Origin of the sequence: Streptomyces sp. NBRC 110035, assembly GCF_000829695.1 — a bacterium.
GTDB lineage: Bacteria > Actinomycetota > Actinomycetes > Streptomycetales > Streptomycetaceae > Streptomyces.
In genome coordinates this window covers 400,049-454,727 of sequence record NZ_BBNN01000018.1, presented here as the reverse complement: position 1 = coordinate 454,727, position 54,679 = coordinate 400,049, and the positions used below count along the sequence as shown (strand labels likewise).

Genomic DNA, 54,679 nt, shown 5'->3' with positions numbered 1-54,679 from the left:
GGCCGGATCGCGTTGTTAGGGATCGAAGGTCCACATGTGGCAACGACGCGATAGAGAACGACAAGGGGAGAGACATGGCGTTCAAGAAGCTGCTCGCGAGCCTGGGAGCCGGCGGGGCTTCGGTCGAGACGGTGCTGCACGAGGTCAACGTCGTTCCGGGTGGGGTCGTCCAGGGTGAGGTGCGGATCCAGGGCGGGTCCGTGAACCAGCAGATCGAGGGTCTGTCGGTCGGGCTGCAGGCCAAGGTCGAGGTCGAGAGCGGCGACGAGGAGTACAAGCAGAACATCGAGTTCACCAAGTCGTCGCTCGGTGGGGCCTTCGAGCTCGAGGCGGGCGCGGTGCACGCGGTGCCGTTCGGGCTGGAGATCCCCTGGGAGACGCCGATCACGATGATCGACGGGCAGTCGCTGCGCGGGATGAACATCGGTGTGACCACGGAGCTGGCGATCGCTCGGGCCGTGGACTCCGGTGACCTGGACCCGATCAACGTCCACCCGCTGCCGGCGCAGAAGGCGATCCTGGACGCGTTCATCCAGCTGGGCTTCCGGTTCAAGAGCGCGGACATGGAACGCGGCCAGGTCCGGGGGACGCGTCAGAGGCTGCCGTTCTACCAGGAGATCGAGTTCTTCCCGCCGCAGCAGTACCGCGGGCTGCACCAGGTCGAGCTGACCTTCGTGGCCGACGAGCAGGCGATGGACGTCGTGCTGGAGATGGACAAGAAGCCCGGTCTGTTCAGTGAGGGCAGCGACACCTTCCGCTCCTTCGTGGTGGGGCTGAACGACTACCAGGGCACCGACTGGACCGCCTACCTCAACCAGTGGCTCTCCGAGGTCGGCAGCAAGCGCAACTGGTTCTAGGCTCGGTTCCCACTGAACGCAGGCGATCAGCAGGAGGTACCGAGGTGACCGAGCTCGAGCGGCGTCCGCTTCCCCATGACTTCCACCCGCCCGTACCGTCGTTCACGGTGACGAGCAGGGAGGTCGAGGAGGGCGCGACGCTCCAGGACGCCCAGGTGCATGCGGGCGGCAACACCTCGCCGCAGTTGCACTGGGCGGGCTTCCCACCGGAGACCAAGAGTTTCGCGGTGACCTGCTACGACCCGGACGCCCCGACGGGGAGCGGGTTCTGGCACTGGGTGGTGTTCGACATCCCGGTCTCGGTGACCGAACTGCCGACCGGTGCGGGCAGCGGTGGGTTCGAGGGGCTGCCCGAGGGCGCGATTCAGGCGCGCAACGACTACGGCACCAAGGACTTCGGCGGTGCGGCACCGCCGCCCGGGGACGGACCGCACCGGTATGTGTTCACGGTGTACGCGGTGGATCAGGAGAAGCTCGGTCCGGACTCGGACGCGTCTCCCGCTGTCGTGGGCTTCAACCTGCGGTTCCACACGATCGCGCGGGCCCGGCTGATCGGTGAGTACGAGGTGCCCGCAGGCTCCTGACCCGATCCCGGCGTTCACAGAACGTTTGCCCGCCCCTGGTCTTGGAATTGATCAGGGGCGGGCATTTTTGTTGCCGGGGGCGGGGGGACTCCTCCCGTTTGAAGCAGCAGATATTGCGTTGTCCATCTCGGCGTGCCCGGCCAGAGTTGGTCCCAGTCCGCCGAAGGGCGGGCCGGTGCGCACGGGAGGTGGGCTGGTATGCGGGACACGCTGGTGCTGAACGCGAGCTTCGAGCCGTTGTCGACGGTGACGCTGAACCGAGCCGTCGTTCTGGTGCTTCAGGACAAGGCGGTCGTCGAGCAGGCCCACCCCGAACTGCGGATGCGTGGAGCCGCGGTCGACCTACCGGCGCCACGGGTGATCAGGCTCTGCCAATACGTCAGGGTGCCGTTCCGAAGACGGGCGCCGTGGTCGAGGCGGGGTGTCCTGGTGCGCGACCGGAACCGGTGCGCGTACTGCGGGGGGCGGGCCACCACCGTGGACCACGTGGTGCCGCGGTCGCACGGTGGTCAGGACACCTGGCTGAACACGGTGGCCTCGTGCGCGCAGGACAACCACCGCAAGGCGAACCGGACTCCGGAGCAGGCGGGGATGCCGCTGCTGCGGCAGCCCTTCGAACCGACGCCGGCGGACGCGATGCTGCTGGCGCTGGGGCGGGAGGACTTCGACGCGCTGCCGGAGTGGCTGGCCCAGCCCGCTGCCTGAGCCGGCCACCCGGGCCCGCGCGGCCGGGAACCTGCTTCTCGTACGTGTACGGCGGGGCCCGCTTCCCGGGGGAAGCGGGCCCCGCCGTTTCGCCGTTCACATCCTGCCGGTCGCCCGGTCAGTCGATGGAGGGCTTCTCCCGGCGCTCCGTGGCGGCGCCCGAGGTGCCGTTGCCACCGCTCTGACCGCCGCCGCCGAGGCCACCGAAGTTGCCCATGGCGCCGGACAGGCCCTTGAGTGCGTCCCCGATCTCGCTGGGGACGATCCACAGTTTGTTGGCGTCGCCCTCGGCGATCTTCGGGAGCATCTGGAGGTACTGGTAGGAGAGCAGCTTCTGGTCGGGGTCGCCCGCGTGGATCGCCTCGAAGACCGTACGGACGGCCTGGGCCTCGCCCTCGGCCCTGAGTGCCGCTGCCTTGGCCTCACCCTCGGCACGCAGGATCTGGGACTGCTTCTCGCCCTCGGCACGCAGGATCTCGGACTGCCGGACACCTTCGGCCTGGAGGATCGCGGCGCGCTTGTCGCGGTCCGCGCGCATCTGCTTCTCCATCGAGTCCTGGATGGAGGTGGGCGGCTCGATCGCCTTGAGTTCGACGCGGTTGACGCGGATGCCCCACTTGCCGGTGGCTTCGTCGAGGACGCCGCGCAGGGCCGCGTTGATCTCCTCGCGGGAGGTCAGGGTGCGCTCGAGGTCCATGCCACCGATGATGTTGCGCAGGGTGGTGACGGTGAGCTGCTCGATCGCCTGGATGTAGCTGGCGACCTCGTAGGTCGCCGCCCGCGCGTCGGTCACCTGGTAGTAGATGACGGTGTCGATGTTGACGACCAGGTTGTCCTGGGTGATCACCGGCTGGGGCGGGAACGGGACGACCTGTTCACGCAGGTCGATGCGGTTGCGGATGGTGTCGATGAACGGGACGACGATATTGAGGCCCGCGTTGAGTGTGCGTGTGTAGCGGCCGAAGCGCTCGACGATGGCGGCGCTTGCCTGTGGAATGACTTGGATCGTCTTGATCAGGGCGATGAAGACCAACACCACCAGGATGATCAGAACGATGATGACCGGTTCCATCGTCGGTTCCCCGTACCCTTCTTCGCCTCGGCGCCTTCGGAGGATCTTACGGCTGTTGAGGATCTTGCTGGTCGAGTCTGCCAGAACGTAGTACAACTCGCTGGTGGTTGGGTCCAGTTGTGGTCCTGTGGGAACACGTCGTGCGAGGTCGTTCGCGCAGGTCGCGCGGTCACATGACGATCGCCGTGGCTCCCTCGATCTCCACGACGTCCACTTCCTGGCCGACTTCATAGGCGTGGCCGGAGTCGAGGGCGCGTGCCGACCACACCTCGCCGGCCAGTTTGATCCGGCCGCCGGAGCCGTCGACCCGTTCCAGCACGACGGCCTGTCTGCCCTTCAGGGCGTCCACGCCGGTGGCGTGTCGGGGGCGGTCCGCGCGTTGTCGCTTCGCGATGGGCCGTACGACGGCGATGAGAGCGGTCGAGACGACGGTGAAGACCACTACCTGGGCCACGGCGCCGCCATCGAAGGCTCCGGAGACCACCGCGGCGGCGATGGCGCCCACCGCGAGCATGCCGAGTTCGGGCATCGTGGTGATCACCAGCGCGATGCCGAGTACTGCCGCGCCGATCAGCCACCAGAGCCATGCGTCGATGTCCACATGGTCATGGTAGGACCGCGCACCCGGTCACCGACAGAGCGCCCGGGGTGTGAACGGGCTTTCTCGGCCCGGTTCTTGAGGCGGACGCATCCCGGCGCGTCCCGGGACCTGCTCCCTGGTTCTCCGCCGTTCTTCCCGGGGCAGGGCGGGTTCGGGCATCAGGCCATCGGGAGGCCCTGCGCGGTCCAGCGGTCACCGACCTGCTCCACGACCAGCGGGAGGCCGAAGCAGAGGGAGAGGTTGCGGGAGGTGAGGTCGAGTTCCAGTGGGCCGGCGGCGAGGATCCTGCCCTGACGGATCATCAGTACGTGGGTGAAGCCGGGGGCGATCTCCTCGACGTGGTGCGTGACCATGACCATGGAGGGGGCGATCGGGTCGCGGGCGAGGCGGCCGAGGCGGCGTACGAGGTCCTCGCGGCCTCCGAGGTCGAGGCCGGCGGCGGGCTCGTCGAGGAGCAGCAACTCGGGGTCGGTCATCAGCGCGCGGGCGATGAGGGTGCGCTTGCGCTCGCCCTCGGAGAGGGTGCCGAACCCGCGGTCCACGAACTCGGACATGCCGAGACGGTCGAGGAAGGCGCGGGCGCGCTGCTCGTCGACCTCCTCGTACTCCTCCTGCCAGCCGGCGGTCACGCCGTAGGCGGCGGTCAGTACGGTCTGCAGGACCGTCTGACGCCTGGGGAGTTTGTCGGCCATGCCGTTTCCGGCGATGCCGATGCGCGGGCGCAGTTCGAAGACGTCGGTGCCGGGGGCGCCGAGGGTCTCGCCGAGGATGGTGGCGGTGCCCGCGGTGGGGAACAGGTAGCTGGAGGCGATGTTGAGGAGGGTGGTCTTGCCGGCTCCGTTGGGGCCGAGGATGACCCAGCGCTCGCCCTCCTTGACCGACCAGGAGACCTGGTCCACCAGAGCCCGGCCCTCGCGGACCACGGATACGTCCTGAAGCTCCAGAACATCGCTCATGAGCGCGTTGTCTCCCCTTGCAGTGTGGCCGGGTCCCGGCTGTGTCGTACACCTGTGGTCGGTCCGCCGCACCCGTGGGCGCAGCCCTTCATGAAATCTACGCCACCGGTCGACCCGGACATCCCATCGGTCCGGTCCTTAGGGTGGGGGCATGCTCTCGGAACCACGTTCAGGACGTCTGACCTCATGGGGAAATGCCCTTGTTGCCGGTCTTGTCTCGCCGGACGACGCCGTGCTCGCCGTCGTCGGTGACGACGCGGTGCACCGGGTGGAGGGGGTGCCGGGCGAGTCCGCGCCGGTGGGCCTCACGCTGGCGCTGGGGCGGCTGCGGGCGCTCGGGGCGACCGGGCTGCGGATCGCGCTGCCCACGCCGGGGCATCCGCTGGGGCTGAGCGGGCCGCCGGAGTTCAACGCGCGGGCGCTGGAGGCGGGGGAGGCGGTGGTGGGTCACGGAGCCGCCTTCGGGCTGGTGCCCCGGGTGCGGGAGGCCGGGCCCGAGGGTGATGTGCACGTGGAGGTCGTCTGGCACTGCCTGCCGGTACGGGAGGCGCCGCCCGCCGATGTGCCCTCGCTCGGCGAGGCGGAGCGGGAACTGGCGGAGGCGTTGCGGGAGGCGACCGAGGTCCTGACGCGGCTGGACCTGGCCGGGTCGGGGCCGGTGGCCGAGGCGGCGATCGACGCGTACCGGGCGCGGGCGGAGGCGGGGCGTCAGGTGCTGGCGCCGGGATACCCGCCGCGGGCGGTGCGGGTGCTGGAGCTGGCGCAGCGGGTCGGGGCGCTGGTCACGCTGGCCCGTACGAACGGGCACGGGGGCGCGGTGAGCGCGTCGGAGATGGCGGCGCGCGGGGAGGCTCTGCGGCCGGTGGAGCGGACGGCCCGGCGGGCGCAGGTCGCGGCGTACAACTCCGTGGTGGAGGAACGGGAGCGTGGCGTGAGGTGAATGCCGGTTGCCCCCGACGATCCCGACAGCACCGTCCGGCCTCCCGGACGGGGCCGGGAGGCCGGGGTCGTCACCGGGTCGGTGACAGACGTCAGCCGTTGACCGCCACGTTGCCGAAGGCGGGGTTCAGCAGACCGATCACGTTGACGCTGTTGCCGGACACGTTGACCGGGACGTCGACCGGGACCTGGACGACATTGCCCGAGACGACGCCCGGGGAGCCCACGGCCTTGCCGTCGGCGTGCGCGCCGTCGGTGGCGGAGGCCATGCCCGTGCCGGCGGCGAGCAGCCCGCCGGCCATCATCGTCACGGCCGCCGCCTTCTTCAGGTTCTTCACTTTCCGAGCCCTCCTCGCGGTCACCGCGGCAGGCGCCGCGGTACGCACGGGACAACGGCGGGGGCCGAAGAAGGATGCGCCATCCGAGGGACATTCCCACGACAGTATGAATCTCGGACCGGAGGGGAACCGTCCGCCCGGCCCCGGACGTCACGGCGCGCCGGACGTCACGTGCTCAACCCGTGGCGTACGGCCCACAGGGCGGCCTGGGTGCGGTCCGACAGGTCGAGTTTCATCAGGATGTTCGAGACGTGCGTCTTCACGGTCTTCTCGGACAGCACCAGGGCACGGGCGATCTCCCGGTTGGAGCGGCCGTCCGCTATGAGGCCGAGCACCTCGCGTTCCCGCTCCGTGAGCGACCCGGCGCGGCCCTGGCCCGAGTGGGTCTCCTCCTGGGCCAGCAGGACACCGGCGACCTCCGCCTGGAGGAGGACGTGCCCGGCGTGGACGGAGCGGATGGCGCCGGCGAGCGCGTCGGGGTCGATGTCCTTGTACACGTATCCGGCGGCGCCCGCGCGCAGGGCCGGGACCACGGTGCGCTGCTCGGTGAAGCTGGTGACGATCAACACGCGTGCGGGATGCTCCAGTTCGCGGAGCCGGCGCAGGGCGTCCACTCCGTCCATGCCCGGCATCCTGACGTCCATCAGGATCACGTCGGGCCGCAGTTCGTCGGCGAGGGCGACTCCTTCGGCGCCGTCCGCGGCCTCCCCGACGACCTCGATGTCGTCCTGCACCTCGAGGAAGGTGCGCAGACCCCGGCGGACCACCTGGTGGTCGTCCACCAGCAGCACCCTGATCGCGTCAGCCACCGGGAACCTCCATCTCGATCGTGGTGCCCTTGCCGGGCGCCGATTCCACGGTCAGGCTGCCGCCGGCCCCGCTCGCCCGGTCACGCATGGAGACCAGGCCGAGATGGCGTCCCGCGCGGCGGACGGTCCCCGGGTCGAAGCCCTTGCCGTCGTCGGCGACCCGCAGGACGGCGCCACTGCCCCGGCGTTCCAGGGTGACGTCCACGTGGCCGGCCTCCGCGTGCCGCAGCGCGTTGTGCAGCGCCTCCTGGGCGACACGCAGCACCGCTTCCTCCTGGGTGGCCGGCAGGGCACGCGCCCCGTGGCCGGTGAAGGTCACGCGCGCGCTGTGGGCGCGGTCGAGGACCTGGACCTGGGTACGGAGGGTCGCGACGAGACCGTCCTCGTCGAGGGCGGCGGGGCGCAGCTCGACGACCGCGGCGCGCAGCTCCTCGGCGGCCTCGGCCGCCAGGGCGGCGACCTGCTGGAGTTCGCCCTTGGCCCGGGAGGGGTCGCGGTCCACGAGGCGGGCGGCCGCCTGGGCGGTGAGCCGCAGGGAGAACAGTTTCTGGCTGACGGCGTCGTGGAGCTCGTGGGCGAGGCGGGAACGTTCCTCGGCGATGGTCAGTTCGCGGCTGCGCTCGTAGAGCCGGGCGTTGGTGAGGGCGATCGCGGCATGCTGGGCCAGGATGCCGAGTACGTCCTCGTCGTCCTGGGTGAATCCGCAGCCGCCCGCCGGCGCGGGACCGCCCGGGGCCTGCGCGGGGTGCGCCGCGACGGGCCTCAGCTTGTTGGCGAGGAAGAGGGCCCCGATGACCTCGTCGCCGTCGCGGACGGGCAGGCCCAGGAAGTCGACCAGATCGGGGTGGGCACTGGGCCAGCCCTCGAAGCGGGGGTCCCTGCGGACGTCGGCGAGGCGCTGGGGCCTGTCCTCGCGCAGCATCGCGGCGAGAATGCCGTGCTGGCGCGGGAGGGGGCCGATGGCCTTCCACTGCGCGTCGCTGACGCCGTCGACCACGAACTGGGCGAAGCCGCCGTGGTCGTCGGGGACGCCGAGCGCGGCGTACTGCGCGTCGAGCAGCTCACGGGCCGAGGCGACGATCGTCTTGAGGACGTCACGCACCTCGAGGTGCCTGCTCATGGCCAGCAGCGCGGTGCTCACCGCGGCGAGACCTGACGGGGGACCGTGGCTCATGTCCTCACGGTACCGGCGGGCCGCGGTGCCGCGGATCCGTCCGGCGACGGCGACGGCCTGGGACGGAGGTCGTAGGACCCCGGGTGCGCCGGGAGCCGCCGACGGCCGGTCCGCGTACCGGTCGATACCCCTCACGGAGTGGCTTGCTCCAGCAACATTCCGTGAGGAGAAGGGGGGTCGGGTGTGAGGCCGGACATAGGGCGCACATCACGTACGAACACGCATAGGAGATACATAACTGACACGCACGCCAGGCGTATAGTCCGATTCGCCCGGCATGCGCACCCCTGATCCACTACCCGTCTTCGTACCTCACACCTTTGCCTCGCCATTTTGCGGCCGCTAAGAATGGCTCCCGTCGCTCAGTGCCGTGGGTTCTCCCCCACGGCGTTCGTGCCGGAACAACCACTGTCCCCACCGGACGTTGAGCGACCTCCGCGCTATTCGAAGAGGTCCCCCACCCATGTCGAAGAACTTCCTCATCCGTGGGCACGCCCGTGCTCTGAACCGCCATCACAAGGTCGCCGTCGCCGGTGTCGCCGCCTTCGGCGCCGCGGCCATCGGTTTCTCGGCCACGCCGAGCGACGCGTCGACGACCACCACGAGCGAGGCGGCCTCCACCGCACGGATCGCCTACAGCACCGAGCCGATCAAGGACGTCAGGGGCACCGTCACCGACCAGCTGGCCGGCGCCGGTGTGAAGACCGAGCTGATCTCCGCGAAGAAGAAGGCCGCCACCGACGCCGCGGCGAAGAAGAAGGCCGGGAAGAAGGCCGCCGCGGCCGCCGCGGAGAAGAGGGCCGAGCGGGAGCGCGAGAGCGACCGGGCAGGCCGCTCCGGCGACCGTCAGTGGGACGGCCGGCAGGGCGACACCGGCAAGCCCGCCCGGAAGGACTACGCCGACAACCTCGACGGCTGGATCCGCGAGTCCCTGGACATCATGAAGAAGCGTGGCATCCCGGGTTCGTACGAGGGCATCCACCGCAACATCATCCGGGAGTCCTCGGGCAACCCGAAGGCCATCAACCTCTGGGACATCAACGCCCAGAACGGCATCCCGTCCAAGGGTCTGCTGCAGGTGATCCCGCCGACGTTCTCGGCGTACCACGTCCCGGGCACGTCGAAGAACATCTACGACCCGGTCGCGAACATCACCGCCGCCTGCAACTACGCGGCGGACCGGTACGGCTCCATGGACAACGTCAACAGCGCGTACTGAGGTCGGCGCGGACCTCTTCTCGCGACCCGACGCGAACCGGTACGCCGAAGGGCGGCACCCCCCTGACGGGGTGCCGCCCTTCGGGGCGTACGGCGCGCGGGCGGCCGCTTCGGCTACTTGCGCATGACCTCGGGCTCGTGGCGGCGCAGGAAGCGGGCCACGAAGAAACCGCAGACCACGCCGAGGGCGATGAGCGCGCCCATGTCCATGAACCAGGCCCCGGCCGTGTGCTCCCACAGCGGGTCGGTGTCGCCCGGCGTCTCCGGCGGGCTGATCCTGTTGAAGTCCAGCGTGGCACCGGCGGCGGCGACCGCCCAGCGCGACGGCATCAGGAACGAGAACTGGTTGACGCCCACCGCGCCGTGCAGCGCGAACAGGCAGCCGGTGAACACGACCTGGATGATCGCGAACATCACCAGCAGCGGCATGGTCTTCTCCGCGGTCTTCACCAGCGCGGAGATGATCAGGCCGAACATCATCGAGGTGAAGCCCAGCGCCATGATCGGGACGGACAGCTCGAGCAGCGTGAAGCCTCCGAGAACCAGCCCCTCCTCGGGAAGCTCCCTGCTGGAGAAGCCGATGATGCCGACCATCAGGCCCTGCAGCACGGTGACCATGCCGAGCACGAACACCTTGGACATCAGGTAGGCCGAGCGGGACAGACCGGTCGCACGTTCCCGCTCGTAGATGACCCGTTCCTTGATCAGCTCACGTACGGAGTTCGCGGCACCGGCGAAGCAGGCACCGACCGCGAGGATCAGCAGGACCGTGGTCGCCGTGCCGTTCGGAATGATCCGGCCGGCCGCGTTGGGCTCGTTCGGCAGCAGTCCCCTGTCGGGATCGATGAGGAGGCTGACCGCGCCGAGCACGGCCGGAAGGATCACCGTCAGGGCGAGGAAGCCCTTGTCGGAGACGATCACCGAGACGTAGCGGCGTACCAGTGTGACGAACTGCGACATCCAGCCCTGCGGCTTCGGCGGCCGCATCGCCTGCAGCGCCGGGACCTGTACGGACTGCGGCGCGACCGCGTCGATGTCCGCGGCGTACATCTGGTAGTGCTGCGAGCCCTTCCAGCGGCCCGCCCAGTCGTAGTCGCGGTAGTTCTCGAAGGCGGAGAAGACGTCGGCCCAGGTGTCGTAGCCGAAGAAGTTCAGGGCCTCCTCGGGCGGCCCGAAGTAGGCGACGGAACCACCGGGCGCCATCACCAGGAGCTTGTCGCAGATCGCCAGCTCCGCCACGGAGTGGGTGACGACGAGGACGGTGCGCCCGTCGTCGGCGAGTCCGCGCAGCAACTGCATGACATCGCGGTCCATGCCCGGGTCGAGGCCCGAGGTCGGCTCGTCCAGGAAGATCAGCGACGGCTTGGTGAGCAGCTCCAGCGCCACCGAGACCCGCTTGCGCTGGCCGCCGGAGAGGGACGTGACCTTCTTGTCCTTGTGGATGTCCAGCTTCAGCTCGCGCAGCACCTCGTCGATGCGGGCGTCGCGCTCGGCGGCCGTGGTGTCGGCCGGGAAGCGGAGCTTGGCCGCGTACTTGAGGGCCTTCTTGACGGTCAGCTCCTTGTGCAGGATGTCGTCCTGCGGGACCAGACCGATGCGCTGGCGCAGCTCGGCGAACTGCTTGTACAGGTTGCGGTTGTCGTAGAGGACCTCGCCCTGGTCGGCGGGCCGGTACCCGGTGAGCGCCTTGAGCAGGGTGGACTTGCCGGAGCCGGACGGGCCGATGACCGCGATCAGCGACTTCTCGGGCACACCGAAGGAGACGTCCTTGAGGATCTGCTTGCCGCCGTCGACCGTGACGGTCAGGTGCCGGGCGGAGAAGGAGACCTCGCCGGTGTCGACGAACTCCTCGAGCCGGTCGCCGACGATCCGGAACGTCGAGTGGCCGACGCCCACGATGTCGGTGGGGCCGAGCAGCTGCGTGCCGCCCTTGGCGATCGGCATGCCGTTGACATAGGTGCCGTTGTGCGAGCCCAGGTCGCGGATCTCCATGCGGCCGTCGGGCATCGAGTGGAACTCGGCGTGGTTGCGGGAGACCTGCAGGTCGGAGACGACCAGGTCGTTCTCCAACGCACGGCCTATCCGCATCACGCGGCCGAGCGAGAACTGGTGGAACGTGGTCGGACTGCGGTCGCCGTACATCGGCGGCGCCCCCGCCGCGCCGCCGGGACCCTGCTGCTGCGGGACGTGCGGCGCGGACTGCTGCGGCGCCGGCGGCTGCTGCCGGCCGCCCTGGGCCTGCGCCTGCTGCTGCCCCTGCTGGACCCAGCCCGGAATCGCCCCCTGCGCCCCCTGCGCGGCGTACGGCTGCTGCGGCCGTGCCTGCGGCGAGGCGGCCGGGGCAGCGGCCGCGGCGCCGGTCAGGGCCACGCGCGGGCCGTCGGTCGCGTTGCCCAGGTTCAGCGCCGTGTCGGAGCTGATCTCCAGATGGTGGATCCGCTGGCCCTGCGCGAACGTGCCGTTGGTGCTGCCGTGGTCCGCGACGACCCAGGTGCGGCCGTTGAAGCTGATCGTGGCGTGACGCCAGGAGACCCTGGCGTCGTCCAGCACGACGTCCCCCTGCGGATCACGTCCCAGGGTGTACGACCTGGACGGATCGAGCGTCCAGGTCCGTCCGTTTGATTCCAGTACGAGTTCCGGCACTCCATGCCCCACTGAGTTGTCCCCCGAATTTCCCCCGTCGCAGGGAGTCTAGGGATGTCGAACATCGGGGGGAACTATTTCAGGCTCGGCACCCTGACCGAAAGCCGGGCCTTGCGAAGCGGGCGCCCGGATGCTGTCGGCGCCGCCGTTGACGGGGCCGAAACCGGGCCGGAGAGGGGTAATCCGCGCGTGGGGGACGTGCGCGGCCACCCCGCCGCGGAACGGATCGGGGGGTCTGCCACGAACGCTGCCACGGGCGTCGGTACCGCAGGGCGTGACACCCGCGTGCCGTGGGCGGACGTCGTGATGTCCGCGGTCGCCGCGGTGAGCCGGGCGCTGATCGGGATGGCGGGGACGGCGGCGGTGGGGCTGCGTCCGCTGGACGCGGACTCGGCGGGTTCGCCGGGGCCGATGACGGCGGCGGTGGTGGCGCCGGCCCGGCGGCGGGCGGTGGGGGAGGCGGGAAGGACCGCGAGGAGGGCGGCCGCCCGGGCGCGCAAGGTCCGGGACACCTCGGCGACGCCGAGAGTTCGCTGTCCGCCAGACGGACCTCGGGCGCGCGGGGCACTGCGTGCCGGATACGGTGGGAACACCATGAGCGCATCGCAGACCTCGGACGTTCCCACACTCCTCGTCAAGATCTTCGGCAAGGACAGGCCGGGCATCACAGCCGGTCTCTTCGACACTCTCGCCGCCTACTCCGTCGATGTGGTCGACATCGAGCAGGTCGTCACGCGTGGCCGGATCGTGCTGTGCGCGCTCGTGACCGAGCCGGCGCAGGGCCTGGAGGGCGGTCTGCGGGCGACCGTCCACAGCTGGGCGGAGTCCATGAAGCTCCAGGCGGAGATCATCTCCGGCATCGGTGACAACCGTCCGCGCGGGCTCGGCCGTTCCCTGGTCACCGTGCTGGGCCACCCGCTCACCGCCGAGACGACGGCGGCGATCGCCGCGCGGATCACCCGGTCCGGCGCCAATATCGACCGTGTCTTCCGGCTCGCCAAGTACCCGGTGACCGCGGTGGAGTTCGCGGTGTCCGGGGTGGAGACGGAGCCGCTGCGCACCGCTCTGGTGACCGACGCGGCGAAGCTCGGGGTCGATGTCGCCGTCGTCTCGGCCGGACTGCACCGGCGGGCCCAGCGTCTGGTCGTCATGGATGTGGACTCCACGCTCATCCAGGACGAGGTGATCGAGCTCTTCGCCGCTCACGCCGGGTGCCAGGACGAGGTCGCCGGGGTGACCGAGGCGGCGATGCGCGGGGAACTGGACTTCGAGCAGTCACTGCACGCGCGCGTGCAGTTGCTGGCGGGGCTGGACGCCTCCGTGGTGGACAAGGTGCGCAGCGAGGTACGGCTGACGCCGGGCGCCCGCACCCTGGTCCGCACGCTGAAGCGGCTCGGCTACCAGGTGGGTGTGGTCTCCGGAGGGTTCACCCAGGTCACGGACGACCTGAAGGAGCGGCTGGCGCTGGACTTCGCCCACGCCAACACCCTGGAGATCGTCGACGGGAAGCTGACCGGCAGGGTCACGGGCGAGATCGTGGACCGGGCGGGCAAGGCGCGGCTGCTGCGCCGGTTCGCCGCCGCGGCGGGGGTTCCGCTGTCGCAGACCGTGGCGATCGGCGACGGCGCGAATGATTTGGACATGCTCAATGCGGCGGGGCTCGGGGTCGCCTTCAATGCCAAGCCGGTGGTGCGTCAGGCCGCCCACACCGCGGTGAACTTCCCTTTCCTGGACACCGTCCTGTATCTGCTGGGCATCACGCGCGAAGAGGTCGAGGCAGCGGACGTCCTCGACCTGGACTGAGCCGCGCGAGGAGGTCACGGCCGTCGGCGCCCTCGCGGGAGCGGGGCCCGGCGCCTGGTCCGCTCCGCCGGTGCCGGGCCCCGCTGTCATGCCGCGAGGGTCACTCGCTGGGAGCCCAGTAGTCGAGCAGGGTGGCGGCACCCGGCTCCAGTGACTTCCAGGAACCGGCGAAGGACAGCACGGCGAACGCGGCGGCCGGACAGCCGCGACGGCTCATCCGCTCGCCCGCGTCCCCCTCGGCCGATCCGGCGAGGACCTCGGCCGCTCCCTGGACGCCGGGGTTGTGACCGACGAGGAGCACGTTCTGCGCATCGTCCGGGATCTCGTTCAGCAGGGCGATCAGCTCACCGGGGGAGGCCTCGTAGATCCGCTCCTCATACACGGTCTTCGGCCGCTGCGGGAACTCGTGGACCGCGAGTTTCCACGTCTCCCGGGTCCGGGTCGCGGTGGAGCACAGGGCCAGATCGAAGGCGATGGCGGAGTCGACGAGCTTGCGTCCGGCGACTGCGGCGTCCATCCTGCCGCGCTCGGCGAGCGGGCGTTCGTGGTCGGTCACCGGTGGCCAGTCGGCCTTCGCATGCCGGAAAAGGACAATCCTGCGAGGTTCTGCGACGCTCATGTGACCCAGCTTCGCATGAAACAGGCCATGAGGCGCAGGGAGTTGAAGGCCGCTTCCGGGGTGCTCAGCGGGCTATGAGCTGCTGTGCCCGCTCGATGAGGTGGGTGATTCCGGGCTCGGCGGCCGCCGCGTGCGCGTCGGCGGGGTTCAGGATCAGGGTGAGCAGGGCGACGAAGGCGAGCGCGGGCAGGGCGAGGGCCCACCACGGCAGCCGGATGTCGATGCCGCCCCGGGGAGCCGGGTGGGGCCGGGTGTGCGTGCGCGCGGACATGGGGTCTCCGCCCTTCGAGGGGTCCGTGTCCGCGTCTCGCGGTCACATATCGAAGGTAGGGACTCCCGGGCCGTCAACCCATCCGGTGAGCCACCCACTTGCCCCTGAGCCCGGCCCCCTAGGGGATGGGGGTGCCTGCACCCCCGTGAACCCCGGCCGGGGCGGCGGGGTGTCACGGCGCCAGGATGCTCGCGATCACACCGATGACGATGAAGATGGCGAAGAACGCGCCGAAGACGAGCAGCATCTTCTTCTGGCCGTTCTGGGGGTTCGGGTCGAGGACTGGCATGGGTCAAGTCTCGCACCCGCCGGCGGTACGACGTGCTCCGGGGCGGGGTGGAGCGGGGCGGGGACAGGGCTCGGGCGCGGGAACCGGAGGGCCGCGGGCTCAGCGGGCGGCCGCCGCCTCGTCCTCCACCGTGCGGGCGCGGCCTGCCAGCACGCCGGCGATCATCTGCGGGATCAGCAGGGCGGCCATGAGGGCGAGGGGCAGGTCCCAGCCGCCGCTGTGCTGGTAGAGGACGCCCACCAGGAGAGGGCCCGGGATGGAGATCAGATAGCCGGTGCTCTGCGCGAAGGCCGACAGCTTGGCCACACCCGCGCCGGACCGGGCCCGCATCCCGACCATGGTGAGCGCGAGCGGGAAGGCGCAGTTGGCGATGCCCAGCAGCAGCGCCCAGGCCAGGGCGCCGGCGGCGGGCGCGAAGTACAGCCCGGCGTATCCGATCAGGCCGCTCGCACCGAGCACGACCACGATCGGGCCCTGCCGGGGCAGCCGTGTGGCGACGCGCGGGATGACGAAGGCGAGCGGCACTCCCATCACCATGGTGAGCGCGAGGAGCAGCCCGGCGGTGCCCGCGCCGACGCCCGCGTCCCGGAAGATCTGCGCCATCCAGCCCATGGTGATGTAGGCGGCGGTGGCCTGGAGTCCGAAGAAGACGGCGAGCGCCCAGGCGGTCCTGCTACGGGTGATCCGCAGCTCGGACGCGGGCTCCTGCTCCCGTGACGGATGCCGGCCGAAGACCTGTTGCCCCGGTGCGTCCGCTCCCCGCGTGTGCCGTTCCGTGCCGCGCAGCTCCCGCGCGGGCGTCCGCGCCGCCGGCGCCCGGCCCCGCTCCCCCACGAACGGGAGCCAGGGCAGTACGGCGGCCGCGGCGAGCGCGGCCCACAGGGCGAGTCCCGACTCCCAGTCCCCGCCCAGCACCTCGGTCGCCGGCACGGTCACCGCGGCGGCCAGGGCCGTGCCGAGGGCGAGGGCCATGGAGTACAGGCCGGTCATGGAGCCGACCCGGTCCGGGAACCACTGCTTGACGATGACCGGCATCAGGACGTTGCTGACGGCGATGCCCATGAGCGCGAGGGCGCTGGCCGCCAGGAAGCCCGCCGTGCTCCCCGTGAACGGGCGGATGAGCAGACCGGTGCCGATGGCGGCCATGCCGGCGCACACCACCGCACCCGGCCCGAAGCGTCGGGCCAGCCGCGGGGCGGTGACACCGAAGACGGCGAAGCACAGCGGGGGCACGGAGGTGAGCAGTCCGGCCGTGGTGCCGCTCATGCCGAGCCCGGTGCGGACCTCCTCGAGCAGTGCCCCGAGGCTGGTGATGGCGGGGCGGAGGTTCAGCGCCGCCACCACGATGCCGACGACGAGCAGCCGCGTCGTCCACGCGCGCGCGTCGGGCCGTCCGGCCCCACCCGCCGTCCGGTCACCGGGTTCCGTGCCGTCGGACGCCGGAGCCGCCGTGCACACCGTCGTGGACGTGACCGTCCGGGATTCTTCACCATCCATGAGGCCCATCATAGAATCATGGGATGATTGGTTGTCCATGTCCGGGACGCCTCCCGATGCCTCCGTCGTGCGAAGGTGTGTCATGCCCCTGAGCCATCCCCGTCGTTCCGCACTGTCCGAACAGGTCATCGCCGCTCTGCGCGCCCAGATCACCTCGGGCGAGTGGCCGGTCGGCTCCCGCATTCCGACCGAGCCGGAGCTGGTCGGGCAGCTGGGAGTGGCCCGTAACACGGTCCGTGAGGCCGTCCGCGCGCTGGCGCACAACGGGCTGCTGGCCATCCGCCAGGGCTCGGGCACGTATGTCGTCGCCACGAGCGAGCTGGCGGGTGTGATGCACCGCCGCTTCGCCGACGCCGACCCCGGGCACGTCGCGGAACTGCGCTCCACCCTGGAGGCGTCCGCGGCGCGGCTGGCCGCCCGGCGGCGCACCGGGAAGGACCTCAGGCAGCTCGACACGCTGCTGCTGCGCCGCGAGGAGGCCTGGGCCTCGGGTGCGGCGGAACCGTTCGTGGCGGCGGACGCCACCTTCCACCTCGCCGTCGTGGCCGCGTCCCACAACGACGTGCTGACCGCCCTGTACGCGGACCTGAGCGAGGTGCTGCGGGACTGGCTGCGCGACGACGTGGGCCAGGAGCTGACCCCCGAGACGCACATGGACCACGCGCGGCTGCTGGACGCGATCCGCGCGGGTGACGCGGCGACGGCGGCCGAGGAGGCCGCCGCCTACCCGTTCGCCTGCCGTCCGGGGCGCGTCAGCCCGCCTTCCGGTGGCTGATCCACGCCGTCCCGACCTCGTCCCAGCAGCGCCCGTCGAGCCGTACGGTCTGTGCGGGTCCGGCGGCCACCGGAGGGCTGTCGCTGTCGAGGTCCCACCAACGGAGGCACTCGATGTGCAGGCGCACGTGGTCGGTGTCCGGATAGGGGTTGTGGCAGTACGCGGTCACCCAGGACCCGTCGACCCCGATCCGGCAGGCGGCACCGAACGGATCGCCGGCCGCCGCGTCGCCCGATCCCGCGTCGGCGGGGTGCACGCGCGCGTGCGGCATCGCGTCGTACGGCATCGCGTCGTACGAGAGGATCGGCACGAGGCCGATACCGGCAGCGACGGCGACGGTCATCGAGGCCAGGCGGTAGGAGCGCACAAGGGGACCTCCTCGGCCGTGCTGGGGAGGGGGGATCACGCGGCGGACGCGTACTCCACGGTCCCCTGCCGGCGCCGGACCCCGCCTGTCCTGCTGAGCCGGTCGGGTGACACGGCCGAGGGCCCGCACTCTCCGGGGTACGGACCCTCGACGACTCCTGCGGAAAGGACGCGACAGGACGATCGGGCCGCTAGGCGCCGACGGCGTGCAGTCCGCCGTCCACGTGCACGATCTCGCCCGTGGTCTTCGGGAACCAGTCGCTCAGCAGGGCGACGACACCGCGGCCGGCCGGCTCCGGGTCCGTCAGGTCCCACTCCAGCGGGGCACGGTGGTCCCACACGGAGGCCAGCTCGCCGAAGCCCGGGATGGACTTGGCGGCCATGGAGCCGATCGGACCCGCCGAGATCAGGTTGCAGCGGATGTTCTGCTTGCCCAGGTCACGCGCCATGTAGCGGCTGGTCGCCTCCAGGGCGGCCTTGGCCGGGCCCATCCAGTCGTACTGCGGCCAGGCGTACTGCGCGTCGAAGGTGAGGCCGACGACGGAGCCGCCGTTCTGCATCAGCGGCAGGCAGGCCATGGTCAGCGACTTCAGGGAGAACGCCGAGACGTGCATGGCCGTGGCGACCGACTCGAACGGCGTGTTGAGGAAGTTGCCGCCCAGCGCGTCCTGCGGCGCGAAGCCGATGGAGTGCACGACGCCGTCGAGGCCGCCGAGCTCCTCGCCCACGACGTCCGCGAGACGGCCCAGGTGCTCCTCGTTGGTCACGTCGAGCTCGATGACCTTGGTGGGCTTGGGCAGCTTCCTGGCGATGCGTTCGGTCAGCGTGGGCCGCGGGAAGGCGGTCAGGATGATCTCGGCGCCCTGTTCCTGGGCCAGCCGGGCCGTGTGGAAGGCGATGGAGGACTCCATCAGCACACCGGTGATCAGGACGCGCTTGCCCTCGAGAATTCCGCTCATGTCGTTCAGTGACCCATTCCCAGTCCGCCGTCAACGGGAATGACGGCTCCAGTGATGTACGAGGCGTCGTCCGAGGCGAGGAACCGCACCGCGGTGGCGATCTCCCCGGGCTGCGCGTACCGGCCGAGCGGCACCTGCGACACGATGCCCGCGCGCTGTTCGTCGGTGAGCACCTTGGTCATGTCGGTGTCGACGAAGCCGGGCGCGACGACGTTGAAGGTGATGTTGCGCGAGCCCAGCTCACGGGCGAGGGAGCGCGCGAAGCCGACCAGGCCGGCCTTGGAGGCGGCGTAGTTCGCCTGCCCCGCCTGGCCGGCCAGGCCCACCACCGAGGAGATCAGGACGACCCGGCCCTTACGGGCACGCAGCATGGCGCGGTTGGCGCGCTTGACGACCCGGAAGGTGCCGGTGAGGTTGGTGTCGACGACCGAGGTGAAGTCCTCCTCGGACATGCGCATCAGGAGCTGGTCCTTGGTGATGCCGGCATTGGCGACGAGCACCTCGACCGGGCCGTGCTGGGCCTCGATCTCCTTGTAGGCCTGCTCCACCTGCTCGGAGTCGGTGATGTCGCACTTGACGGCGAGGCAGCCCAACTCCGCGAGGACGGCCGGCGGCTCGCCCGAGCGGTAGGTGACGGCGACCTTGTCGCCGGCGTCGGCGAACGCGCGGGCGATGGCGAGGCCGATGCCCCGGTTGCCTCCGGTGACGAGAACCGAGCGGCTCAACGGATCACCCTTTCGATAACGGTCTCTCCCCGCCCGAGCACCCGAACGACAGGCGGCGACGGCAGGCGGCTTCCTCGAAAACCTATCGGTCGAAACGCTTCGAAGGACATTGGGGCACCGACAGTGGCCGATGGGACTCACTGTCGGATCCCTACAGAAACGCCCCGGTCCTCAGTCGTTCATACCAGGTGCGTGAGCGGGCAGGCCCTCGGCGCGAGCGGTCTCGAGCATTCTGCGGTCATAGGTCACCAGGGCGGCCAGGTCGTCCCGCAGCGAGAGCGCGCCGGCCACGTGGATCGCCTCCAGCGTCCTCAGGCGTCCCACGAGCAGGGCCGCTCCCTCACGCACCTCTCGCGTGAGGAGGATCTCGGTGATTCGGGCGTCCAGGTCCTCCATCGCCTCGGGGAAGTGCCCCATGAGGTCCAGGGTCCGTACGGTCTCCACGAAGCCGAGCATGCTCGTGGCGAGCGGCTCCGTGACCCGCTGCTGGAGGAAGGCGTCCACCGCTCCCCAGTGGTTGCGCCGGGTCATCCAGGTGACCAGCGCCGAGGTGTCCATGCAGATCAACGCTCGTCCTCTTCGCGCTCGGCCGGCAGCAGCGCCAGAGGGTCGGCGTCCTCCGCCACCTCGTAGTGCGGCATGTCATGCCGATCGGCGGCGGTGACCGGCCTCAGCTTGATCCTCCCCTGTGCCACCAGATGCGCGTACCGCTCCATGGGGCCGCCGGCCGGGGACAGTACCGCGAAGAGGCGCCACATGGTCACGAGCATCCCGTCGACGGCGATCTCGCGACCGTCGCCGAGTTCGCAGGAGGCACCGCGCAGGACGAGTTCGGCGAGGACCAGGGCGTGGGCGTAGCGGGCGTTGCGCCGGTCGGGGGCCCATCGGGGCTCCGGCGCCCCGGCGGGCAGGAGCCGGACTCCGTCGAGCCGGGCGGTGAGGCGCTGGAGGGCGGAGCGCGGGACGGGATCGAGGCCGGGCACGCGCAGGAGACGGCGAGCAGCTCTTGAAGGGGGTGACGACCTCCTGTGAAGAGCCACGCATGACCTGTGCCCAGTCCTCCCGCAGCCCCGGGCTCCGCACGAGAATCCGCTCCCACAGCTCCCCGAGGACCATGCCGTCCTGGGGCGCTTCCTCCCGCAGGACGGTCGCGGCGGTGTGCAGGGCCTGGGCGACGACGGTCGTGATGCCGGGCACGGCGTCCCTTCTTCGCAGGGACGGGGGTGACGGCTGCGCCCGGACTCAGTCCAGGCCGACCGGGGTGATCGGGGTGACCGGGGTGACCGGGGTGTCGTCGGGGCCGTTCGTCTGGACGAGCAGGAGGTCACCGACCGTGGCGTCACGCCCGAGACCGAGGCGGGAGACCGGGAACGCGCCCGGGGCCTGTGCCGTGCCGACGGGCTGGAGACGCAGCTCGCTCTCCGCGCCCTGGGAAGCGAGGCCCGCCCACACCGCGTCGTGACCAATGCGAAGCACCACGCTGCTGAGCCGGTCGGTGAGGACCGCGCACACGACGGTGAGCCGCTGCTGCTCCCTCCTGGGCACGGGAATCGCCGCGATGCGCTCCAGGACACCGGGCAGCGCCAGCGTGCCCTCCAGCAGCCGCTGGACCGTCTCCCGCTCCTCGTCCCGGCCGTCCCCGGTCTCGGCGGCGGCGAAGTGCACCAGGGGCAGGCCGTCGTCCAGGGTGCGCTGTCACTCGGGCAGCAGGAAGTCGATGGTCAGGGCCTCTTCCCGGGTGGGTGGGTGTACGTCGTCACCCTCGCCGAACTGGGCGAGCCAGGCATTGACGTCTCCCCAGCGCCACACCGGTGACCGTCCGGTGATCCCCTCGGGGTCCGGGAAGGGCAGCTTGTCCTGCCGCCGCTCACCCACCGTCAACTCGAACAGGCCGACAAGCCTACCCGCCCCTACCGGCACTGACCGAAAGAACAACTCGGCACGCGTAGGTGGTTGTTGCGGAAGATAATCATCAACTAAGGCTGAACCGGACGCGGGTCGTCCGGGACATGGACCGCACACTCGGCCCACACGGTCTTGCCCGGCCCCGTCCGCCCGTTCACGCCCCAGCGGTCGGCGACGGCTTCCACCAGGAGCAGGCCTCTCCCACCGTCGGTGTCCGCGGACGGATGGCCCACCGGCTCGGAGAACTCCGGGTGCCCCGGGTGGGTGTCGGACACCTCGACGTGGACGAGGCCCGCGGACCGGTCGTACGTGAGCCGCAGCTCGAAGTCGCGTCCCGGGACGTGGCCGTGGAGGACCGCGTTGGAGGCGAGTTCGGCCACGACGAGGGTGATGGTGTCGGAGGCCGGGCTGCCGTGGGGAAGGTGCCACAGGTCGAGCCGGTGGGTGGCGAGTCTGCGGGCGAGCCGTGCGCCACGACGGGTGGCGGAGAAGCGCTGGGCGAACACACTTACGGTTACGGCCTCTTGGGCCCGTGGTGCTGGCATGCGGCCAGCGTTCCGTGCCGTTCCCGGCCTCAACAGGGACGACACCCATACAGGCGTGGCTGTATCGGCGCACACTCTGGACTGGGTGGGTAACTCCCCGTGCCCCTGGGCGGTTCGGGCGGGGTTGAGCGAGGCGTGAACAGGCGAACACGGGAGGCACGCGGCGATGAGGGCGGACCACGGCGGAGGCGGGAACGGCGGCGCGAACGGCACGGAAGCGGAACTCTCCGACAGCCTGAAGACCTTCGGCGCGGTCCTCAAGGCCCTGCGCGAGGAATCCGGCCTGACACAGGAGGAGTTCGCGGTGCGAGTGCGGTACTCGGCCGCGTACGTCGCCAAGATCGAGCAGGGAAAGCGGTTCCCGCCGGCGGACCTGCCCGCCCGCGCGGAGGAGGTCCTGGGGCCGGTCGCGGTCAAGGTCCTCACGGCGGCGGCAAAGAGTCTGACGCGGAGGGCGGGGCTCGCTTCGTGGTTCCGGCAGTGGGCGGGGATCGAGGAGGAGGCGATCTCCTTGTACGCGTATGAGTGCCGGGCGGTTCCTGGGTTGTTGCAGCCGGAAGGATACATCCGAGCGATCTTCGACCGGCAGATTCCTCCGCTGTCGGAGGAGCAGTTCGAACGGCAAGTGGCCGCCCGGCAAGAACGACAGCGCCTCTTGGACGAGCGCCCGAACACGGCGTTCTCCTTCCTCATCGAACAAGCGGTTCTCGAACGTCACCTCGGGGGTGCCGAGGTGGCACGGGCGGTCATCGGCAACCTCTTGGAACAGGGCAGCCGACGGAACGTCGAGATCCTCGTCATGCCCCTCCGACAGGAGGATCACTCCGGGGTCGACGGCCAGATGTACCTCGCTGAACGCGACAACCACCAGTGGGTCGGCTACGTCGAGGGACACGACAGCAGCACTCTGTCGACCGAGCCGAAATTGGTGAGTTCCATGCTCCAGCGCTATGGGAAGATGCGGTCACAGGCCCTGAGTCGTATGGCCACTGTGGACCTGCTGCTGAGGGAGATGCAAGGAGCGCTATGAGCACCGAACTGGCCTGGTTCAAGAGCAGCTACAGCGGCAGTGGCGGCGGCAACTGCATCGAGGTCGCCGTGCGCCCCGAGGCCGTCCACATCCGCGACTCCAAGGACAAGCGAATCCGTCCCCTCGTCGTGACGCCGACCGCTTGGGCGGCGTTCGCGGCACTCTCGGCCGGCGCGTCTCTGGACAGCTGAGTTCGCGTCGTACGTGGCCGGTTGCGGGCGGGTACGGGAGTTGCTCCCGTACCCGCCCGCCGGTCTGTACCCGCGTGTCCTACTCCTGCCCGCCCTCACCGAACAGGTTGAGGATGTCGAGCTGTATGTCGCCGCCCTCGACCTCGTCCAGGCCGAACAGTGCGGCTGCCAGGGTCGTTCGGGTGCTTCTTGTGCCGGAAGTACTCCCGGCACATCGGATGCAGCAGACCGTCGTCGCACAGCGAGGCGACCGTTCCTCCGCTGCGGAAGGTGGGGTTCAGAGCGAGCTTGGGGTCGGGCCAGCGGGTCCTGCGCTCGCGCTCGCCGGCGAGGTGACTCTCGATGTCCGGGTCCCGCACGGCGACGAGGGAGCTGGTGAACGCCTCGTACTCGGCGACGAGGTCGTGATGGACACCGAAAACGTCCATGGATCGGCCGGTCCCCCCCTTGATTCCATACGTCCGCTCGGTCGCGTGCCGCATCGGGGAGCAGTCCCCCGCCGGAAGACGGAACCACGCAACTGAGCCACCTTACTGCCCCACGCCCCTCCCATCGCCGGTGGTTTCCCGACCTCACGCTCCGGCTTTTCCCAGGGGAGCACGAGCAGCGAGACATGATTCACTGCTTCCGATGGTCACCACAGGTAAGCGCCCGAAGGGATCTCCACCCGTGCCCCATGACATCGATCCGTCGTTCCTGGCGTTGCCCCTGCGTCCCCTCGCCGACGCCGCGCTCGCGCGGGCGCGGTCGCTCGGGGCGGACCACGCGGATTTCCGGCTGGAGCGGGTGCGCGACGCGTCCTGGCGGCTGCGGGACGCCAAGCCGGCCGGGTCGTCGGACACCACCGACCTGGGGTACGCGGTGCGCGTGGTGCACGGCGGGACGTGGGGTTTCGCGTCCGGCGTGGATCTCACCCCGGACGCCGCCGCCAGGGTTGCCTCGCAGGCCGTGGCGATGGCGAAGCTGTCCGCCCGGGTGATCGGGGCGGCCGGGTCCGAGGAGAAGGTCGAGCTGGCCGACGAGCCCGTGCACTCCGAGAGGACCTGGGTGTCGTCGTACGGGATCGACCCGTTCACCGTGCCCGACGCGGAGAAGGCCGGGCTGCTGGCCGAGTGGAGCGCGCGGCTGCTGGCGGCGCGCGGGGTGGACCACGTGGACGCCTCCCTGCTCACCGTGCACGAGAACAAGTTCTACGCCGACACCGCGGGGACCGTCACCACGCAGCAGCGGGTGCGGCTCCACCCCGTGTTCACGGCGGTGTCCGTCGACGATTCGAGCGGCGAGTTCGACTCCATGCGCACCCTCGCGCCGCCCGCGGGGCGTGGCTGGGAGTACCTGACGGGCACCGGCTGGGACTGGGACGACGAGCTGGAGCGGATCCCCGGGCTGCTGGCCGAGAAGATGCGCGCGCCGAGCGTGGAGCCGGGCCTGTACGACCTGGTCGTGGACCCGTCCAACCTGTGGCTGACCATCCACGAGTCCATCGGGCACGCCACCGAGCTGGACCGGGCCCTCGGCTACGAGGCCGCCTACGCCGGAACCTCCTTCGCCACCTTCGACCAGCTCGGCACGCTGCGCTACGGCTCCGAACTGATGAACGTCACCGGCGACCGCACCGCCGAGCACGGACTGGCGACCGTCGGGTACGACGACGAGGGCGTCGAGGCGCAGGCCTGGGACCTGGTGAAGGACGGGACGCTGGTCGGCTACCAGCTGGACCGGCGGATCGCGAGGCTCACCGGCTTCGAGCGGTCCAACGGGTGCGCGTTCGCGGACTCCCCCGGGCACGTGCCGGTGCAGCGCATGGCCAACGTGTCGCTGCGGCCGGATCCGGCCGGGATGTCGACCGAGGATCTGATCGGGGGCGTGGACCGGGGCGTCTACGTCGTCGGCGACCGGTCGTGGAGCATCGACATGCAGCGCTACAACTTCCAGTTCACCGGGCAGCGCTTCTACCGGATCGAGAACGGGCGGCTGGCGGGGCAGCTGCGGGACGTCGCCTACCAGGCCACGACCACCGACTTCTGGGGCTCCATGGCGGCGGTCGGCGGCCCGCAGACCTACGTCCTCGGCGGCGCCTTCAACTGCGGCAAGGCCCAGCCGGGACAGATCGCGGCGGTCTCGCACGGCTGCCCGTCCGCCCTCTTCAAGGGCGTCAACATTTTGAACACCACGCAGGAGGCGGGTCGATGAGCGCGCGTACCAGCAAGCCGCACGAGATCGTCGAGCACGCTCTCGAGCTCTCCCGGGCCGACGGCTGTGTCGTGATCGCCGACGAGCAGTCGAGCGCCAATCTGCGCTGGGCGGGCAACTCGCTCACCACGAACGGTGTCACCCGCGGGCGCACGCTCACCGTCATCGCCACCGTGGACGGCCGGGAGGGCACCGCCTCCGGCGTGGTGTCCCGGTCCGCGGTGACGGCCGACGAGCTGGAGCCCCTGGTGCGGGCCGCCGAGGCCGCCGCGCGGGGCGCGGGTCCGGCCGAGGACGCGCAGCCGCTGGTCACGGGCGTGGCGCCGTCCCCCGGGTTCACCGAGGCGCCCGCGGAGACCTCCTCCGCCGTCTTCGCCGGCTTCGCTCCGGCGCTGGGCGAGGCGTTCGCACGCGCGCGGGCCGGCGGCCGGGAGCTGTACGGCTTCGCCCACCACGAGCTGGTCTCCAGCTATCTCGGCACGTCGGCAGGGCTGCGGCTGCGGCACGACCAGCCGAACGGCACGCTGGAGCTGAACGCCAAGTCGCCGGACCGTACGCGGTCGGCCTGGGCGGGGCGGTCCACGCGGGACTTCGAGGACGTCGACCCGGTGGCGCTCGACGCCGAGCTGGCCCTGCGGCTGGGCTGGGCCGAGCGGCGGCTCGATCTGCCCGCGGGCCGGTACGAGACGCTGCTGCCGCCGACCGCGGTGGCGGATCTGCTGATCTACCAGCTGTGGTCGGCCTCCGGGCGGGACGCGGCCGAGGGGCGCACCGTGTTCTCCAGGCCGGGCGGCGGCACCCGGGTCGGCGAGCGGCTGACCGGACTGCCGCTGACCCTGCGCAGCGACCCGGACGAGCCGGGCCTGGAGTCGGCGCCGTTCGTGATCGCGCACTCCTCCGGCGGCGACCGGTCGGTGTTCGACAACGGGTTGCCGCTGACGGCCACGGAGTGGATCCGCGCGGGTGAGCTGGCGCACCTGACCACCAGCCGGCACAGCGCGGGACTGACCGGACTGCCCGTGGCCCCCGGGATCGACAACCTGGTCCTGGACGGGGGTGGGGACCGCTCGCTGGAGGAGATGGTCGCGGCCACCGAGCGGGGGCTGCTGCTGACCTGTCTGTGGTACATCCGCGAGGTGGACCCGGCGACCCTGCTGCTCACCGGGCTGACCCGGGACGGTGTCTACCTCGTCGAGAACGGCGAGGTCGTCGGCGAGGTCAACAACTTCCGGTTCAACGAGTCGCCGGTGGACCTGCTGGGCCGGGCCACGGAGGCGGGGCGTACGGAGAAGACGCTGCCCAGGGAGTGGGGCGACTGGTTCACCAGGGCCGCGATGCCCGCGCTGCGGGTCCCCGAATTCAATATGAGTTCCGTCAGCCAGGGCGTATAACCTCGTAGGCGTTCGGAAACCGAAGCAGCACCGAGGAGACGCGAGAACCGTGACGGACATCGTCGACGAGCTGAAGTGGCGCGGGCTGTTCGCCCTGTCCACCGACGAGGACGCCTTGCGCAAGGCGCTCGCGGACGGTCCTGTCACGTTCTATTGCGGCTTCGACCCGACCGCGCCGTCACTGCACGTCGGACATCTGGTGCAGGTGCTCACGGTGCGCCGGCTCCAGCAGGCCGGGCACCGGCCGCTGGCGCTGGTCGGCGGCGCCACGGGCCTGATCGGCGACCCCCGCCCGACGGCGGAGCGCACGCTGAACGACCCGGAGACGGTGTCCGGCTGGGTGGACCGGCTGCGTGGCCAGATCGAGCCGTTCCTGTCCTTCGAGGGCGAGAACGCGGCGGTGATGGTCAACAACCTCGACTGGACGCAGAACCTGTCCGCGATCGAGTTCCTGCGGGACGTCGGCAAGCACTTCCGCGTCAACAAGATGCTGACGAAGGACTCCGTCGCGCGGCGGCTGGAGTCCTCCGAGGGCATCAGCTACACGGAGTTCAGCTACCAGCTCCTGCAGGGCATGGACTTCCTCCAGCTGTACCGGCGTTACGGCTGCACGCTCCAGCAGGGCGGCAGCGACCAGTGGGGCAACCTCACGGCCGGGCTCGACCTGATCCACCGCCTGGAGCCGCACGCCGCGGTGCACGCGCTGGCGACGCCGCTGATGACGAAGGCGGACGGCACCAAGTTCGGCAAGACCGAGGGCGGTGCCGTCTGGCTCGACCCGGACATGACCACGCCCTACGCGTTCTACCAGTTCTGGCTGAACGTGGACGACCGGGACATCTCGAGGTACCTGCGCATCCTGTCCTTCAGGTCCCGCGAGGAGCTGGAGGCGCTGGAGGCGCAGACGGCGGAGCGTCCGCAGGTACGTGCAGCGCAGCGCGCCCTGGCGGAGGAGCTGACGACGCTGGTGCACGGCGCCGGCCAGACGGCCGCCGTGATCGCCGCGTCGAAGGCGCTGTTCGGCCAGGGCGAGCTGGCGGAGCTGGACGAGCGGACGCTGGCGGCGGCCCTCTCCGAGGTGCCGCACGTCCGGGTCGCCGAGCCCGGTCCGGTCGTCGACCTGTTCGCGGAGGTCGGCCTGGTGCCCAGCAAGTCGGCCGCGCGGCGCACGGTGAAGGAGGGCGGCGCCTACGTGAACAACGTCAAGGTCACCGCCGAGGACGCCGTCCCCGCGGAGGAGGACCTGCTGCACGGCCGCTGGCTGGTGCTGCGCCGGGGCAAGAAGAACCTGGCGGCGGTGGAGGTCACGGCCGTCTGAGCCCGCGCCCGCCGCACGGGCGCGTCGCGTGGACGTCCGGTGTGCCGCACCGGACGCGCGCGGCGTGTCCGGCGTGCGTCGGTCAGGTCCGCTGTGCGCGCTTGCCCCGCATCTGCATGTACAGCATGTCGACGACGAACACGATGACGACCGCCGCCACCAGCTGGAAGATGTGCCGGCCCCAGTCGATGCCCGGCGTCTCCCCGATGCCGAAGCCCCGCGCGATGGCGTTGCCCGCGATGGCGCCGAGGATGCCGCAGATGGTGGTCAGCCACAGCGGGCTGTGCTGCTTGCCCGGGATGATCGCCTTCGCGATCAGACCGAGCACGAACCCCACGATGATCGCCCACAACCAGCCCATGGCTTCCTCCTGATAGGCCTCGACACGAACATTACGGCCAGTGTCGACCCGGATCCGTTGGGCCGCATGTCGGCCGGGCCGTACGCGCGGCGGCGCAGGCCGGACGGGCACACCGGCATACGGGCCGCGGGGCGTGGACGGGACACGGAACCGGGGCGCCCCGGTTTCGTGGGCGGCGGGGACGCGGCGTACCGTGGTGGCGTGCGGGCCCGGGGTCCCGGCCGGTCGTGGGACGGCCGGAGGCGGGGAGAGTCCGATTCGGGCGGATGGTGGAATGCGATGCGGAAGCAGCATGGCGGCGGCGTCCAGGTGTTCCGGATCACCGGCGCCAGGACGGGGCTGCAGGAGGATGTGCGCGGGCGGCAGCGCCGGTATGTGATCTCGATGATCGTTCGTACGATCTCGGTCATTCTCGCGGCCACGCTCTGGAACGTGGAACGGCACGTCGCGATCGTGGCGCTGGTTCTCGGCATGGTGTTGCCGTACGTCGCGGTGGTGATCGCCAACGCCGGGCGTGAAAACTCGCCGTCGCTGCCGTCTGCCCACCTGACGCCGCAGGCGCGGCCGATGATCACATCGTCACGGACGAATGACGGTGCGGCGGAATCCGGGACGGAAGACGTGGCGCCCGGGCCCTCCCCCGGCGCACGAACGGAGCGGCCCGAGCCGTCATGGCCTTCGGGACATGACCACGACCGGCCGTAGGCGGAAGACATTAATTCGCCAAGCTCAAGAAAAGCTCAGATCAATCATGTTGTTCCGGTGCCGGGGGCGGGGTGACCCGTGACATACTTCGTACGCGCTCCGCATCCCCCGTCGGAGCGACAGACCGACGCCGGGCAGCTCCCCCCGTGGCTGCTCGGCGTCGCCTTTTCCTTTCTCTTTCCCTCTCTTTTCCGCGCTCTCTCCCCCCGCTTGCGCGCTTTTCCCGTGGGACGTCGCACTGTGCCGATCGGGTTAGGGTCGGCGGTGTGATGGACCCTGATCCCGAGACGCCGATCTGTTCCGCGAAGGGCTGCCGCGCCGCCGCCGTGTGGGTGCTCGCCTGGAACAACCCGAAGCTGCACACACCGGAGCGCCGCAAGACCTGGCTCGCGTGCGAGGAGCACCGGGAGCAGCTGTCGCAGTTCCTCGGTGTGCGCGGATTCCTGAAGGACGTCGTGCGCTTCGAGGAGTGGACGGCGCCCGAAGGAGCGTGAGGGCCGCTCCCGGGGAGGACCGCTCCGCGGAGCCTCCCCGGGAGCGGCCCTCAACCGCCGATCGCCGACATCGGGCGGTCCGGCTGGACGAAGGACGGGTCGTCGAGGCCGGCTCCCGCCTTCTTCCCCCACATGGCCAGCTTCCAGATCCGTGCGATCTCCTCGTCGGGGGCGTCGGAGCGCAGGGCGGCACGCAGGTCCGTCTCCTCGGAGGCGAACAGGCACGTGCGTATCTGTCCGTCGGCGGTGAGGCGGGTGCGGTCGCAGGCCGCGCAGAACGGCCGGGTGACGGAGGCGATGACGCCGACGCGGTGCGGGCCGCCGTCGACCAGCCAGCGCTCGGCCGGAGCCGAACCCCGGGCCTCGTCGCCCTCGGGGGTCAGCTCGAAGCGGGTGCGCAGAGAGGTGAGGATGTCACCGGCGGTGATCATGCCGTCGCGCTTCCAGCCGTGCTGGGCGTCCAGGGGCATCTGCTCGATGAAGCGCAGTTCGTAGTCGTGTTCCACGGCCCAGGCGAGCAGGTCGGGGGCCTCGTCGTCGTTGAGTCCCGGCATCAGGACCGAGTTGACCTTCACCGGGGTCAGGCCGGCCTCGCGGGCCGCGTGCAGGCCGTCGAGGACGTCCTGGTGGCGGTTGCGGCGGGTGAGTGTCCTGAAGACGTCCGGGCGGAGCGTGTCCAGTGAGACGTTGACCCGGTCCAGGCCGGCCTGCTTCAGGGCCGCCGCCGTGCGGCCGAGGCCGATGCCGTTGGTGGTGAGGGACATCTGGGGGCGGGGCTGCAGGGCGGCGACGCGCTCGACGATGCCGACCAGCCCGGGGCGGAGCAGGGGCTCACCGCCGGTGAAGCGGACCTCCTCGACACCGAGGGAGGTGACGGCGATGCCGACCAGGCGGACGATCTCGTCGTCCGTCAGCAGGTCGGGCTTGGCGAGCCACTGCAGGCCCTCCTCGGGCATGCAGTAGGTGCACCGCAGGTTGCACCGGTCGGTCAGTGACACCCTCAGGTCGGTGGCCACCCGGCCGTACGTGTCGATGAGCACGTGGCCCCCTCCCTCCGCTCGGATCGCTCATGCTCCGTACCTGCGAGCCTACGTGACGCCACCGACAAGCCGCAGTACCCCCTGTACGACAGGATGCGACGAGAGGCACGACGGCCGCGTCGCAGGAGACCCCCGGGGGTCTCCTGCGACGCGGCCGAAAGGGGCGACGACCGATTCGGTCGGGTCGGTCGATTCGGTCGGGTCGGTCGATTCGGTCGGGTCGGTCAGTGGGCGCCGGTGCCGGTCAGTGACCGGACCTCCAGCTCCGCGAACTTCTTGACGTCGGGTTCCTCCTTCGACAGGACGGTGCCGAGCCAGCCCATCAGGAAGCCGAACGGGATGGAGATGATGCCCGGGTTCTTCAGCGGGAACCACGCGAAGTCGACGTCGGGGAACATCGCGGTCGGGGCGCCCGACACCACGGGCGAGAACAGCACCAGGCCGACGGCGACGATGAGACCGCCGTAGATCGACCACAGGGCGCCCTGGGTGGTGAACCGCTTCCAGAACAGGCTGTAGAGGATCGTCGGCAGGTTGGCGGAGGCGGCGACCGCGAAGGCCAGTGCGACCAGGCCGGCCACGTTCAGGTCGCGGGCGAGGGCGCCCAGACCGATGGAGACGACGCCGATGAGGACGGTCGCCCAGCGGGCCGCGCGGACCTCCTCCGCGCCGGTGGCCTCCCCCTTGCGGATGACGTTGGCGTAGATGTCGTGCGCGAAGGAGGACGACGAGGCGAGGGTGAGACCGGCGACCACGGCGAGGATCGTGGCGAAGGCGACCGCCGAGATGGTGGCGAGCAGGATCGCACCCCAGGCCGAGTCGACACCGCCCAGGTGCAGGGCGAGCAGCGGGGCGGCCGTGTTGCCGGACGGGTTGGAGGCGATGATCTCGTCCTGGGAGATCAGCGCGGCGGCGCCGAAGCCGAGGGCGATGGTCATCAGGTAGAAGCCGCCGATGATACCGATGGCCCAGTTCACGGACTTACGGGCGGCCTTGGCGTTGGGCACCGTGTAGAAGCGGATCAGGATGTGCGGCAGGCCGGCGGTGCCGAGCACCAGGGCGATGCCGAGTGAGAGGAAGTCCAGCTTGGTGGTGCCGTCCGCGCCGTACTGGAGGCCGGGCTCGAGGAAGGCGTCACCCTTGCCGCTGTTCTCGGCGGCGCTGCCCAGCAGGTCGGAGATGTTGAAGTTGAACTTCAGGAGCACCAGGAAGGTGATCAGGATGGTGCCGCCGATGAGCAGCACGGCCTTGACCATCTGCACCCAGGTGGTGCCCTTCATGCCGCCGATGGAGACGTACACGATCATCAGGAGACCGACGAGGGCGACGATGAGGATCTTGCCCGCGTCGGAGGTGATGCCGAGGAGCAGCGAGACGAGCACGCCGGCGCCCGCCATCTGGGCCAGCAGGTAGAAGATCGAGACGACGATGGTGGAGGTGCCCGCGGCGGTGCGCACGGGGCGCTGGCGCATGCGGTAGGCGAGGACGTCGCCCATGGTGTAGCGGCCGGAGTTCCGCAGGGGCTCGGCGACCAGGAGCAGGGCGACCAGCCAGGCGACCAGGAACCCGATGGAGTAGAGGAAGCCGTCGTAGCCGAAGAGGGCGATGGCGCCCGCGATGCCGAGGAAGGACGCGGCCGACATGTAGTCGCCGGAGACCGCGAGCCCGTTCTGGAAGGCGCTGAACTGGCGTCCGCCCGCGTAGAAGTCGGCGGCGCTCTTGGTCTGGCGGCCCGCCCACACGGTGATGCCGAGGGTCGCGAGGACGAACAGTGCGAACAGGGTGATGATGAGCGGGCGGTGCTCGCTCGCCTCGTTCGCGGCGAGCTGGACAGTGGTGGTCGAGGGGCTCATGCGCCGCCCTCCATACGCGTCTTGATGGCCTCGGCCTTGGGGTCGAGATGGGTGGCGGCGTGCCGGGAGTACCACCACGCGATGAGGAACGTGGTGACGAACTGCAGGACGCCGAAGACGAAGGCGACGTTGATGTTGCCGAACAGCCTGGCGCCCATGAAGCCGCCCGCGTAGTTCGAGAGCAGCACGTACAGCAGGTACCAGACGATGAAGCCGACGGTCAGGGGGAAGGCGAAGGAGCGGTAGGAGCGGCGCAGTTCACCGAACTCAGCGCTCTCCTGCACCTCGGTGAACTCCTCGGGCGTGGGGAGTTTGTGCTGCTCTGCTGAGGGGGGCGGTGCTTCGGCGGCCACGGAGTCTCCTCGCGGTGCGGGTCGGACGGGGACGGGGGCGAGTGTCCTCGCGCTCCCTGCAGAACGTCACGGCGCCACGCGAGGACCGGTTCACCCCTCCGGGCTTCTTTTGCGTGGACGTTTTCCGAAGACATGGCCGGCAAAGCGTTGCTGGCCGACGACAGCGCGGGATAGCTTCGCACTGCACCACCCGTCATGTACCTGCCCGAGCACCACCTGTGCCTCGGGCCGTTTCGTTTCCGGATGATGTGGAGATCCCATGGCTCATCTGCGTTCCAGACGCCGGCTCGCCCCCGCCGTGCCCGTCGCGCTGTCCCTGACCGTCTCGCTCGGCTTCCTGCCGGCGACGGCCTCGGCGGCTCCGCGGACGGCATCGACCGCAACCGAACGGGCGAACGAGCAGGCGGCGGAGCGGGCGACGGACGCCCCCGGTCTGGCGTACGTCGTCAACACCAGGACGGACCGCCGCACGATCGCGTCGGTGGAGAAGGCGGTCGCCGCGGCCGGCGGGACCGTCGTGGTCACGTACGACCGGATCGGCGTGATCGTCGTCCACTCGGCGAACCCCGGCTTCGCCCAGGAGATGCGTACCGTGCGCGGGGTGCGGTCGGCCGGTGCGACCCGCACCGCACCGCTGGTCCCCGCGGGAACGATGGACGAGGGCGCGGCGGACTACGTGACGGCCGAGGAGGCCGCCAGGACGCGGGCCGTCTCCGCGCGGACCCCCGGCAGCGAGCCGCTCGAGGCCGACCAGTGGGACCTGCGCGCGATCGGCGCCGACAAGGCCGCGCAGATCAGCCCGGGCAGCCGCAAGGTGACCGTCGCCGTGATCGACACCGGCGTGGACGACTCCCACCCCGACCTCGAGCCGAACTTCTCCGCCGCCCAGTCGGCCAACTGCGTCGGCGGCAAGGCCGACACCAGCGAGGGCGCCTGGCGCCCGTACACGGACGAGGACTACCACGGCACCCATGTGGCCGGTGAGATCGCCGCGGCCCGCAACGGCGTCGGCGTCGCCGGTGTCGCGCCCGGCGTCAAGGTCTCGTCCATCAAGGTGAGCGACCCGGACAACGGGCTGTTCTACCCGGAGAACGTCGTCTGCGCCTTCGTGTTCGCCGCCGACCACGGCGTGGAGATCACGAACAACAGCTACTACGTCGACCCGTGGCTCTACAACTGCGTGGACGACCCGGACCAGCGGGCGATCGTCGACGCGGTCGACCGGGCCCAGAAGTACGCCCAGCGCAAGGGCACCCTGCACGTCGCGTCGGCCGGCAACTCCAACCACGACCTGGCCTCGGACGCGATCGACGACGCCTCCAGCCCCAACGACACCACCCCGGTCGAGCGCACCATCGACCCGTCCGAGTGCCTCGACCTGCCGACCCAGCTCCCCGGCGTGGTCACGGTCAGCGCGACCGGCGTGCAGAACCTCAAGTCGTACTACTCCACGTACGGCAAGGGTGTCGTCGACGTGGCCGCGCCGGGCGGCGACGGGCGCTACCAGACGCCCGACACCCCGTCGAAGAACGGCCGCATCCTGTCCACCATGCCGAACGGCGAGTACGCCTTCCTGCAGGGCACGTCGATGGCCGCGCCGCACGCCGCCGGTGTCGCCGCGCTGCTGAAGTCCAAGCACCCGTGGGCGTCCCCGGCCGGGTTGCAGGCACTGCTGAAGGCGCAGGCGAACAATCCGGGCTGCCCGGAGTCCTACGACCAGAACGGCGACGGCGTCCAGGACGCGACGTGCGAGGGCGGCAGCCGGGTCAACGGTTTCTACGGCGCCGGCATCGTCGACGCGCTGCGCGCGGTGAAGCGGTGACGCGGTGCGCGCCGTGAAGCGGTGACGCTTCAGTCGTCCTGTCGTACCTGTGGGCGTGAGGGCCGGGCCACCGTGTGCCCGGTCCTCACGCCGTCGATACCGCACAGTGCACCCATGACCGAGACCGACCGCCCCTCCCCCTGCTCCCGCCCCGGCCCCGGCCTCGCGGCCGCCTGGTCCTCGGTGGGCGGAGACCCGGCCCTGCTCACCCGCGTGACGACCGTCGAGCGGCCCGAGGTGCTTCCCGCGCGGCTGCCGGTGCGGGAGTTGGCGCGCGCCTGCGTGGGAGCGTGCGCGCTGGCCGCGGCCGAACTGGGTGCGCGACGGGCGGGATCCCGCCGTCCCGGTGGTCCTGCACTCCCCGGGACGCCCGCTGTGCGGGTGGACGACGGGGCGGTGGCGGCGGCGTTCGTCAGTGAGCGGCATCTGCTGGTCGGCGGGCGGGCTCCGGTGAGCTTCGCCCCGCTGTCGCGGTTCTGGCGGACGGCCGACGGATGGGTGCGCACGCACACCAACTACCCGCACCACCGGGCCCGGCTGCTCGCCGCGCTGGGCACGTCCGACGAGCCGGAGGCGGTGGCCGCGGCACTCGCCGCGCGGTCGGCCGCGGAGGTCGAGGAGACCGTGTACGCCGCCGGGGGCCTCGCCGTCGCCCTGCGCACCCCCGCCGAGTGGGCGGCGCACGAGCAGGCGGCGGCCGTGGCGCGGCGGCCGCTGGTGGAGCGCGGGCGGCTGGATTCCGCGCCCGCGCGGGTGCTCGGACCCGTGGGCCGCGATCCGCTGCTGCCCGCGGCGGGGCTGCGGGTGCTGGACCTGACCCGGGTCGTCGCGGGCCCCGTCGCCACCCGCACGCTCGCCCTGCTCGGCGCGGACGTGCTGCGCCTGGACCCGCCGGGGCTGCCCGAACTCCCCGACCAGCACATCGACACGGGGTTCGGGAAGCGCTCGGCCCTGCTGGATCTGGCGGCCGGCCGGGACACGTTCGAGGAACTGCTCGCGGCGGCGGACGTGGTGGTCACCGGGTACCGGCCGGGATCCCTGGAACGCCTGGGACTGGGCCCCGAGGAACTGGCCGGGCGCCGGCCCGGCGTGGTCGTGGCCGAGCTGTCGGCGTGGGGTGCGTACGGGCCGTGGGGCGGCCGGCGCGGCTTCGACAGCCTGGTGCAGGCGGCCACGGGGATCGCGGTGAGTGAGGGTTCGGCCGGGCGGCCGGGCACGCTCCCGGCGCAGGCCCTCGACCACGGCACCGGTCATCTGCTGGCGGCGGCGGTGCTGCGGGCGCTGACCGAGCAGGAGGACGAGGGCGGCAGCCGGTTCGTACGACTGGCGCTGGCGCGGACGGCGGCCTGGCTGCTGGAGGGGGCCTCGCCCACGCGTGCGCCGGAGGGCGAACCGGCCGCGGAAGGCGTCGTTGTCCCCGGTCCGGCTGCGGGCTGTTCCGCCGACGGCTGGCTCACGGAGACGGACAGTGCCCTGGGGAGGCTGCGGTACGCCCGCTCCCCGGTGTCGTTCGCCGACGGCCCCCGCGACTGGACCCGTCCGCCCCGGCCGTGGGGTACCGACGCGGCTCGATGGGCGTGACGGGCCGTCAGCCGGGGCACCGGGCAGGGCCTTTGCATGACATGCGCCCCACATCCTCCCCCCTCGCTTGCCCGTTCTGTGAGCCCTTGTGAAGATCCTGGGGTGACTCTGACCAATCCCGGCTCCGGGGCGACCGGTGCGCACAGGGGTGCGCGGCGTTCCGGCACCGGCCCGGCTGCCGCCGTCATCGTGCTGGTGGCCCTGGCCGCGCTGATACCGTTCCTCGGCCCGTCCCCGGCCCTGCACGGCACCGGTGAGGCCGCCGCGCCCGGCACCGGCGGCATAGCCCTGCTGCGGACGGTGCTGTTCGCGGCGCTGGCCGTACCCGCCGGCGAGCTGTTCGTGAAACGGCTGCTGCGGTCCGTGCCCGACGCTCCCCCGGCCGTGCCGCACGGCTGGTCCACCGTCGCGAACTGCGCCGGGTTCGTGGCCGCCCTCGGGCTCGCCTCCGTCGTGGCCACCGGGAACCTGGTGCCCGACAGCCTCGCCGCCATCGACGTGGGCGGCCTGTACGACTCGCGGGAGGGCAGGCTCGCCCTCCTGGAGGTCAACGCGTTCCTCGCCGCGGCCCTGTGCGCCGCCTCCGGCCGTCCGGGGACGCAGGTCTGGCCGCTGGCCGCGGTCGTCGTCGCCGAGGCCCTGCGCGCGCACCCCGAGACCGAGTACACCCCGCTGATCGGCTCCGGGCTGACGCTGATCCATCTGCTCTGCGCCTCGCTCTGGGTGGGCGGCCTGCTGTACGCGCTGCGCACGATGCGCGCGTGGCGGGGCTCGCCGGCGGGCGGCGTGCTGCTGGGGCTGTACGCGCGCGTGGCGGCCGTCCTGCTCGTCGCCGTCACGGCGACCGGGGTGTGCAGTTCGTTGCGCCGGATGCCCCCGGGGACGGTCCTGGAGCAGCTGACGGACACGGCGTACGGGCGTGTGCTGCTCGCCAAGGTGATCCTGATGGCCGGGGTCGCGTCCCTCGCCCTGTGGGCCCGGATCCGGCTGGCCCGCGCGGCCGATCCGTCGAGCGCCCGTACCCCCGCGCGGGCGGAGGCGTACGTCCTGGCCCTGGTGGTGGCGGTGTCGGGTCTCCTGACGGCGCTGCCGGTGCCGATCCGCTGGTGAGGGACGGGCGCCGGGGGCGCCCCCTGCTCGAAGAGCTCGGGGGAGGACGTGCCGGCTCCCACGTCTTCGGCACGGTCCGCCGGACAGGCCCCGCACCCCGGTGGCCCCCGGCGGGGTCCCCCCGCCGGGGGCCACCGGGGTGCGGGGCCATGGCGGGGGCGCCGCCCGCCGTGCCGCGCGGGACCACGCGTCGCACCCGCGCGGCACCTGACGGACAGGGCTGTCGGCGGCGGCCCGTATCCTCGTGAACCATGCTCGAAGACCTCACGACCGAAGCGTCCTCCCCCGGCGCGTGGCCGGCCGCCTATCCGCAGGGGTACGCGGTCGTCGACGTGGAGACCACGGGGCTCGCCCGGGACGACCGCATCATCTCGGCGGGTGTCTACCAGCTGGACGCGCGCGGCGAGGTCGAGGACCACTGGTACACGGTGGTCGATCCGGAGCGGGACCCCGGGCCGGTGTGGATCCACGGCCTGACGAGCGAGTCGCTCGAAGGAGCGCCCCTCTTCGCCGACATCGCCGGGGAGTTCGCCACCCGGCTGGAGGGCCGGGTGCTCGTCGCGCACAACGCCGTCTTCGACTGGCAGATGATCGCCCGCGAGTACGCGCGCGCCCGCGCGCAGGCGCCGGTGAAGCAGCGGCTGTGCACGATCGCCCTCTCCAAGGAGCTCGCACTGCCGCTGCCCAACCACAGACTGGAGTCGCTCGCCGCGCACTTCGGGGTGGTTCAGCGGCGCGCGCACCACGCGCTGGACGACGCGCGGGTGCTGGCGGAGGTGTTCCGGCCCAGCCTGCGGACCGCGGCGGCGCGCGGTGTGCGGCTGCCCCTGCTCGAGTGCCTGCCGCTGACGGAGTGGACGGACCGGCCCCGCCTCGGGCAGCAGGCGGGCCACGGCGGCGGTCACCGGCCCGCCGGCTGGCGCACGTCCCGCAAGCGGCCCGCGTGCCCGTACCCCAACCCGGGCCGGTACGCACCGGACAGGCCGCTCAAGCAGGGCATGCGGGTCGCCTTCTCCGGCGACACCTCCGTGGAGCGGGACCTGCTGGAGGACCGGGCGACCGAGGCCGGGCTGCATGTGGCCACCAGCATCTCCCGGCTGACCAGCCTCCTGGTCACCAACGATCCGGACTCGGGCACGTCCAAGGTGGTCAAGGCCCGGCAGTACGGCACCCCGGTCGTGGACGAGGCGGCTTTCGGGCAGTTGCTGGGTGACGTCGAACCCGCTTCGGAGGGCTGACCCCGTACGCGCGAAGCGGCCCTCCACCGCGGAAGGCGGGGGGCCGGCCCTGTGGCGCATGGCGACTGTGGAGTACGCGGCAGGAGTCGGGGAATGACCTTCGAGGTGCGCATCCAGGACATGACGCCACCGTTTGACCGACACGACTGCCCGTCATGGAAATTCTCTGCTTCCAGAAAGGGCGTGGCATTCGGTCCCCGCCGGTGCCCGGTCCGTCTCCCGCGAGTCACGGGGGAGAGGGCCGGGAGAATCCATTGACCGAGCGGCAGCGGATCGTGGTTCGCAAGGTGCTCCGGGCCGTGGTCTTCCGCCCCGCCAAGAGCCGCGGAGGCCGATTCGGCCCGGCCCCGGCCGGTCTTTTTCGCGTCCTGACCCAGAAGCCGAGGGTTTTGTCGTCTACACAGCAGAACCCACCTTGTCCACGATGCCGACCTTGCCCTCCGCACGGGCACAGTGCGCGCCGCAGTACCAGTGGCCGTCCACCTCGACACCTTGGCCGATGATCTGCACCCGGCAGTGCTCGCAGATAGGGGCCATACGATGGATCGCACAGGCGAACGAATCGAAGACGTGACGCGCCCCGTCCCGGGTCTCGACAGTGAACGCCAGCACGTAGTCGTTTCCACACACTTCGCAACGTGTCATAAGTCTCATGGTCAGAGACGGGACAGCAGCTCGCAAGCCGGCAGCGCTGTGTCCATCGGAGTGGAAATCCGGTGGGCGCAGCGCTGCCGCTTCAGCTCCAGCACCCCTTCCGCCTCTTCTCCCGACAGGGCAGACGCCTCGGGCAACCTTTCCCCAAGCCGCTCTTCACCTGTCGGCAGGAGGGGCAGGGACATCCCGCATCAGCACATGGAACAGCACCTCCTTACGCGAAGTCGATGAGCGGCAGAGAGAGGCCAACGGCACCGGCAGCTGTGCGTGCGGGGGCAGGAAGTGCGGCCCGACCTCGTCGGGGCGGGCGGCGAGCCGGTCGCGGCCCCTCCGCGGGCGGCGGCGGAGTGACCGTCGACCACGAGCCGGGCCCTGCGCCGGAAGTGGCCGGAGAGCCGGCCCGGGAAGCGGCACGTCACCTCGGCGGTGAAGCTCTCGGCGAAGACCATGAAGCGCGTCCGGCCCTTGGTGCCGATCGCCGGCACCGCGTTCGCCGAGAACCGTTTCCCTCTCGCCGCACCACGGGCGTCCTGCCTTTCCCGCCTCAGGTGCGGTCGGTGACCGGTCGAACGCAGGTGCGAGTACACGAGCCGCCGATCTTGTCAGCGCTCATCCGGGGGCTGACACTCCCTGTGTGCGCCGGTGGCGTTGTGCCAGGGTCGTCGGGGGAGCTGCTGACGGAGAAGTCGTCGCAGCCCTCGCACATCCGCCAACCGCGTCCAGTTCGATTCCGCCGTGATGCCCGGAACATTGTCGGGAGACCCGATGAAGGATTCCTCGAAGCCCGTACGACCCGTCAGCGGCAGGGTCTCCCGGCGCGGGTTCCTCGGCAGGACGAGTGGTGTGACGGCTGGGACTTCAGCCATGGCAGCCCCGGTGGCGACGCCTGGCGACGAGGCCGCGGCCGTACCCGCTGCGTGGCTGGATCCGCGGGTGACCTTGCTTGATGCCCTCCGTGAGCGTCCGCATCCGACAGAGACGAAGAAGGGCTGTGCCCGCGGCCGGTGCGGTACGTGCACCGTCCACGCCGGCGGCCGCCGGGTGGTGTCCTGTCCGACGCCGGCAGCGGCGGCCGCCGGCGGTCGGGAGATCACCACGATCGAGAGACCGGCCCGCAGCGACGAACTGCACTCCGTGTAGAAGGCGTTCATCGAGCACCCGGGGTTCCCGTGCGGCTTTTGCGTCGCCGGCCGGATCACGTCGGCCGTGCCGCCGGCAGAGGAAGGCCACGCCGGTTCCGACGAGGACATCCGTGAGTCCGTGTCAGGGAACATCTGTCGCTGCGCATCCGAATGATTCCCCGAAGCCGACGAAGTCGTCGTGTATGCAACAGGAGTGTGACCATGCGTGACATGGGCGACGCCGTCGCCGTGGTGGGGATGGCCTGCCGCTTTCCGCAGGCGCCGTCACCGAAGGCCTTCTGGCGTGTGCTCCGCGAGGGAGGAACCCCCTCGCGGGAGGCCGGCGTCCTCGGGTTGCAGCGACTCCCGACGACGCCGGAGGAACTCGGCCAGACCGGCTCGGTCGATCACCATGCTTTTCCCTCCTCGGCGTGCCTCGTTTCTACCTGCCCGGGCACACAGGTAGCCACGGATCACCAATCCCCCTCTCCCGGCACCGGCGCTCGTGGCAGACGGCACTCGGGCCACTCACTGCTCTCGTGGCACCCGCTGCCCACCCGCCCCCTCCGAGGTGTCAGCTGCGTCACAAAGGAGAGTGCACGTCCTCGACCGCTTCTCCTTGTGATCCACCGCAGGCGGCCCCGATCCGCGAGCACTGCCGGGTGCGGCTCATCGGCCAGGGAGGGGAGGCCGAGGGCCACTGGTACTGCGGTGCCCACTGCGCCCGCGGGGAGGGAAGGGCGGGGATCGTGGACCGGATGTGAGGACGTACCCGCCTGAATGCACCCCACGGCCCTGGTTGTACGGTCGTGGGGTGTACCGCTTCCTGTTGTCCCGCCAGTGGGTGATCCTCACTCTCCTGGCACTCGTGCTGATCCCGACGATGGTCGAGCTGGGCTTCTGGCAGTTGCACCGTCACGAGCGCCGGGTGGCCCTGAACCGGGTGATCGCCGACTCCCTGGCCGCGAAGCCGGTGCCCGCCGAGTCCCTGACCGCGCCCGGAGCGGAGGTCGGCGACGACGACCTGTACCGCAGCGTGACGGCGAGGGGCAGCTTCGACACCGCCGACGAGGTCGTCGTGCGCCGCCGCACCAACGCGGACGAGGAGGTCGGCTACCACGTCCTGACCCCCTTCGTCCTCGACGACGGCAAGATCCTGCTGGTCAACCGGGGCTGGATCCCCGCGGACGGTCCGAGCCAGACCGCGTTCCCGAAGGTTCCCGCACCGCCCGGGGGCGAGCTCACCATCACCGGGCGGCTGATGCAGGACCAGACGACCGAGGACAGCGGCATCAAGAACCTCGAGGGCCTGCCGGACCGGCAGATCATGCTGATCAACAGTGAGCTGGAGGCCGACCGGCTCGGCGAGGAGGTCCTCGGCGGCTACGTGGACCTGACCGGTCCCGGGCCGAGCGGTGACACCCCGGAGCCGGTCCCCTCCCCCGAGCACGACGCGATCGGCCCGCACCTGGCGTACGCCTGGCAGTGGTGGCTGTTCGCCGCGGGCGTCCCCGTCGGCTGGGTGGTCCTGGTCCGCCGCGAGGCGCGCGAGCGGGCGGAGAAGGCGGAGCAGGAGGCAGGCGCCGCGGCGGACGCCGAGGACACGCAGGACACGGAACCCGCGGCGGTGTAGCCCGTCACTCACCCGGCTCCACCCCTGATTGCCGCACCCGGCGGCCGGGCATCCGCACCTCGTGCACGCTATCGAGGACTACGCGCTCATCGGCGACGAACAGACCGCTGCCCTGGTGGGCGCGGACGGCTCCGTCGACTGGCTCTGCCTGCCCCGCTTCGACTCCGGTGCCTGCTTCGCCCGGCTGCTCGGCGACGAGAACAACGGTCACTGGCGCATCGCTCCCGTCGGCGCCGAGCGCTGCACCCGTCGCGCCTACCGCCCGGACACCCTCGTCCTGGACACCGAGTGGGAGACCGACGAGGGTCTGGTGCGCGTCACGGACCTGATGCCGCAGCGCGACCGCGCACCCGACCTGGTGCGCATCGTGGAGGGCGTACGCGGTGAGGTGACCGTCCGCAGCACGCTCCGGCTGCGCTTCGACTACGGCTCGGTGGTGCCCTGGATACGCAGGACGGACGGCCACCGGGTGGCGGTCGCCGGGCCGGACTCGGTGTGGCTGCGCATGGAGCCCGAGGTGCGCAGCTGGGGCGAGGACCGCACCACGTACTGCGAGTTCACGGTCGCGCCGGGCGAGCAGGTCGCCTTCGTCCTCACCTGGCACCCCTCGCACGAGCCGCGCCCGCCGCTGGTCGACCCGTACGCCTCACTGCGGCACAGCATCGAGGACTGGCGCGCGTGGGCGTCCCACTGCCGGTACGACGGCCCGCACCGGGACGAGGTCGTACGGTCCCTGATCACGCTCAAGGCCCTCACCTACTCGCCCACCGGCGGGATCGTCGCCGCGCCCACCACCTCCCTGCCGGAGGAGCTGGGCGGAGTGCGCAACTGGGACTACCGCTACTGCTGGCTGCGCGACTCCACGATGACCCTGAGCGCGCTGCTGGCGGCCGGCTACCAGGAGGAGGCGGAGGCCTGGCGCAACTGGCTGCTGCGCGCGGTGGCCGGCGATCCGGGAGACCTTCAGATCATGTACGGGGTGGCGGGTGAGCGCCGGCTGCCCGAGTACGAACTGCCGTGGCTGTCCGGCTTCGGCGGTTCCACCCCGGTCCGGATCGGCAACGACGCCGTCGGCCAGCTCCAGCTGGACGTGTACGGGGAGGTCGTGGACACGCTGGCGCTGGCCCGGCGTTCGGGCCTGTCCCCGAGGCCGGACGTGTGGGCGCTGCAGACGGTGCTGCTGGACTTCCTGCGCTCGGCGTGGCGGCTGCCCGACGAGGGGCTGTGGGAGGTGCGCGGCGGCCGGCGGCACTTCGTGCACTCCAAGGTGATGGTGTGGGTGGCCGCCGACCGTTCCGTGCGCGCCCTGGAGGAGGATCCCGGTCTCGAGGGCGATCTCGACAGCTGGCGCGCGCTGCGCGACGAGGTGCACCGTGAGGTGTGCGAGAAGGGGTACGACCCGGCGCGGAACACCTTCACGCAGTACTACGGCTCGCGGGAACTCGACGCCTCGCTGCTGCTGATCCCGCGTACGGGCTTTCTGCCGCCCGACGATCCGCGGGTGGTCGGCACCATCGACGCGATCCGCGCGGAGCTGGGACCGGACGGGTTCGTCCGCCGCTACACCGCGGACGGCGCCGGGGTCGACGGTCTGCCCGGCGTGGAGGGCACCTTCCTGGTGTGCTCGTTCTGGCTCGCGGACGCCCTGCACATGACGGGCCGGACCGAGGAGGCGCACGAGCTGTTCGAACGGCTGATGGGGCTGGCCAACGACGTGGGGCTGCTGGCGGAGGAGTACGACCCGGCGGGCGGGAGGCTGCTGGGCAACTTCCCGCAGGCGTTCAGTCACATCGGCCTGGTGAACACCGCTCTCACACTGTTCGGTGACCGGAAGGCAGAATAGACGCCATGGATCTTGGACTGAAGGACCGGGTGTACGTCGTCACCGGAGCGACCCGCGGGCTGGGCAGGGCCACCGCGCGCGAGCTGGTCGCCGACGGCGCGAAGGTGGTCGTCACGGGACGGAGGGAGGAGAACGTCGCCGAGGCGGCCGCCGATCTGGGACCGGACGCGGTCGGCGTGGCGGTCGACAACGCCGACCCCGAGGCGGCGGCACGGCTGATCGGCACCGCGCGTGAACGCTTCCACCGTTTCGACGGCATCCTCGTCAGCGTGGGCGGCCCTCCGCCCGGGTTCGTCGCCGACACCACCGACGAACAGTGGCGGTCGGCGTTCGAGTCGGTGTTCCTGGGCGCGGTGCGGCTGGCCCGGGCCGCCGCGGCGGAGCTGGGCGAGGGCGGTGTCATCGGCTTCGTGCTGTCCGGCTCGGTGCACGAGCCGCTGGCCGGCCTGACCATCTCCAACGGGCTGCGCCCGGGGCTGGCCGGCTTCGCCAAGTCCCTCGCGGACGAGCTGGGCCCGCGCGGCATCCGTGTCGTGGGCGTGCTTCCGGGGCGCATCGACACGGACCGCGTCCGTGAGCTCGACTCCCTCTCCGCCGACCCGGAGGCCACCCGCCAGGCGGCCCGGTCCCGCATCCCGCTGCGCCGCTACGGCACCCCGGCGGAATTCGGCCGCACCGCGGCCTTCCTCCTCTCCCCGGCCGCCTCCTACGTCACGGGCGTCATGGTCCCGGTGGACGGCGGGGTACGGCACGGGTTCTAGCCAGGACCGCACGGTTTCGGCCAGGACCGTTCCGGGGAAAGTGAGGACGCGTGGAACGCGCGGGTCAGCGGCGCAGCAGGAGCGAGGTCACGCGCAGCCGGCCGCTGTGGATCCACACATCGGAATACTCCACGGGCCGCCCGTCGTCCAGATAGGTGGCCTGCTGGAGGTACTGCACCGGACTGCCCTGTTCCACGGCCAGGGCACGAGCGGTCTCCTCGGTGGCCGCCTCCGCGCTGAACGTGCGACGGGCGGTGGCGATCCGCAGACCGAACGTGCCCTCCAGTTCACCGAAGAGGCTCGAGGACGTGAAGTCCGCCCGCTCGATGCCGGGCGCGAGGTCGGCCCGCACGAAGTTGAACAGGAGCGCGACCGGCCCCTCAGGGATGGTACGCACCCGCACCAGCCGCAGCACCTGGGCGTCGGGGGAGGTCAGGTCGAGCAGGGCGGCGACGGGCCGCGGCGGCGTGACGAGGGAACACTCCCGCACTTCGGTGGTGGCGACGACACCCTGGCTGGCGAAGTCCTCCGAGAGGGTGCTCAGTTTCTGTGCGATCGACGGTTCGATGACGGTGGACGTCACGAACGTACCGCGTCCGCGGACCTGCCTCAGCAGCCCCTCCTCGATGAGGGTCGTCAGGGCACGGTGCACCGTGCCGCGGCTGACCCCGAACTCCTGGGCCAGTTCTGGCTCGCTCTTGAGCCGGTAGTGCGCCGGCCACTGACCGCTCGCGATGCGCAGTCGGATGTGTTCCGAGATCTGCACATGGATCGCGGTGGGGACGTTGCGCCGGATGCCCGGAAGACCCCCTTCGTCGGCCGTCACGGTCACACGTCTCCTCTCCACGGTGGATACGCCGTGCCCCGGCCGAGGGAGGCCGGGGCACGGCGGCTGGTCGGTCACAGCCGGTCGGCGGCTGGTCAGTAGCTGACGGTGGAACCGTCGCCGGTGCCGGTGACGATCGCCTTCCCGGCACTCGTACCGAGCAACGAGGCTCCGGCACGCAGAAGTTCCAGGGACTGACGGTAGGACTTGATGGAACCCGACGCCTTCACCCGGACGCCGTCACGGGCCCGGTCGACAAGGTAGCGGACGCTTTCCGGGCCTGCCGTCTCGATCTGCCCGCTGCTGGCGTTCTTGAGGTAGGCCGCGCCGGCCTCCATGGCCAGTTCGACGGCGGCCTCCTTCTCCTCCGCGCTGAGCAACGGCAGTTCCAGCATGACCTTGACGGGGCCGCCGAAAGCACGGACCACGCCCGCGATGTCCTCCCGGAACTCATCGTACTTGCCGCTCCTGAGCCAGCCGACCTGCACGCCGATGTCGAGCTGGGTGGCGCCGAGCCGGGCTATCTCGGCCGCTTCGGCCGCCTTGCCCGCGCTGGTCATGACGCCCACCGTGGGGAAGTCCAGGGCGGAGGCGACGCCGATGCCGGTGCCGCGCAGTTCGGCGACCACGACGGGGAGCCAGGAGGCAGGGACCATCGCGGCGTTGAAGCCGTAGGTGACGGTCTCCTGCGCGTGGGCCACCATGTCGTCGCGGGTGGCATCGGACTCGATACGGGTGTGCTGGATGTAGGGGGCCAGCTCGGCCGGGCCGAGCGTCAGCTCGGCGGAGGGGGTCGTCACTGTCTCGGACACGGATTCTCTCCTGAGGGTGGGGGTGGTGCGGGCTGCGGAACGGTCCTGCGCCCACGACGTCGGATCCTGGGGATCAGAGCCTGGAGGCGTACTCCGGAGGGGCCTCCACGTCCTCCTTGTCGAACCAGCGGGGGGCGTCGACGCCACAGAACAGGCCGATGTTGCCCCAGGGTTCGAAAGCGCCGGTGCGGACGACGACCTTGGCCCGACGCGCCAGTTCGCCGAGGACCTCGGTGTGCGGACGGGTGGTGAACTCGGCGCCGGAGAACCTCTCGCGCAGCCATGCGTCGAGCCGGGGGTGCCGGGTGGGGACGTCCTCGGCCCGCACCACCCCCTCGACGACCAGCTCGTCGGCGATCAGTCCGAGCACGGTCCGCAGGTCCGGAAGGTTCTCCGCGACCGCCAGGTCGATGCGGTGGGCGTCCCGGGGGACGGGGAAGCCCGCGTCGACGACCAGCAGCAGGTCGGTGTGGCCGAGGGTGGCCAGGGCCCCGCTCAGTTCGGCGTTGAGGATGCCGTGTCGTTTCATGGTCGTTCCTTTCCAGGGTGGGGAGGACGGGACTCAGGCGGCCGGCGCCGCTCCGGTCGCCAGGGTCATGACCGATTCCTCGGTCGCCTCGGCCGACGGCACGATGCCGGCGACGCGGCCCTCGCTCATCACCACGATCCGGTCGGTCAGGGTGAGCAGTTCGGGCAGGTCCGAGGAGGAGCAGAGAATCGCGAGGCCCTTCTCCGCGAGCGCGAAGAGCTGCTCGTAGATCTCCGCCTTCGCTCCGACGTCCACTCCGCGGGTGGGTTCGTCGAGGATCAGCACGGCCGGGTCGATCGCCAGCCAGCGACCGAGGACCACCTTCTGCTGGTTGCCGCCGGACAGGCTGGTGATGGACTGATCCATGGTGGCGGTCTTGACCCGCATGAGCTGCGCCTGTTCGGTGGCCTGCCGGTTGAGGGCCCGACGGTGGAGCAGTCCGAACCTGCTCAGCCGCTCCGTGGTCAGCGCGCCGACGTTGTCGCCGACGCTCATGGTCGTCAGCAGGCCCTGGGCGCGGCGCTCCCCGGGGACGAACGCCAGACGGCGGCCGACGCTGGCGATCGGGTTGCGTCGCCGGTAGGGCTCGCCCAGGAGTTCCACCGAGCCACCGGTGCCGCGGTCGCCGCCGAAGATGTTGTGCAGCAGCTCCACCCGCCCGGAGTCCGGCAGGCCGGCCACACCGAGGATCTCTCCGGGCCGTATCTCCAGGGACACGTCCCGGTGCCGGCGGCCGGTCAGCCCGTCCACGCGCAGGGCGGGCGTGACGGCGGGGTCGGGGTGGTGGTCGGGGCGCCGCTCGAAGTGGCCGAGGCGGCGGCCGACCATGGCGGCGACCGCCTGTTCGGGGGTTGTCTCGGAGTTCCGCCAGGAGGCGACGTGGGAACCGTCGCGCAGCACTTCGATGCGATCGGCCAGCCGGAAGACCTCCGGCATCCGGTGGGAGACGTACAACAGGGTGGTGCCGTCCTCCTTGAGGCCGGCCATCAGGGTGAACAGTCGCTCGGCCTCGGCCGGAGTGAGCATCGCGGTCGGCTCGTCCAGGATCAGGACCCGGCAGCCCCGGGCGACGGACCGGGCCACGACGACGAGCTGCTGGGTTGCCAGGTCCAGCGACCCGACGGGCGTGGCGGGGTCCACGGCCAGGTCCAAGCGGGCCAGAACCTCGGCGGTGCGGTCCGTCATCCGGCTGCGGGAGGGGAACCACCGGTGTCCCGGTTCCATACCGCTCAGAACGTTCTCCGCGACGCTGCGGTCGGGAAGCAGTGAGAGCTCCTGGGGGACGATCGCGACGCCGTGCCGGTCGAGCATGGTGCTGGGGTCGAAGGAGGTCACCCGCTCTCCGAAGACGGTGACGGTGCCCCCGCTGGGCGGCTGGAGACCGGCAAGGATCTTGAGCAGGGTGGACTTCCCCGCGCCGTTCTCGCCGAGCAGCGCCGTCACCTCGCCGGCGGGGACGTCGAAGGAGACGTCGGACAGGGCGCGCACCGGGCCGAAGCTGCGGGACAGTCCGCGCACCTCGACGGCCGTGGGGGCCTCGGGCGCGGCGGTCACTTCTCCACCGTCGCTTCGCCGAGGTTGTCCCGGGTGACGAACTGGGCCCCGGTGTTCACACCGGTGATCTCCGTGCCCTCGTCCAGGAAGTCGTGGAGCACCTTGACGGCCTGGTAGCCCTGCTCGGTCGGGTTCTGGCTGATCGTGAAGTCGACCACGCCGCTTCGGAGGTACTCAGCGGTCTGCGGCAGCAGGTCGAAACCGCCGACCGTGATGGTGTCCTTCTTCTTCGCACCCGCCACCCACTTGGCGGCGGCGGTCGTGGAACAGCAGTCGAGGCCCGCGACGGCGACGACGCCGGACTGTCCGGACATCGTGGACTCGACGGTGTTGTACGCGGCACTGGGCTCGTTTCCGACGTTGACCGGGCCGACGACTTCCAGGCCGCTCCCGGACAGTCCCTGCTTGAATCCGCTGAACCGGTCGTGGGACCAGCCGGCCCCGGTGTCCACCGAGAAGACGACGACCTTGCCCTTGGCGTCCGCGCCGAGGTCCTCACGGAGCCGCTCGGCCTGAGCCTTGCCCGAACCCTTGAGGTCCTGGCCGACGAAGCCCATCTGTTCCGAGTCCGGGTTGTCGGTGTTGAAGGAGACGACGGGGACACCGGCCTTGTGGGCCTGGGCTATGACGGGCTTGAGCGCATCGCTGGACGCGGAGGAGACGGCGAGGCCGTCGACGGCCTTCTGCTGCAGCAGTGTCTGGATCTCGGAGACCTGCTTGGCCGCGTCGCCGCCGGTGGGCCCGATCAGGCTCGCCTCGACACCGAATTCCCCGCCCGCCTTCTTCATGCCCGTGCCGATGGGCGTGGCGAAGGCCAGGGACGGGTCGTGGTAACTGAGCTTGATCCGCAGCGGCTTGCCGTCGTCGATCCGCTGCTGAACGTGGGCGGCGAGCTTGAACTCACCGTCGGAAGCCGCGCTGCCGGTGGAGGTGACGGCGCCGCAGGCGGTGAGACCGAGAACGGTGGTGGCGGTGGCAACGGCGACGAGGCTTCTGAGGGTTGGACGAGAGGACACGGGGGACTCCTTTGTCGCAGGGTGTCGGTGGGGACGGCGATCCGCCGGGGCGCTCCGTGGCGGCCACGGCCGTGCGGCCGGTCGGGTGTGTGCGGGCGGGAGCGTCTGGACGGGACAGGAAGGCGGCGGTCAGGCGCGGGACTTGCGCCGGCGTTGCCAGGTGTCGGCGGCGACTGCGGCGACGATGACCAGTCCGGTCACGACGGTCTGCCAGAAGGAGGAGATCCCCTTGACGTTGAGGATGTTCTGCAGCAGGCCGATGAAGGCGACACCGATGACGGTGCCCCAGATGGTGCCGGAGCCGCCGAACAACGCCGCGCCGCCGATGATGACCGCGGAGATCACGGTGAGTTCCATGCCCTGCCCGGTGACGCCCTGGACGTAGGACAGGAAGGACAGGCCGAGGACTCCCGCGAGTGCGGCGGTGAATCCGGAGAGGACGAACGCGGTCAGCTTCACCCGCTTGACGTCGACGCCGACGAGCCGGGCGGCCTCCTGGTTTCCGCCGACGGCGTAGGTGTTGAAGCCGAAGCGGGAACGGGACAGCAGTACCGCGCCGGCCACGGCGATGACGGCGAAGAACACGAACTGCATCGGGATGACGCCGAACAGGAGTCCCTGGCCCAGCAGGTTGAAGTCCGCGACACCCGTCTGCGAGGAGCTGAGGGAGATCGGGGCGCCGTCGGAGATGAGCAGCGCGACACCGCGGAACACGCTGAGCGTGCCGAGGGTGACGATGAACGACGGCACGCCGAGCACGACCACCGCCAGGCCGTTGAGCAGTCCCGCCACCGCGCCGACAGCGAGACCGACGAGTGCCGCCCAGACCCAGCTCCACCCGTCCGAGATCAGGATGCCGGTCGAGATCGCCGACAGGGCGTAGGTGGAACCGACGGACAGGTCGATCTCTCCGTTGAGGATCACGAAGGTCACGCCGATGGCCATGATGCCCATCTGGGAGACCTGTTGACCCACCGAGAGCAGGTTGTCGGACTGGGCGAAGCTCGGCGAGAGGACGCTGCCCAGCACGAAGAGCAGGACGAGGGCGGCGAAGACACCGGCTTCACGGGCGTGCAGCATTCTGCGCAGGGGAAGTGCGAACTCCCGCTGCGCGGACGCGGTGGTCGTGGTCATCGGTCGGTTCCAATCAGGGCATTCAGCTGGTCTCGGGTCGGCAGTGCGGGAACGACCCCGGCGATGGTCACGGCGTGGGCGCCGGCGACCCCGGCGAGGCGCGCCGCCTCGGTGAGGGAGCGCCCCTCGGCGAGGGTGACGGCGAGTGCGGCGGTGAAGGAGTCGCCCGCGCCGGTGGTGTCGACGACGGTCCTGGCCGGGTGCGGCGGAATCCGTGTCGTGACGCCCGCCTGTACGACGAGTGCTCCCTGGTCTCCCCGGGTCAGGACCGCGGCACCGCCGGTGAGCGCGCACAGACGGCGCGCCAGTTCCTCGTCGTCCTGCCCGTGCCCCTCCTGGAGTCCGAGGAGCACGGGAGCCTCGGTCTGGTTGGGGGTGATCACGTCGATCAGCGGCCAGAGGTCGTCGGGCAGCCGGCGGGCGGGTGCCGGGTTGAGCAGAGTCGGGGTTCCCGCGTCGCGGCCCGCGCGCAGTGCCGCGGCCACGGCCGCCTCGGGGATCTCCATGGAGACCACGAGGATGTCGGCGGCGGCGATCTCGGCGCGGAAGGACTCCACGGCGGCCGCGTCCAGTTCGTCCAGGGCACCGGGGGCGATGCTGATGCGGTTCTCCCCGGACGGCTCGACCAGGATGAATCCGACCATCGTCGGGGCTTCGGCCGTCAGGACACGGTCCGCCGCGACACCTTCCTCCTGCCACAGTGCGCGAGCGGCCCGCCCGAAGTCGTCATCGCCGACGGCGGTCACCAGGGAGACCTCTGCGCCGAGTCGGGCGGCACCGATGGCCTGGTTGCTTCCCTTTCCCCCGGGGCCGGGGGAAAACACCCCGCCCGAGACGGTCTCGCCTGCGGCGGGCGACCTGGGCAACCGCATGGTCAGCCCGGCTCCATAGCTTCCGACAACCGCAACCTTGACCATGCACCCACCTCATTGCATAGGGACAACCCTGAACATGAAGGAGCGTATGCATAGTGATGTCCATAGTCAACGACTAAGGAAAAGTGACTTTTGAGCCAACATCGGGGGAGGGCGAAGCCGTCCGTGGGCTGCGGCGGACGTCAGTGAGGTCCGGCGAACGCCATCGACCGGCCCACCCCGCCTGCGGCACTCCGACCGGGTGCACGCGGCGTACCCGGGCATCCCTCACCCGCACGAGGCACCACGGAATCCGCCGGAGCGCTCAGCTGACCCGTTCCGGGCGGTGTTTGACGGACCGGAGGCGGACCTCGGCCGGGAGGGTGCCAAGGCCCGTCGACTCGCGGGCGTGGGTCAGGGCTCCGGTGGTGAACCCGTCCAGCACGGTGCCGGGGTCGGCATGGGGTTCCAGGAGCAGGCGGACGCGGGTCCGCGGGAGGCCGCGGCGGCGGGTCAGCCGTACGTGGGCCTGTCCGACCCCGTCCAGCCGGCCCGCCTCATGGGCCAGTACGGTCTCCAGCGCCCGGCCGCGCAGCACCGCTTCGTCGCCGTCGCCGGTGGCGACGAACACCTCGGCGAGCCGTCGTCGGCGCACCACCGCGACCAGCCACCACAGCAGGAGCAGGACGAGGACCGCGAGCGCGGCGATCACGACCGGCCACCACCAGCCCGTGTCCCGCCACCGGGTCTGCTCGGCCTCGTCCAGCAGCACGTCGTGCCGTCCGTCGTGCAGCCACCACGACGGCGCCGGTGCTCCCAGCCCGACGGCCAGCACGGCCCCGCCGAGGGCCACCAGGAGCAGCCCCACGATCCCGAGCAGGACACGGTTGACGATCCTGAGCACCGCCCTCACCCCTTCCGGCCGGGACGCCGTACCCGTACCGCCAACACGGGCGGCCGGGACAGCGCCATGCCCCTGACCGCGTCGGCGAGCACCGCGCGCAGGTCGGCCCGTACCTCGTCCAGTTCACGGAAGTGCGACACCGCGCGGACGTCGGCCCGCCTGCGGGTCACCCGCACGCGTACCGACCGCACCCCGGGGACCTCCACGGCCCGGTCCCGCAGGACCGTCACCGCCGCGTCCCGGTCGAGGCCGGCGCGGACGTCGGGGCGGGGGCAGCGCATCGGGAGCAGGGACCGCAGCCCGGGGGTGAGGGCCAGCAGGAGCAGCCAGAGCCCCAGGAGGGCGGCGACTCCGGCGCCCAGCAGTACCCAGAAGTCGTCCAGGGGCCGTCCGGCCAGTTGGTCGGCGAGTTCCCGGCGCCAGCTCATCGCGGGCCGGTCGGCGCGCACCGCGGCGATGTCGTACAGGAACGCGGCGACGATCACCAGGAGCAGCAGCGCGAGCAGGCCGGCGGGGATCCTGCGGGCCGACCAGAAGCGACGGGGGCCCGCGCCCGCCGCGTCGTCCGGCTCGGGCGGCGGTGGCTTCTCCAGGACGGTGCCCGTGGCCCCCTCGGCGGGACCGGGTCCGCTCATCGGGTCCTCCCCAGGGCCGTGTCGAGGGCCGTCGCCACATGCAGCCGCTCCACCTGGACGACGACTTCCGGTACCTGCATGCCCGCCAGCGTGGACACCCGTGCGGTCACCTGTCGGCGCACCTCTCCGCACCGGCCGCCGATGTCACCGGGATAGCCGAGTTCGACATGGACGCGGACCCGCGCGGTGTCGTCGTGGTGGACGACGACCGTGGCGTACGGTGCCTCGGCGTCCGGGGGCAGCGGTCCGACCGCCTCGCGGGCCGCCTGGGAGGCGATCTTCGCGACCACCCGGTCGGCGATCCTGGTCGCACCGCGCTCACGCGGCTCCACGACGGCCGGGGCGTCCCCGGCTTCGGCCTCCCCCGTGCGCACCGGTCCCACGGGGGTCACCGCCGCCGATGGTCACGGGGACGGAGGAAGTCGCCGAACTCCAGGTCCCCCTCGAGGAACCGCCCGACAACGAAACCGATGGCGCCCAGGGCCGCCACCAGCAAGAATGCACCGAATCCGCCGAAGTATCCGGCGAAGCCCAGTGCCATGCCGGCGATCATGCCGGCCACGGCCATGCTCATGGTGCGCTCCTCAGCTCCTCGAACTCCTCGAACTCCTCGGCGGTTCGCCGTCCTCGCGGCCGGGGACACCCATTCGCCGCGCGGTTCCTCACTGGAGGCGGCTTTCCGACTCCTCGTCCTCCTCGTCCGGCAGCTTCACGTCGCTCACCGCGATGTTGACCTCGACCACCTCGAGGCCCGTCATCCGCTCGACCGCCGCGACGACGTTCTCCCGTACGGCTTTGGCGACGTCGACGATGGAGACGCCGTAGTCGACGATGATCTCCAGGTCGAGCGCGGTCTGCACCTCGCCGACCTCAACCTTCACTCCGCGGGTCACCGACTTCGATCCGCCCGGCACCCGGTCGCGCACGGCTCCGAAGGTCCGGGACAGGCCGCTGCCCATGGCGTGCACGCCGAACACGTCCCGCGCGGCGAGGCCCGCGATCTTCTCCACGACACCGTCGGCGATCGTGGTACGGCCCCGGGTGGCGGCGTCGCCTCCGCCGCGCCGGGCACCGGGGCCTTTGCGCGCGGAGGTGTCCGGCCCGGTCTTCTCGAGGTCCGCGGCCCGCGTGGAGCCGCCGTCCGTGGTGTCGCTCATCGCCGTACGTCCCTTCCGATCGTCGTCCACGGGAACCACCGTATGCGCCAATACGGCGTGGCGCGCCATGGATACGGCAGGCTGGGGGAATGACGGCGGACGAATGGACTCGGGCGGTGCGGCAGCGGTTGGGGCTGGGCAGGCTTCTGCCGCTGGGCGGGCCGCGGGACGGCGCGTGGATCTCCGAGAGGGCCGCCGGGGAGGTTCTGCGGCACGCGGTGGCGCGGGCCGAGCCGAACGTGCGCCTGGACGGTCTGCGGATCGCGCTCGCCGCTTCACAGGACGCCGGTGAGCCGGTGGTGCCGCCTCCGCCCAGCGCCCTGCCGCCGGGCCCGCTGCACGTGACGGCCCGGTTCGCGGCCACGGCGGCACAGCCTCTGCCGGCGACCGCGGACCGGCTGCGGACGGCGTTGGCGCGGGCCGCGGCGGAGCGGATCGGACTGGTGGTGACGGAGGTCGACCTGCGGGTGACCGGGTTGCTGGACGCGGAGGCCGGGACGGCGGGCCCTGCGACGGAGGGCGGGGCGGAGGACACGGCTGACGGAGCGGCAGCCGCACCGTCCACCGGACCGGCCGGTGCTCCGCGCGAGGACAGAACCGGTGCCCCTTCCGATGCCCCGGGTGCCGGTGGGTCCGACGAGGGCCGGGTCGCCGCTGCCGCGCTCGCCGTGCCGGGGGTCTCCCGGCTGACGGACGTGCTCGGCCGCGCGGTGCACCTGGCGTCGTCACCGCAGGCGCCCGGCATCGTCTCCCTGGCCGGCCGGCACGCGCGCGTGGACCTCGCCGTCGGAGCGGACCACCGGGCGCTGGACGTGGCCCGCGCGGTCCGCTCGGCGGTGTCGGCCGCCCTGCAGGATCACCCGACGGTGACGGTCCTGGTCACGGCGGTCGACTGACGCTCGTCGGAGCGTCACGG

61 protein-coding genes and 3 pseudogenes are annotated in these 54,679 nt (G+C 71.2%); 26 read left to right on the top strand and 38 right to left on the bottom strand.

Annotation, left to right across the window (positions count from 1 at the left end):
* The first annotated feature begins 74 nt into the window (after positions 1-74).
* The 3 genes from TU30_RS08440 (at position 75) to TU30_RS08430 (ending at position 2,146) form a co-directional block, all read left to right on the top strand.
* On the top strand, positions 75-857 hold the full coding sequence (locus TU30_RS08440) for a sporulation protein (protein ID WP_042166540.1): 783 nt from the start codon (positions 75-77) through the stop codon (positions 855-857).
* Positions 858-901: 44 nt separating this feature from the next.
* The gene (locus TU30_RS08435; RefSeq protein ID WP_042166537.1) at positions 902-1,441 is read left to right on the top strand and encodes a YbhB/YbcL family Raf kinase inhibitor-like protein; all 540 of its coding nucleotides are present in this window, start codon (positions 902-904) and stop codon (positions 1,439-1,441) included.
* A 198-nt stretch (positions 1,442-1,639) separates the two neighbouring features.
* Positions 1,640-2,146, top strand: coding sequence for an HNH endonuclease (locus tag TU30_RS08430; RefSeq protein WP_042166535.1), 507 nt, complete (start codon positions 1,640-1,642; stop codon positions 2,144-2,146).
* A 118-nt stretch (positions 2,147-2,264) separates the two neighbouring features.
* Here the strand turns inward: TU30_RS08430 and TU30_RS08425 are convergent, their stop codons facing one another.
* The 3 genes from TU30_RS08425 to TU30_RS08415 all read right to left on the bottom strand — a co-directional run bounded on the left by TU30_RS08425 (position 2,265) and on the right by TU30_RS08415 (position 4,775).
* Entirely contained in the window at positions 2,265-3,218 is a 954-nt protein-coding gene (locus TU30_RS08425; protein ID WP_042166534.1) for an SPFH domain-containing protein, read from the bottom strand.
* A 169-nt stretch (positions 3,219-3,387) separates the two neighbouring features.
* Positions 3,388-3,819: an NfeD family protein gene (locus tag TU30_RS08420; RefSeq protein WP_042166532.1), complete on the bottom strand. Its 432-nt coding sequence runs from the start codon at positions 3,817-3,819 to the stop codon at positions 3,388-3,390.
* A 158-nt stretch (positions 3,820-3,977) separates the two neighbouring features.
* Positions 3,978-4,775, bottom strand: a complete 798-nt coding sequence (locus TU30_RS08415; protein ID WP_042166530.1) for an ABC transporter ATP-binding protein — start codon at positions 4,773-4,775, stop codon at positions 3,978-3,980.
* Positions 4,776-4,926: 151 nt separating this feature from the next.
* Between TU30_RS08415 and TU30_RS08410 the strand changes: the two genes are divergently transcribed.
* Entirely contained in the window at positions 4,927-5,715 is a 789-nt protein-coding gene (locus tag TU30_RS08410) for a hypothetical protein (protein ID WP_042166528.1), read from the top strand.
* 91 nt (positions 5,716-5,806) lie between these two features.
* Here TU30_RS08410 and TU30_RS08405 read toward each other — a convergent pair whose 3' ends face one another.
* From TU30_RS08405 to TU30_RS08395, 3 genes are all read right to left on the bottom strand, one after another.
* Positions 5,807-6,052, bottom strand: coding sequence for a chaplin (locus TU30_RS08405; protein WP_042166525.1), 246 nt, complete (start codon positions 6,050-6,052; stop codon positions 5,807-5,809).
* Positions 6,053-6,219: 167 nt separating this feature from the next.
* Positions 6,220-6,861 carry a response regulator transcription factor gene (locus TU30_RS08400; RefSeq protein ID WP_042166522.1) on the bottom strand — a complete coding sequence of 214 codons (642 nt, stop codon included), beginning with the start codon at positions 6,859-6,861 and terminating at the stop codon, positions 6,220-6,222.
* Positions 6,854-8,035, bottom strand: coding sequence for a GAF domain-containing sensor histidine kinase (locus tag TU30_RS08395; protein ID WP_042166666.1), 1,182 nt, complete (start codon positions 8,033-8,035; stop codon positions 6,854-6,856). The genes TU30_RS08400 and TU30_RS08395 overlap by 8 nt, the downstream gene beginning before the upstream one ends.
* Positions 8,036-8,498: 463 nt before the next feature.
* Here TU30_RS08395 and TU30_RS08390 point away from each other — a divergent pair, with 463 nt between their 5' ends.
* Positions 8,499-9,254 (top strand): transglycosylase SLT domain-containing protein, encoded by a 756-nt coding sequence (locus TU30_RS08390; RefSeq protein ID WP_042166520.1) that lies wholly within the window; start codon positions 8,499-8,501, stop codon positions 9,252-9,254.
* A 113-nt stretch (positions 9,255-9,367) separates the two neighbouring features.
* On the opposite strand, the gene TU30_RS08385 is transcribed toward TU30_RS08390, so the two are convergent.
* Positions 9,368-11,896 carry an FHA domain-containing protein gene (locus TU30_RS08385; protein ID WP_176726213.1) on the bottom strand — a complete coding sequence of 843 codons (2,529 nt, stop codon included), beginning with the start codon at positions 11,894-11,896 and terminating at the stop codon, positions 9,368-9,370.
* Positions 11,897-12,490: 594 nt separating this feature from the next.
* Between TU30_RS08385 and serB the strand changes: the two genes are divergently transcribed.
* Positions 12,491-13,699, top strand: coding sequence for a phosphoserine phosphatase SerB (gene serB, locus TU30_RS08380; protein ID WP_042166516.1), 1,209 nt, complete (start codon positions 12,491-12,493; stop codon positions 13,697-13,699).
* Positions 13,700-13,799: 100 nt separating this feature from the next.
* Here serB and TU30_RS08375 read toward each other — a convergent pair whose 3' ends face one another.
* The 4 genes from TU30_RS08375 to TU30_RS08365 form a co-directional block, all read right to left on the bottom strand.
* On the bottom strand, positions 13,800-14,318 hold the full coding sequence (locus TU30_RS08375; protein WP_042166513.1) for a histidine phosphatase family protein: 519 nt from the start codon (positions 14,316-14,318) through the stop codon (positions 13,800-13,802).
* 64 nt (positions 14,319-14,382) lie between these two features.
* On the bottom strand, positions 14,383-14,589 hold the full coding sequence (locus tag TU30_RS08370; protein ID WP_042166510.1) for a hypothetical protein: 207 nt from the start codon (positions 14,587-14,589) through the stop codon (positions 14,383-14,385).
* Positions 14,590-14,761: 172 nt separating this feature from the next.
* Entirely contained in the window at positions 14,762-14,878 is a 117-nt protein-coding gene (locus tag TU30_RS37955; protein ID WP_095534108.1) for an SGM_5486 family transporter-associated protein, read from the bottom strand.
* Positions 14,879-14,977: 99 nt separating this feature from the next.
* Positions 14,978-16,387, bottom strand: a complete 1,410-nt coding sequence (locus tag TU30_RS08365) for a CynX/NimT family MFS transporter (protein WP_042166509.1) — start codon at positions 16,385-16,387, stop codon at positions 14,978-14,980.
* Between the two features lie 70 nt (positions 16,388-16,457).
* Here TU30_RS08365 and TU30_RS08360 point away from each other — a divergent pair, with 70 nt between their 5' ends.
* A complete protein-coding gene (locus TU30_RS08360) occupies positions 16,458-17,150 on the top strand; it encodes a FadR/GntR family transcriptional regulator (protein ID WP_042166506.1) in 693 nt (230 codons plus the stop codon).
* Here TU30_RS08360 and TU30_RS08355 read toward each other — a convergent pair.
* The 8 genes from TU30_RS08355 to TU30_RS08325 all read right to left on the bottom strand — a co-directional run bounded on the left by TU30_RS08355 (position 17,128) and on the right by TU30_RS08325 (position 21,650).
* Positions 17,128-17,493, bottom strand: a complete 366-nt coding sequence (locus TU30_RS08355; protein WP_042166663.1) for a hypothetical protein — start codon at positions 17,491-17,493, stop codon at positions 17,128-17,130. The genes TU30_RS08360 and TU30_RS08355 overlap by 23 nt on opposite strands.
* A gap of 214 nt (positions 17,494-17,707) precedes the next feature.
* Complete coding sequence (gene fabI, locus TU30_RS08350) at positions 17,708-18,475, bottom strand: enoyl-ACP reductase FabI (RefSeq protein ID WP_042166504.1); 768 nt, start codon at positions 18,473-18,475, stop codon at positions 17,708-17,710.
* 5 nt (positions 18,476-18,480) lie between these two features.
* On the bottom strand, positions 18,481-19,200 hold the full coding sequence (gene fabG / locus TU30_RS08345) for a 3-oxoacyl-[acyl-carrier-protein] reductase (RefSeq protein WP_042166501.1): 720 nt from the start codon (positions 19,198-19,200) through the stop codon (positions 18,481-18,483).
* A gap of 171 nt (positions 19,201-19,371) precedes the next feature.
* Positions 19,372-19,758 (bottom strand): type II toxin-antitoxin system VapC family toxin, encoded by a 387-nt coding sequence (locus tag TU30_RS08340; RefSeq protein WP_107068395.1) that lies wholly within the window; start codon positions 19,756-19,758, stop codon positions 19,372-19,374.
* 5 nt (positions 19,759-19,763) lie between these two features.
* Positions 19,764-20,183: a hypothetical protein gene (locus TU30_RS37000; RefSeq protein WP_234307807.1), complete on the bottom strand. Its 420-nt coding sequence runs from the start codon at positions 20,181-20,183 to the stop codon at positions 19,764-19,766.
* Positions 20,184-20,442: 259 nt separating this feature from the next.
* Positions 20,443-20,865 carry a hypothetical protein gene (locus TU30_RS08330; RefSeq protein WP_052479758.1) on the bottom strand — a complete coding sequence of 141 codons (423 nt, stop codon included), beginning with the start codon at positions 20,863-20,865 and terminating at the stop codon, positions 20,443-20,445.
* A gap of 30 nt (positions 20,866-20,895) precedes the next feature.
* On the bottom strand, positions 20,896-21,081 hold the full coding sequence (locus TU30_RS36995) for a hypothetical protein (RefSeq protein WP_052479757.1): 186 nt from the start codon (positions 21,079-21,081) through the stop codon (positions 20,896-20,898).
* 95 nt (positions 21,082-21,176) lie between these two features.
* Positions 21,177-21,650 (bottom strand): ATP-binding protein, encoded by a 474-nt coding sequence (locus TU30_RS08325; RefSeq protein WP_199816830.1) that lies wholly within the window; start codon positions 21,648-21,650, stop codon positions 21,177-21,179.
* A 166-nt stretch (positions 21,651-21,816) separates the two neighbouring features.
* On the opposite strand from TU30_RS08325, the gene TU30_RS08320 reads away from it, so the two are divergent.
* Positions 21,817-22,680 carry a helix-turn-helix transcriptional regulator gene (locus TU30_RS08320; protein ID WP_042166496.1) on the top strand — a complete coding sequence of 288 codons (864 nt, stop codon included), beginning with the start codon at positions 21,817-21,819 and terminating at the stop codon, positions 22,678-22,680.
* Positions 22,677-22,871: a DUF397 domain-containing protein gene (locus tag TU30_RS08315; protein WP_042166493.1), complete on the top strand. Its 195-nt coding sequence runs from the start codon at positions 22,677-22,679 to the stop codon at positions 22,869-22,871. Before TU30_RS08320 ends, TU30_RS08315 begins: the two co-directional genes overlap by 4 nt.
* Positions 22,872-22,966: 95 nt before the next feature.
* On the opposite strand, the gene TU30_RS35940 is transcribed toward TU30_RS08315, so the two are convergent.
* Positions 22,967-23,299: a hypothetical protein gene (locus tag TU30_RS35940; RefSeq protein WP_141713748.1), complete on the bottom strand. Its 333-nt coding sequence runs from the start codon at positions 23,297-23,299 to the stop codon at positions 22,967-22,969.
* Between the two features lie 241 nt (positions 23,300-23,540).
* Here TU30_RS35940 and TU30_RS08310 point away from each other — a divergent pair, with 241 nt between their 5' ends.
* Genes TU30_RS08310 through tyrS form a run of 3 tightly spaced genes read left to right on the top strand, consistent with a single transcriptional unit; the run spans position 23,541 to position 27,773 of the window.
* Positions 23,541-25,064, top strand: a complete 1,524-nt coding sequence (locus TU30_RS08310; RefSeq protein WP_042166491.1) for a TldD/PmbA family protein — start codon at positions 23,541-23,543, stop codon at positions 25,062-25,064.
* Positions 25,061-26,455, top strand: a complete 1,395-nt coding sequence (locus TU30_RS08305) for a metallopeptidase TldD-related protein (RefSeq protein ID WP_042166489.1) — start codon at positions 25,061-25,063, stop codon at positions 26,453-26,455. The genes TU30_RS08310 and TU30_RS08305 overlap by 4 nt, the downstream gene beginning before the upstream one ends.
* A gap of 49 nt (positions 26,456-26,504) precedes the next feature.
* Entirely contained in the window at positions 26,505-27,773 is a 1,269-nt protein-coding gene (gene tyrS, locus TU30_RS08300) for a tyrosine--tRNA ligase (protein ID WP_042166486.1), read from the top strand.
* A gap of 82 nt (positions 27,774-27,855) precedes the next feature.
* Here the strand turns inward: tyrS and TU30_RS08295 are convergent, their stop codons facing one another.
* Entirely contained in the window at positions 27,856-28,134 is a 279-nt protein-coding gene (locus tag TU30_RS08295; protein WP_042166485.1) for a GlsB/YeaQ/YmgE family stress response membrane protein, read from the bottom strand.
* A 279-nt stretch (positions 28,135-28,413) separates the two neighbouring features.
* On the opposite strand from TU30_RS08295, the gene TU30_RS08290 reads away from it, so the two are divergent.
* Together TU30_RS08290 and TU30_RS08285 are read left to right on the top strand one after the other, a co-directional pair.
* The gene (locus TU30_RS08290; RefSeq protein WP_042166483.1) at positions 28,414-28,839 is read left to right on the top strand and encodes a DUF3099 domain-containing protein; all 426 of its coding nucleotides are present in this window, start codon (positions 28,414-28,416) and stop codon (positions 28,837-28,839) included.
* Between the two features lie 269 nt (positions 28,840-29,108).
* Positions 29,109-29,333 carry a hypothetical protein gene (locus tag TU30_RS08285; RefSeq protein WP_042166481.1) on the top strand — a complete coding sequence of 75 codons (225 nt, stop codon included), beginning with the start codon at positions 29,109-29,111 and terminating at the stop codon, positions 29,331-29,333.
* A 50-nt stretch (positions 29,334-29,383) separates the two neighbouring features.
* Here the strand turns inward: TU30_RS08285 and moaA are convergent, their stop codons facing one another.
* The 3 genes from moaA to TU30_RS08270 form a co-directional block, all read right to left on the bottom strand.
* The gene (gene moaA, locus TU30_RS08280; protein ID WP_042166479.1) at positions 29,384-30,373 is read right to left on the bottom strand and encodes a GTP 3',8-cyclase MoaA; all 990 of its coding nucleotides are present in this window, start codon (positions 30,371-30,373) and stop codon (positions 29,384-29,386) included.
* Positions 30,374-30,597: 224 nt separating this feature from the next.
* Positions 30,598-32,226: a cation acetate symporter gene (locus tag TU30_RS08275; RefSeq protein ID WP_042166477.1), complete on the bottom strand. Its 1,629-nt coding sequence runs from the start codon at positions 32,224-32,226 to the stop codon at positions 30,598-30,600.
* Positions 32,223-32,579, bottom strand: coding sequence for a DUF485 domain-containing protein (locus TU30_RS08270; RefSeq protein WP_042166475.1), 357 nt, complete (start codon positions 32,577-32,579; stop codon positions 32,223-32,225). The genes TU30_RS08275 and TU30_RS08270 overlap by 4 nt, the downstream gene beginning before the upstream one ends.
* 259 nt (positions 32,580-32,838) lie before the next feature.
* On the opposite strand from TU30_RS08270, the gene TU30_RS08265 reads away from it, so the two are divergent.
* The 4 genes from TU30_RS08265 to TU30_RS08250 all read left to right on the top strand — a co-directional run bounded on the left by TU30_RS08265 (position 32,839) and on the right by TU30_RS08250 (position 38,330).
* On the top strand, positions 32,839-34,401 hold the full coding sequence (locus tag TU30_RS08265) for a S8 family serine peptidase (protein ID WP_042166472.1): 1,563 nt from the start codon (positions 32,839-32,841) through the stop codon (positions 34,399-34,401).
* A gap of 114 nt (positions 34,402-34,515) precedes the next feature.
* Positions 34,516-35,982 (top strand): CoA transferase, encoded by a 1,467-nt coding sequence (locus TU30_RS08260; protein ID WP_042166470.1) that lies wholly within the window; start codon positions 34,516-34,518, stop codon positions 35,980-35,982.
* Between the two features lie 102 nt (positions 35,983-36,084).
* Positions 36,085-37,092, top strand: coding sequence for a CopD family protein (locus TU30_RS08255; RefSeq protein WP_042166469.1), 1,008 nt, complete (start codon positions 36,085-36,087; stop codon positions 37,090-37,092).
* 251 nt (positions 37,093-37,343) lie between these two features.
* A complete protein-coding gene (locus TU30_RS08250; RefSeq protein WP_042166468.1) occupies positions 37,344-38,330 on the top strand; it encodes a DEDDh family exonuclease in 987 nt (328 codons plus the stop codon).
* Between the two features lie 396 nt (positions 38,331-38,726).
* Here the strand turns inward: TU30_RS08250 and TU30_RS08245 are convergent, their stop codons facing one another.
* On the bottom strand, positions 38,727-38,975 hold the full coding sequence (locus TU30_RS08245; protein WP_042166466.1) for a hypothetical protein: 249 nt from the start codon (positions 38,973-38,975) through the stop codon (positions 38,727-38,729).
* 747 nt (positions 38,976-39,722) lie between these two features.
* Between TU30_RS08245 and TU30_RS37950 the strand changes: the two genes are divergently transcribed.
* The 3 genes and pseudogenes from TU30_RS37950 to TU30_RS38245 all read left to right on the top strand — a co-directional run.
* A complete protein-coding gene (locus TU30_RS37950) occupies positions 39,723-40,124 on the top strand; it encodes a 2Fe-2S iron-sulfur cluster-binding protein (RefSeq protein WP_370626593.1) in 402 nt (133 codons plus the stop codon).
* 9 nt (positions 40,125-40,133) lie between these two features.
* The gene (locus TU30_RS36990; protein ID WP_256082535.1) at positions 40,134-40,280 is read left to right on the top strand and encodes a 2Fe-2S iron-sulfur cluster-binding protein; all 147 of its coding nucleotides are present in this window, start codon (positions 40,134-40,136) and stop codon (positions 40,278-40,280) included.
* Positions 40,277-40,396: pseudogene (locus TU30_RS38245) on the top strand (hypothetical protein); the annotation flags it as partial. The gene TU30_RS36990 and the pseudogene TU30_RS38245, both read left to right, overlap by 4 nt.
* 36 nt (positions 40,397-40,432) lie before the next feature.
* On the opposite strand, the pseudogene TU30_RS36985 reads toward TU30_RS38245, so the two are convergent.
* Positions 40,433-40,519, bottom strand: a pseudogene (locus TU30_RS36985) (transcriptional regulator); the annotation flags it as partial.
* Positions 40,520-40,676: 157 nt separating this feature from the next.
* Between TU30_RS36985 and TU30_RS36980 the strand changes: the two are divergent.
* From TU30_RS36980 to TU30_RS08220, 4 genes and pseudogenes are all read left to right on the top strand, one after another.
* A pseudogene (locus TU30_RS36980) lies at positions 40,677-40,869 on the top strand (hypothetical protein).
* Between the two features lie 50 nt (positions 40,870-40,919).
* Positions 40,920-41,738, top strand: coding sequence for an SURF1 family protein (locus tag TU30_RS08230; protein ID WP_042166460.1), 819 nt, complete (start codon positions 40,920-40,922; stop codon positions 41,736-41,738).
* Between the two features lie 61 nt (positions 41,739-41,799).
* The gene (locus TU30_RS08225) at positions 41,800-43,581 is read left to right on the top strand and encodes a glycoside hydrolase family 15 protein (protein ID WP_042166655.1); all 1,782 of its coding nucleotides are present in this window, start codon (positions 41,800-41,802) and stop codon (positions 43,579-43,581) included.
* 5 nt (positions 43,582-43,586) lie between these two features.
* Positions 43,587-44,342 carry an SDR family oxidoreductase gene (locus TU30_RS08220; protein ID WP_042166458.1) on the top strand — a complete coding sequence of 252 codons (756 nt, stop codon included), beginning with the start codon at positions 43,587-43,589 and terminating at the stop codon, positions 44,340-44,342.
* 64 nt (positions 44,343-44,406) lie between these two features.
* Here TU30_RS08220 and TU30_RS08215 read toward each other — a convergent pair whose 3' ends face one another.
* The 12 genes from TU30_RS08215 to TU30_RS08160 all read right to left on the bottom strand — a co-directional run bounded on the left by TU30_RS08215 (position 44,407) and on the right by TU30_RS08160 (position 53,763).
* Positions 44,407-45,168, bottom strand: a complete 762-nt coding sequence (locus TU30_RS08215; RefSeq protein ID WP_042166653.1) for a GntR family transcriptional regulator — start codon at positions 45,166-45,168, stop codon at positions 44,407-44,409.
* 95 nt (positions 45,169-45,263) lie between these two features.
* A complete protein-coding gene (gene deoC, locus TU30_RS08210) occupies positions 45,264-45,980 on the bottom strand; it encodes a deoxyribose-phosphate aldolase (RefSeq protein WP_042166456.1) in 717 nt (238 codons plus the stop codon).
* A gap of 73 nt (positions 45,981-46,053) precedes the next feature.
* Entirely contained in the window at positions 46,054-46,509 is a 456-nt protein-coding gene (rbsD, locus tag TU30_RS08205) for a D-ribose pyranase (RefSeq protein ID WP_042166455.1), read from the bottom strand.
* A 33-nt stretch (positions 46,510-46,542) separates the two neighbouring features.
* Entirely contained in the window at positions 46,543-48,063 is a 1,521-nt protein-coding gene (locus tag TU30_RS08200; RefSeq protein WP_042166454.1) for a sugar ABC transporter ATP-binding protein, read from the bottom strand.
* Positions 48,060-49,079 (bottom strand): substrate-binding domain-containing protein, encoded by a 1,020-nt coding sequence (locus TU30_RS08195; RefSeq protein ID WP_042166451.1) that lies wholly within the window; start codon positions 49,077-49,079, stop codon positions 48,060-48,062. The genes TU30_RS08200 and TU30_RS08195 overlap by 4 nt, the downstream gene beginning before the upstream one ends.
* A gap of 129 nt (positions 49,080-49,208) precedes the next feature.
* Positions 49,209-50,213, bottom strand: coding sequence for an ABC transporter permease (locus TU30_RS08190; protein ID WP_042166449.1), 1,005 nt, complete (start codon positions 50,211-50,213; stop codon positions 49,209-49,211).
* On the bottom strand, positions 50,210-51,130 hold the full coding sequence (locus TU30_RS08185) for a ribokinase (protein ID WP_042166447.1): 921 nt from the start codon (positions 51,128-51,130) through the stop codon (positions 50,210-50,212). Before TU30_RS08185 ends, TU30_RS08190 begins: the two co-directional genes overlap by 4 nt.
* Positions 51,131-51,392: 262 nt before the next feature.
* Positions 51,393-51,980, bottom strand: a complete 588-nt coding sequence (gene amaP / locus TU30_RS08180; RefSeq protein WP_078878170.1) for an alkaline shock response membrane anchor protein AmaP — start codon at positions 51,978-51,980, stop codon at positions 51,393-51,395.
* On the bottom strand, positions 51,977-52,606 hold the full coding sequence (locus TU30_RS08175; protein ID WP_042166443.1) for a DUF6286 domain-containing protein: 630 nt from the start codon (positions 52,604-52,606) through the stop codon (positions 51,977-51,979). Before TU30_RS08175 ends, amaP begins: the two co-directional genes overlap by 4 nt.
* On the bottom strand, positions 52,603-52,989 hold the full coding sequence (locus tag TU30_RS08170; protein WP_370626592.1) for a hypothetical protein: 387 nt from the start codon (positions 52,987-52,989) through the stop codon (positions 52,603-52,605). The genes TU30_RS08175 and TU30_RS08170 overlap by 4 nt, the downstream gene beginning before the upstream one ends.
* A gap of 5 nt (positions 52,990-52,994) precedes the next feature.
* Positions 52,995-53,180, bottom strand: a complete 186-nt coding sequence (locus TU30_RS08165; protein WP_042166437.1) for a hypothetical protein — start codon at positions 53,178-53,180, stop codon at positions 52,995-52,997.
* Between the two features lie 88 nt (positions 53,181-53,268).
* Positions 53,269-53,763 carry an Asp23/Gls24 family envelope stress response protein gene (locus TU30_RS08160; protein ID WP_042166651.1) on the bottom strand — a complete coding sequence of 165 codons (495 nt, stop codon included), beginning with the start codon at positions 53,761-53,763 and terminating at the stop codon, positions 53,269-53,271.
* Positions 53,764-53,852: 89 nt separating this feature from the next.
* On the opposite strand from TU30_RS08160, the gene TU30_RS08155 reads away from it, so the two are divergent.
* Entirely contained in the window at positions 53,853-54,659 is an 807-nt protein-coding gene (locus TU30_RS08155) for a hypothetical protein (protein ID WP_042166434.1), read from the top strand.
* Positions 54,660-54,679: the final 20 nt, after the last annotated feature.

Bases quoted from the DNA above. Each gene is read 5' to 3' on its own strand.
- TU30_RS08440 (WP_042166540.1), top strand. From the start codon at position 75: ATGGCGTTCAAGAAGCTGCTCGCGAGCCTGGGAGCCGGCGGGGCTTCG.
- TU30_RS08430 (WP_042166535.1), top strand. From the start codon at position 1,640: ATGCGGGACACGCTGGTGCTGAACGCGAGCTTCGAGCCGTTGTCGACG.
- TU30_RS08425 (WP_042166534.1), bottom strand. From the start codon at position 3,218: ATGGAACCGGTCATCATCGTTCTGATCATCCTGGTGGTGTTGGTCTTC.
- TU30_RS08415 (WP_042166530.1), bottom strand. From the start codon at position 4,775: ATGAGCGATGTTCTGGAGCTTCAGGACGTATCCGTGGTCCGCGAGGGC.
- TU30_RS08410 (WP_042166528.1), top strand. From the start codon at position 4,927: ATGCTCTCGGAACCACGTTCAGGACGTCTGACCTCATGGGGAAATGCC.
- TU30_RS08395 (WP_042166666.1), bottom strand. From the start codon at position 8,035: ATGAGCCACGGTCCCCCGTCAGGTCTCGCCGCGGTGAGCACCGCGCTG.
- TU30_RS08390 (WP_042166520.1), top strand. From the start codon at position 8,499: ATGTCGAAGAACTTCCTCATCCGTGGGCACGCCCGTGCTCTGAACCGC.
- serB (WP_042166516.1), top strand. From the start codon at position 12,491: ATGAGCGCATCGCAGACCTCGGACGTTCCCACACTCCTCGTCAAGATC.
- TU30_RS08375 (WP_042166513.1), bottom strand. From the start codon at position 14,318: ATGAGCGTCGCAGAACCTCGCAGGATTGTCCTTTTCCGGCATGCGAAG.
- TU30_RS08370 (WP_042166510.1), bottom strand. From the start codon at position 14,589: ATGTCCGCGCGCACGCACACCCGGCCCCACCCGGCTCCCCGGGGCGGC.
- TU30_RS37955 (WP_095534108.1), bottom strand. From the start codon at position 14,878: ATGCCAGTCCTCGACCCGAACCCCCAGAACGGCCAGAAGAAGATGCTG.
- TU30_RS08365 (WP_042166509.1), bottom strand. From the start codon at position 16,387: ATGATGGGCCTCATGGATGGTGAAGAATCCCGGACGGTCACGTCCACG.
- TU30_RS08360 (WP_042166506.1), top strand. From the start codon at position 16,458: ATGCCCCTGAGCCATCCCCGTCGTTCCGCACTGTCCGAACAGGTCATC.
- TU30_RS08355 (WP_042166663.1), bottom strand. From the start codon at position 17,493: ATGACCGTCGCCGTCGCTGCCGGTATCGGCCTCGTGCCGATCCTCTCG.
- fabI (WP_042166504.1), bottom strand. From the start codon at position 18,475: ATGAGCGGAATTCTCGAGGGCAAGCGCGTCCTGATCACCGGTGTGCTG.
- TU30_RS08340 (WP_107068395.1), bottom strand. From the start codon at position 19,758: ATGGACACCTCGGCGCTGGTCACCTGGATGACCCGGCGCAACCACTGG.
- TU30_RS08325 (WP_199816830.1), bottom strand. From the start codon at position 21,650: ATGCCAGCACCACGGGCCCAAGAGGCCGTAACCGTAAGTGTGTTCGCC.
- TU30_RS08320 (WP_042166496.1), top strand. From the start codon at position 21,817: ATGAGGGCGGACCACGGCGGAGGCGGGAACGGCGGCGCGAACGGCACG.
- TU30_RS08315 (WP_042166493.1), top strand. From the start codon at position 22,677: ATGAGCACCGAACTGGCCTGGTTCAAGAGCAGCTACAGCGGCAGTGGC.
- TU30_RS35940 (WP_141713748.1), bottom strand. From the start codon at position 23,299: ATGGACGTTTTCGGTGTCCATCACGACCTCGTCGCCGAGTACGAGGCG.
- TU30_RS08305 (WP_042166489.1), top strand. From the start codon at position 25,061: ATGAGCGCGCGTACCAGCAAGCCGCACGAGATCGTCGAGCACGCTCTC.
- TU30_RS08295 (WP_042166485.1), bottom strand. From the start codon at position 28,134: ATGGGCTGGTTGTGGGCGATCATCGTGGGGTTCGTGCTCGGTCTGATC.
- TU30_RS08290 (WP_042166483.1), top strand. From the start codon at position 28,414: ATGCGGAAGCAGCATGGCGGCGGCGTCCAGGTGTTCCGGATCACCGGC.
- TU30_RS08285 (WP_042166481.1), top strand. From the start codon at position 29,109: ATGGACCCTGATCCCGAGACGCCGATCTGTTCCGCGAAGGGCTGCCGC.
- TU30_RS08275 (WP_042166477.1), bottom strand. From the start codon at position 32,226: ATGAGCCCCTCGACCACCACTGTCCAGCTCGCCGCGAACGAGGCGAGC.
- TU30_RS08265 (WP_042166472.1), top strand. From the start codon at position 32,839: ATGGCTCATCTGCGTTCCAGACGCCGGCTCGCCCCCGCCGTGCCCGTC.
- TU30_RS08260 (WP_042166470.1), top strand. From the start codon at position 34,516: ATGACCGAGACCGACCGCCCCTCCCCCTGCTCCCGCCCCGGCCCCGGC.
- TU30_RS08250 (WP_042166468.1), top strand. From the start codon at position 37,344: ATGCTCGAAGACCTCACGACCGAAGCGTCCTCCCCCGGCGCGTGGCCG.
- TU30_RS08245 (WP_042166466.1), bottom strand. From the start codon at position 38,975: ATGACACGTTGCGAAGTGTGTGGAAACGACTACGTGCTGGCGTTCACT.
- TU30_RS37950 (WP_370626593.1), top strand. From the start codon at position 39,723: ATGCCCGGAACATTGTCGGGAGACCCGATGAAGGATTCCTCGAAGCCC.
- TU30_RS08220 (WP_042166458.1), top strand. From the start codon at position 43,587: ATGGATCTTGGACTGAAGGACCGGGTGTACGTCGTCACCGGAGCGACC.
- rbsD (WP_042166455.1), bottom strand. From the start codon at position 46,509: ATGAAACGACACGGCATCCTCAACGCCGAACTGAGCGGGGCCCTGGCC.
- TU30_RS08190 (WP_042166449.1), bottom strand. From the start codon at position 50,213: ATGACCACGACCACCGCGTCCGCGCAGCGGGAGTTCGCACTTCCCCTG.
- TU30_RS08185 (WP_042166447.1), bottom strand. From the start codon at position 51,130: ATGGTCAAGGTTGCGGTTGTCGGAAGCTATGGAGCCGGGCTGACCATG.
- TU30_RS08175 (WP_042166443.1), bottom strand. From the start codon at position 52,606: ATGAGCGGACCCGGTCCCGCCGAGGGGGCCACGGGCACCGTCCTGGAG.
- TU30_RS08165 (WP_042166437.1), bottom strand. From the start codon at position 53,180: ATGAGCATGGCCGTGGCCGGCATGATCGCCGGCATGGCACTGGGCTTC.
- TU30_RS08160 (WP_042166651.1), bottom strand. From the start codon at position 53,763: ATGAGCGACACCACGGACGGCGGCTCCACGCGGGCCGCGGACCTCGAG.
- TU30_RS08155 (WP_042166434.1), top strand. From the start codon at position 53,853: ATGACGGCGGACGAATGGACTCGGGCGGTGCGGCAGCGGTTGGGGCTG.